The 43765-nt window shown below is 45.1% G+C and carries 33 protein-coding genes; 18 read left to right on the forward strand and 15 right to left on the reverse strand.

All coding sequences use genetic code 11. From position 1 onward, the window contains the following. The first annotated feature begins 111 nt into the window (after positions 1-111). The 6 genes from MJZ26_09495 to MJZ26_09520 all read left to right on the forward strand — a co-directional run bounded on the left by MJZ26_09495 (position 112) and on the right by MJZ26_09520 (position 6485). A complete protein-coding gene (locus MJZ26_09495) occupies positions 112-882 on the forward strand; it encodes a hypothetical protein (GenBank protein ID MCQ2106013.1) in 771 nt (256 codons plus the stop codon). Positions 883-1137: 255 nt separating this feature from the next. Further along, complete coding sequence (locus tag MJZ26_09500) at positions 1138-3213, forward strand: site-specific DNA-methyltransferase (GenBank protein ID MCQ2106014.1); 2076 nt, start codon at positions 1138-1140, stop codon at positions 3211-3213. Positions 3214-3217: 4 nt separating this feature from the next. Next, positions 3218-3772 carry a hypothetical protein gene (locus MJZ26_09505; protein ID MCQ2106015.1) on the forward strand — a complete coding sequence of 185 codons (555 nt, stop codon included), beginning with the start codon at positions 3218-3220 and terminating at the stop codon, positions 3770-3772. 3 nt (positions 3773-3775) lie between these two features. After that, positions 3776-4477 (forward strand): hypothetical protein, encoded by a 702-nt coding sequence (locus MJZ26_09510; GenBank protein ID MCQ2106016.1) that lies wholly within the window; start codon positions 3776-3778, stop codon positions 4475-4477. 1 nt (position 4478) lies between these two features. Next, complete coding sequence (locus MJZ26_09515) at positions 4479-5279, forward strand: hypothetical protein (protein MCQ2106017.1); 801 nt, start codon at positions 4479-4481, stop codon at positions 5277-5279. A 3-nt stretch (positions 5280-5282) separates the two neighbouring features. Further along, on the forward strand, positions 5283-6485 hold the full coding sequence (locus MJZ26_09520) for a HEPN domain-containing protein (GenBank protein MCQ2106018.1): 1203 nt from the start codon (positions 5283-5285) through the stop codon (positions 6483-6485). 85 nt (positions 6486-6570) lie between these two features. Here MJZ26_09520 and MJZ26_09525 read toward each other — a convergent pair whose 3' ends face one another. Further along, positions 6571-7131: a helix-turn-helix domain-containing protein gene (locus tag MJZ26_09525; GenBank protein ID MCQ2106019.1), complete on the reverse strand. Its 561-nt coding sequence runs from the start codon at positions 7129-7131 to the stop codon at positions 6571-6573. A gap of 42 nt (positions 7132-7173) precedes the next feature. After that, complete coding sequence (locus MJZ26_09530) at positions 7174-7539, reverse strand: hypothetical protein (protein MCQ2106020.1); 366 nt, start codon at positions 7537-7539, stop codon at positions 7174-7176. Positions 7540-7733: 194 nt separating this feature from the next. Here MJZ26_09530 and MJZ26_09535 point away from each other — a divergent pair, with 194 nt between their 5' ends. From MJZ26_09535 to MJZ26_09550, 4 genes are all read left to right on the forward strand, one after another. Further along, on the forward strand, positions 7734-10781 hold the full coding sequence (locus MJZ26_09535; protein MCQ2106021.1) for a DEAD/DEAH box helicase family protein: 3048 nt from the start codon (positions 7734-7736) through the stop codon (positions 10779-10781). 137 nt (positions 10782-10918) lie between these two features. Further along, positions 10919-12973, forward strand: a complete 2055-nt coding sequence (locus tag MJZ26_09540; GenBank protein ID MCQ2106022.1) for a RecQ family ATP-dependent DNA helicase — start codon at positions 10919-10921, stop codon at positions 12971-12973. A 1-nt stretch (position 12974) separates the two neighbouring features. Continuing rightward, a complete protein-coding gene (locus MJZ26_09545) occupies positions 12975-13922 on the forward strand; it encodes a DNA-processing protein DprA (GenBank protein ID MCQ2106023.1) in 948 nt (315 codons plus the stop codon). 104 nt (positions 13923-14026) lie between these two features. Beyond that, on the forward strand, positions 14027-18877 hold the full coding sequence (locus MJZ26_09550; protein MCQ2106024.1) for a RecQ family ATP-dependent DNA helicase: 4851 nt from the start codon (positions 14027-14029) through the stop codon (positions 18875-18877). 142 nt (positions 18878-19019) lie between these two features. Here the strand turns inward: MJZ26_09550 and MJZ26_09555 are convergent, their stop codons facing one another. Beyond that, a complete protein-coding gene (locus MJZ26_09555; protein MCQ2106025.1) occupies positions 19020-19307 on the reverse strand; it encodes a hypothetical protein in 288 nt (95 codons plus the stop codon). Positions 19308-19500: 193 nt separating this feature from the next. Here MJZ26_09555 and MJZ26_09560 point away from each other — a divergent pair, with 193 nt between their 5' ends. Both MJZ26_09560 and MJZ26_09565 read left to right on the forward strand, forming a co-directional pair. Next, positions 19501-19959: a DUF3990 domain-containing protein gene (locus MJZ26_09560; protein MCQ2106026.1), complete on the forward strand. Its 459-nt coding sequence runs from the start codon at positions 19501-19503 to the stop codon at positions 19957-19959. Next, positions 19952-20392 (forward strand): hypothetical protein, encoded by a 441-nt coding sequence (locus MJZ26_09565; GenBank protein ID MCQ2106027.1) that lies wholly within the window; start codon positions 19952-19954, stop codon positions 20390-20392. Before MJZ26_09560 ends, MJZ26_09565 begins: the two co-directional genes overlap by 8 nt. A 43-nt stretch (positions 20393-20435) precedes the next feature. Here the strand turns inward: MJZ26_09565 and MJZ26_09570 are convergent, their stop codons facing one another. Further along, positions 20436-20693, reverse strand: coding sequence for a cytoplasmic protein (locus tag MJZ26_09570; GenBank protein ID MCQ2106028.1), 258 nt, complete (start codon positions 20691-20693; stop codon positions 20436-20438). 784 nt (positions 20694-21477) lie between these two features. On the opposite strand from MJZ26_09570, the gene MJZ26_09575 reads away from it, so the two are divergent. From MJZ26_09575 to MJZ26_09595, 5 genes are all read left to right on the forward strand, one after another. Next, complete coding sequence (locus MJZ26_09575) at positions 21478-21765, forward strand: DUF1016 domain-containing protein (protein MCQ2106029.1); 288 nt, start codon at positions 21478-21480, stop codon at positions 21763-21765. A gap of 385 nt (positions 21766-22150) precedes the next feature. Beyond that, positions 22151-22591, forward strand: a complete 441-nt coding sequence (locus MJZ26_09580) for a hypothetical protein (GenBank protein ID MCQ2106030.1) — start codon at positions 22151-22153, stop codon at positions 22589-22591. A gap of 163 nt (positions 22592-22754) precedes the next feature. Continuing rightward, positions 22755-23051: a hypothetical protein gene (locus MJZ26_09585; protein MCQ2106031.1), complete on the forward strand. Its 297-nt coding sequence runs from the start codon at positions 22755-22757 to the stop codon at positions 23049-23051. A 236-nt stretch (positions 23052-23287) separates the two neighbouring features. Next, positions 23288-24427, forward strand: coding sequence for a tRNA guanosine(34) transglycosylase Tgt (gene tgt / locus MJZ26_09590; protein ID MCQ2106032.1), 1140 nt, complete (start codon positions 23288-23290; stop codon positions 24425-24427). A 91-nt stretch (positions 24428-24518) separates the two neighbouring features. Further along, positions 24519-24686 carry a hypothetical protein gene (locus tag MJZ26_09595; protein MCQ2106033.1) on the forward strand — a complete coding sequence of 56 codons (168 nt, stop codon included), beginning with the start codon at positions 24519-24521 and terminating at the stop codon, positions 24684-24686. Positions 24687-24758: 72 nt separating this feature from the next. On the opposite strand, the gene MJZ26_09600 is transcribed toward MJZ26_09595, so the two are convergent. From MJZ26_09600 to MJZ26_09615, 4 genes are all read right to left on the reverse strand, one after another. Further along, on the reverse strand, positions 24759-26759 hold the full coding sequence (locus tag MJZ26_09600; GenBank protein ID MCQ2106034.1) for a glycoside hydrolase family 43 protein: 2001 nt from the start codon (positions 26757-26759) through the stop codon (positions 24759-24761). Positions 26760-26998: 239 nt separating this feature from the next. Next, positions 26999-28144 carry a molecular chaperone DnaJ gene (gene dnaJ, locus MJZ26_09605; GenBank protein ID MCQ2106035.1) on the reverse strand — a complete coding sequence of 382 codons (1146 nt, stop codon included), beginning with the start codon at positions 28142-28144 and terminating at the stop codon, positions 26999-27001. Between the two features lie 277 nt (positions 28145-28421). Beyond that, on the reverse strand, positions 28422-30323 hold the full coding sequence (dnaK, locus tag MJZ26_09610; GenBank protein ID MCQ2106036.1) for a molecular chaperone DnaK: 1902 nt from the start codon (positions 30321-30323) through the stop codon (positions 28422-28424). 826 nt (positions 30324-31149) lie between these two features. After that, positions 31150-31797, reverse strand: a complete 648-nt coding sequence (locus tag MJZ26_09615; GenBank protein ID MCQ2106037.1) for a hypothetical protein — start codon at positions 31795-31797, stop codon at positions 31150-31152. Positions 31798-31819: 22 nt separating this feature from the next. On the opposite strand from MJZ26_09615, the gene MJZ26_09620 reads away from it, so the two are divergent. Beyond that, positions 31820-32461: a hypothetical protein gene (locus tag MJZ26_09620; protein ID MCQ2106038.1), complete on the forward strand. Its 642-nt coding sequence runs from the start codon at positions 31820-31822 to the stop codon at positions 32459-32461. 215 nt (positions 32462-32676) lie between these two features. On the opposite strand, the gene MJZ26_09625 is transcribed toward MJZ26_09620, so the two are convergent. From MJZ26_09625 to MJZ26_09655, 7 genes are all read right to left on the reverse strand, one after another. After that, entirely contained in the window at positions 32677-33042 is a 366-nt protein-coding gene (locus tag MJZ26_09625; GenBank protein ID MCQ2106039.1) for a helix-turn-helix domain-containing protein, read from the reverse strand. A gap of 643 nt (positions 33043-33685) precedes the next feature. After that, positions 33686-35785 (reverse strand): family 43 glycosylhydrolase, encoded by a 2100-nt coding sequence (locus tag MJZ26_09630; protein MCQ2106040.1) that lies wholly within the window; start codon positions 35783-35785, stop codon positions 33686-33688. A gap of 151 nt (positions 35786-35936) precedes the next feature. After that, entirely contained in the window at positions 35937-38063 is a 2127-nt protein-coding gene (locus MJZ26_09635; protein ID MCQ2106041.1) for a family 43 glycosylhydrolase, read from the reverse strand. Positions 38064-38327: 264 nt separating this feature from the next. Further along, entirely contained in the window at positions 38328-38984 is a 657-nt protein-coding gene (gene grpE / locus MJZ26_09640; GenBank protein ID MCQ2106042.1) for a nucleotide exchange factor GrpE, read from the reverse strand. A gap of 818 nt (positions 38985-39802) precedes the next feature. Beyond that, positions 39803-40519, reverse strand: coding sequence for an NYN domain-containing protein (locus MJZ26_09645; protein ID MCQ2106043.1), 717 nt, complete (start codon positions 40517-40519; stop codon positions 39803-39805). Further along, positions 40503-42917, reverse strand: a complete 2415-nt coding sequence (locus MJZ26_09650) for a hypothetical protein (GenBank protein MCQ2106044.1) — start codon at positions 42915-42917, stop codon at positions 40503-40505. The genes MJZ26_09645 and MJZ26_09650 overlap by 17 nt, the downstream gene beginning before the upstream one ends. Before the next feature lie 147 nt (positions 42918-43064). Continuing rightward, positions 43065-43640: a hypothetical protein gene (locus MJZ26_09655; protein MCQ2106045.1), complete on the reverse strand. Its 576-nt coding sequence runs from the start codon at positions 43638-43640 to the stop codon at positions 43065-43067. Between the last annotated feature and the right edge of the window lie 125 nt (positions 43641-43765).

Consider the following 43765-nt stretch of genomic DNA (forward strand, 5'->3'; position numbering starts at 1 on the left):
AAGTCAACAAAAAAGGGTGGCGAAGCCACCCACACATGTTGATGAAGAGCCATTTTTTTTAGTGCAGACCTTATTGGCAGCACAAGAAAAAAGCAAAATGCACAGGGAGGCTTGTGCATAAGTTCCTGGGTTTCTAATGCTGTTTTGTTCTACACTTCATTTGAAGATGAATTTGTTGGTGATGGCGTACAATTGTGGAAATACAATGGCGATGAGATTCTTTTTTACGCAAAAATCACCAGCTGGAGCGAAGCTCTTAAGCATGTAAAAAAATTCAGAGATGTTATTGAAAAGAATAATAATTCTTCTGAAAACAAGTATCCTGTAAAGGGCACTATTTGGACAGCGGGCTTTCCGATAAGAAATTTTATTTTGCGCCAACCAGTTGTGAAAAATAGCCTGATTGATTTTATTGGCCCTGATATAGATTTAGGATTTCGCATTGCATCTCTTGCAAATCGAGAAAGAATTGCAATTTCACCAGAACTTGCTTTAGGGTTGCTAAATGAAACAAGCAATAGCAGAGATATAGATTGGCATTTTTACGGACGAAAGGACTTGAAAGGCATTGTTGAGGATGGAGGTATTCCTGTTGTTTTCATATCGTCGACAAAAGATGCTGAAACACTCTTGGATAAAGAAGAAGATCTACTTGGCAAAGAGATAAAGCCTCCGGTATTGAAAGATTTTTTGAATGCTTTTTTTTTGCAATCCCAAATATGGAAAAAAAGGGAATTTTTCTTAAATGCCGAAGAAATGAAGCAAAACCCAAATTATGCAGAAGCGTATAGCAAAGCTTGTGCAACGATAGACAATATTTGGCTTGATGATTCTGTAGGCGAGTCGGCTGGTGAACACGAAATAGTGATAGAGCTGAAGTAATTTTTACCCTTATTTGAACATTGATTTGCAGCGATTTGTTGCAAATCTTTTTATTATTGGAATAAGGGCACCTCTAAAAATTGCTTTGGTTAAGAAAATTTGAGTGAGACCGAGCGATGGCAGGAATGAAAAGTGGCGAATACTGGTGGTATTTGCCACTTTGAACGACGAACCAGCGCGAAGAGTCGCAACCAAATTTTTGAAAATTGAATTTTTAGAGGTGACCATAAAGGATATTTTACAAACGGACGCCTCATGGAAAAGATGAAGTTTGAAACTCCTGATATGACTCAGATGAACATTGAAAAGATTGCGGCTTTGTTCCCGAATTGCATTACCGAAAAGAAGGATGATAGCGGCAAGATTACGAAAGCTGTGAACTTTGACGCCTTGAAGCAGATTCTGGGTGATTCCATTGCCGATGGGGATGAATCCTACGAGTTCACCTGGGTGGGGAAGCGCGACGCCATGGTGGAGGCCGCCAAGCCCATACGCAAGACTTTGCGCCCCTGCGTCGAGGAGTCCGTCAACTTCGATACCACCGAGAACCTCTACATTGAAGGCGACAATCTCGAAGCTCTGAAACTGCTCCAGGAAGGTTATCTTGGCAAGGTCAAGATGATTTACATCGACCCGCCCTACAATACCGGAAACGACTTCATCTACAAGGATGATTTCCGCATGGATTCCAAGAAGTACGACGAGGAAAGCGGAGCCGTTGACGACGAAGGAAATCGCATGGTGCAAAATTCCGACAGCAATGGCCGATTCCATTCTGACTGGTGTTCCATGATTTATAGCCGTCTTCTCCTTGCCAGGAATTTGCTGACCGATGATGGCGTGATTTTCATTAGTATTGATGATAATGAACAGGCTAATTTGAAGAAAATTTGTGATGAAGTTTTTGGTTCAGATTGCTTTGTTGGGGATGTTGCTTGGCAGAGAACATATTCCACAAGAAACGATTCAAAAGGTCTTGTTCGTGAAATTGAACATATTGTGTCGTATAGCCGACAGCGTGAATGGATGCCATATGCTTTACCAAGAACTGCAGAAATGAATGCAATGTACAAAAATCCTGATAATGATGTGAATCCATGGACTAGTGATAATCCATTTGCTCCTGGAGCAGCGACACATCAAGGTATGGTGTATGCTATTCAACATCCTTTTACTGGAGAAATGATATATCCAAGTGCTAATGCATGTTGGCGTTATCAGCAAGATGAAATGCTGAAAATTATGCAAGGCTGGGGAAAGTACGTTTTAAAAAACTTGGATGACGAAGAACTAAGGGCTGCTGTATGTGGAATATCTGCGAATGACATCCGCAAAAATGTTATGGGAATTGTTTTAGAAGATTCTTTAGAAAATGCTAAAAAATTTGCTCAAAGTGTTTATGATCGAGGTCAATGGCCGAAATTTTACTTTACAAAAAATGGATTTGGTGGAATTCGTCGAAAAACATATTTAGATGCTGTTGGAGGAAAACTTCCTACAAATTTTTGGCCTTTTTCTGAAACGGGCCACACCGATGAAGCAAAAAAGGAAATTCTTTCTTTATTTGATGGCAAGGCTCCATTTGACACTCCCAAACCCACTCGTTTGCTAGACAGAATGTTAACGATAGCCTCAGAAAAAGATTCTTTGATTCTAGACTTTTTCTCTGGTTCGGCAACAACAGCTCATGCTATTTTTAAGAAAAATTTAGAGGATGGCGGAAATCGCAGGTTTATCTTAGTGCAAGTTCCTGAAGAAACGAAATCTCCAGCATACAAGAACATCTGCGAAATCGGCAAGGAACGCATCCGGCGTGCCGGAGCAAAAATCCTTGCCGAAAAACAAGCCGAACAGCAAAAGTCCTCAGAAAAGAACGACCTCTTTGACGCTCAAAATGTTTCTGACAACAATGCCAAAACTCTGGACATCGGCTTCCGTGTCCTAAAAATAGACGACTCCAACATGAAGGATGTCTATTATTCCGCAGGCGAAGTCTCCCAGCAGAACCTCCTCGATCAAATCAGCAACATCAAGGAAGATCGCACCGATATGGACCTTCTCTTCGGTTGCCTCGTCGATTGGGGCGTCTCCCTGTCGCTCCCCATCAAAACAGAAACCATCGAAGGCGTCACCATCCACAATGTCAACGACGGCGACCTCATCGCAAGTTTCTCCGAAAACATCCCAGAAACCGTCATCCGCCAAATCGCCGCCAAGAAACCCCTCCGCGTCGTCTTCCGCGACTCCTCCTTCCGCGACGCCCCCTCCAAAATCAACGTCACCGAAATCTTCAAAACCCTCAGCCCCAACACAACCGTCAAGGTGATTTAGAATTATGAAAAACTGTGAATATGACATAGATTCTCAGTTAGAGCGAACTGTTGATTGGCTTAAATATGCTGAGGCAAAAAATGGCATTTTGGTTACTCTTTTAAGTGCTTTGCTTGTTGCTTTTTTTCAACAAGATGTACTTCCTGTTTGGTCATTTTATGGAAAACTAGTCAGTATTTCCTTATTATGCGGAATAATGCTGTTGCTTTATTCTTTTTTCCCGGTTTTGAATCTTTTTCCCAAAATTAAGTGGATTAAAAGGCTTAAACGAGCTTATTACAAAAAAATGAGAAGAAATGGAAAGAAAAAAGAGCCTTTGAAAATACAACTAAAAAATCAAAATCTGCATTATTATGGGTGCATCGCACAAATGTCTACAGAACATTTTATTCACGCGGTGAGATTAAGTTATGGCGAGCGCGATAATAAAAAATACTTTATAGACGTTTGCCAACAAATAAAGATAAATAGCGATATTGCTCTGCGTAAATTTAAGTTGTTTCAAAAAGCTGGATATCTTTGTATTTTAACATTTGTTTTTCTCGTTTTGACAGCGTAATATATGGAAGTAAAAAATAGAATTGAGTATGATTTTGAAGCGAGTCTGCAAAGAATTGATGAAATTTTAGCGTCATCTGATCAAAATTATGTTGAATTAGATTATATCCCTGCTAGAAGTTTTTTTACTTATGAAAACGGGGTAAATACAAAAGCTATTGCTCTGTTTATAGATATAATAGGTTCATCGAAACTAACGCAATCACATACACGTCCTGTAATCTCCAAAATATATAGAACATTTATCTCTGAATGCACAGCTATCTTAAACTCGGAAAAAATCTGCGAAGAGATTAATATCCACGGAGATTGTGTATGGGGAGTATTTGATGCTGATAAAGATGAAAATTATGGAATTGTGTTTCATGTTGCTGCAAGATTAAATTCGTTAATTGGATGTATTAACGAAAGTTTGGCTGAATTTGGCTATAAGAACATCAGGGCTGGTATAGGTGTTGCGGACGGGAGAGTTTTAATAGTTAAGGCCGGTTACTCAGGAAGCTCTCTAAATGATTTAATCTGGATGGGAGATGCCATTAATCAAGCTAGTCATTTAGCAAATGCGGCTGGTAGAAATGGGGTCGATCCTATTTTGATGACAGAAGGTATTTTTTCTAAAGTTTCTAATATAAGACAAAATTTATTGAGCCGCACAAATACACCTGGAATATATTGTGGTGATTTTATTGCCACGGAAATGGAGTGATATGTCTTTTTCTGAATTACAAGTTGAAAAAGGTGTGATAGACATTATCGATGAAGAATTGAAAATTTCGAGACAAGCTATATCTTTCACACAACGGAATTCTATACCAGATACGACAAAAATTCCTATTGAGAATCCGACAAACTGGTTGAAGATTCCTGATGTTGTGTGTGTCTTTATTGATATGATTGGGTCCACAAAATTAAGCGCTCTTGTTGATAATACAAAAATGGCTAAGGCTTATAGATTGTTTACTGGGACACTCATTAAAATATTTGATTACTTTGGTTCTCCCTATATAGATGTGAAGGGCGATGGCGTTTTTGCACTTTTTGATTCGGATAAAGTGTATACCGCTCTCGTTGCTGCAATTACAGCAAAAACGATTGTAGAAGAATCTTTGTCGGGACGTATAAAAGATATTTCTGGAATTGAAATTGGAGCTCACATTGGTATTGATCAGGATACAATTTTAGTCCGCAAGCTGGGCTTAAAAAGATATGAAGGTAGAACTGATCGTCAAAATGAAGTTTGGGCAGGCAAAACCGTGAACATGGCTGCAAAACTAGCATCTTTATCGAAAGGTAAAGAATTGTGGGTGAGTTATCGTTTCAGGAAAAATTTAAAAGACGAAAAAGCAACAATGTCTTGTTCTTGTCATGAGAAGATTCAGTTGTGGGAGGAAAAAGACGTTTCTAATGATGATCGTTTTGATTTTGATTCTGCTTATATGACCAAAGCCATATGGTGCAGCAAACATGGTTCAGAATATGCGAAATATTTGAAGCAACTTGATGGTTAGTTAATGGTGTACGCCGAATTAGACAAAGACTTGATTGATCTTGCGATAAATCATATTTCGCTTGATATTGAAAACGCGGAGTCCAAATGGGATGTTTCTTATTGTCATGGAACTTATTATCTTTTTGTAAATAACGGTCAGGAAAAATTATATCAAATTTCTCAAAAATACTCTACAAAAGAAATCTTGCCAGAGCAAATGAAAAATATGTTCTTGCCTGCGATTATTTCTTTGAAATGTGATGAATCAAAACAAAATGAAATTTTGTCTGTTTTGCACGATAAAATTAAAGAGTCTGTAAAAAACAATACCATTGTTTTGCCTGTTACAGGAATTGTTGTTGATGCTTCGTTTAAAATAGGGCGTTTTACTCTCTATCCAAAAATGGAGTACATTCAAGAAAAGAAAAATGTTCTGAATAAATTTGATTGCGATTGTATAGAAAAAGATTTTCCAGCGACATTGGCCGTTGCTGAATTACAGAGCCATCCTAACTCTGCCAATGAAATTGGTATTGGCATATTGAAGTCTGAGCTAAATCGATTAAAAGCTTTCATTCCATATTTAAGAGATTCTACGAAACATTGGATTCATCCCCTAAAAACAGACGTTTTGTTGTTGGAACAATACGTTGTGTTTGGTGATTATGGGGGCGTTTCAGGAATGTCTCATGTAGCCAACACACAGCCTCTTTATTTGGAAGCAAAAAACGATAAACCAACTTCCATATCTTTTCGAGAATTTTTGAATGGAAGAATGAACTTTTCTTCAATTATTGACGGCAAAACCGATTTCTGGCAGGCTTTAAATATCGGTTATGAATGGCTCGGTAAAGAATACGATGAAGAAAAACTGGAAAATAAACTGATATATTCGATTTTTGCATTAGAGTGTTTACTATCTAACGTATCCAATTTTTCTTCCATCTCTGCAGCAATCGCAGAAAAATGTGCATTTTTGGTTGGTGAAACTGTTGATGATAGGATAAAGATTTTTAACCAAGCAAAAGATTTGTATAATTTGCGTTCGGCCTTGGTTCACGGTTATTCTAAAAATCCCGTGACAGAAGAAAAAGTATGGCAGGCATATTGGTTGGCAATGGAAGTATATCGGAGAGTGACAAAAATGCTTGTAGCAGGTGACATAACCAATCAAAAAGATTTTGAAAAATATATTTTGAATAAAAAGTTTGAAATGGATAATTGATTATAGAACCATTAGACAGAAATGATTGCTTGATTTATATTTAAATGATAAAGTCTACTGAATAATAATTCAGTAGACTTCCTTTTTAAGCAGTAACCAATTCTTTTTTCTTGTGAGAAACAATTGAATCATCAAGAATAATCTGCGGTTCCTGTTGAGGATGAATCTTGTTTAATTTAGAAGCGCTGCTTTCAATCAATGCCGAAGCAAGATTCAACATATTATGCGTTGCTTCCAATTCGAATTTCGCAATACTCTGAAGAATTGCTTCGTCATCAACTGCGTAATTCTGCAATTCCTTTGTCAAGGCAAAAAGCTGATTGTATGTGTTCTTGATTTTTTGAACAATGTTCTGGGGTTTTGAAATTGTGAGCGTTGTATCATAACCCAGAGCATTGACAAACTTGTTGAAATCTCCAAATTTGATTTGATCGTTGCTTGCAACTTCAAGTTTAGAAATGAACGATTGCGATACTCCCATCTTTTTCGCCATTTCGGCCTGCGACAAATCAGCCTTTGCTCGCAAGATTGTAAGATTTTGACTTACGCTATGATTATTGATATTGTCTGTGACTTTTTTGGCAATGTCTTTATCAATTCCCATTTCATTCATCAAATCCGATATACTTATCAATTTCTTATCCATTTGTCGGTCTCCTTGATGTGTGGGGCTTATTTTGTGATTGCTTTATAGCGACTGAATGTACTTGTGCCCTATCTTTATATCGTTTTGTTGGCTACTTTTATCCCCGATGGCCACTAGATGGATTTTGTGAGTCTTTTCATCTGGGTAAATGTAGAGCCGGAGTTGAAATCCTCCTTTAGGAGGTCTCTGGTCAATTGCAAGCAGTCCGTTCTTCTCATTGTGAATATAGGGGAGCGTCCTTTTGGCTTGTTCTAAAGAAATTCCTGCGTTTAAGGCTTTTTTATAACCTTCTAGGTTTGTAAGAACATTCTGGAATTCTTGCGTGTGTTTCTGACTGATGCTCTTTGCGTTGGATTTTGAGTAGCACGATGCTGTCTCATAATCCCAGGGTGTATTTGACTGCGGCATTATAACTCCTATTTAATCATAAGATAGTCCTTTATTCGTTGTTTTATTCCGTTTTGGAATAAATTTCGTCGTTTGACTATCTAAATATAGTAAATTTATTCCGTTTTGGAATATAATTTCTTTTTTAATTGTAAAATATGGATGATTAGGGTTGATGTGGTTGCATATTTATCGCGAAAAACTACTTTTGTGCTATGAAAATCCAGTTTAAGCACCAGCAGTTTCAGGCAGATGCCGCCAAGGCAGTTTGTGATGTGTTCCTTGGTCAGCCTTACTTGGAGTCTAGCTATTTGTTGGATTCTGGAACGATGAAACTGTTCGGTGGGGATGTCTCCGCTCACAACAAGGTCATGGGCTTTTGTAACCAGCCTCTTGTTCCGCAGATGACCGATGAACTGGTGCTCAAGAATTTACAGGCGGTGCAGGCAGGGAATCTCCTTCAAACCGATGAAAAGCTGGATGGCCGTTTCAATTTGACCATTGAGATGGAAACGGGTACCGGTAAGACCTACACTTACATCAAGACCATGTATGAACTGAACAAGGCTTATGGCTGGAGCAAGTTCATTGTGGTGGTGCCGAGTATTGCAATCCGTGAAGGCGTGTATAAGTCTTTCCAGATTGTTCAGGAACATTTTGCCGAAGAATACGGTAAGTCCATTCGATTCTTTATCTACAATTCCCAAAATCTTACCGAGATTGATCATTTTGCAAGCGATAGCCATATCAATGTGATGATCATTAACGCTCAGGCTTTTAATGCAACAGGGAAGGATGCCCGCCGCATCTACATGAAGCTTGATGAATTCCGTAGCCGTAGGCCCATTGATATTATTTCTAGCACGAATCCGATTCTCATCATTGATGAACCTCAAAGTGTCGAAGGAAAAAAGACCAAGGATCGCCTGCTAGAATTCAAGCCTTTAATGACGCTTCGTTATTCAGCAACCCATCGCAAGGACGCCATTTATAACATGGTGTATCGCCTTGATGCCATGGATGCCTATAACAAACGCCTGGTCAAGAAAATCAGCGTTAAAGGCATTACTGCCACAGGTTCTACCGCTACGGAAGGCTATCTGTACCTAGAAAAAGTCCAGGTGTTCACCGACAAGAATCCTGTTGCAACATTGGAGTTTGATTACAAGGGCAAGAATGGCTTGCTGAAGAAAACAGCAAATGTAACCAAGAACTTTAATCTTTACGAGCAGTCTGGTGAACTGGAGGAATATAAGGACAACTATGTCGTTACTGAGGTCGATGGCCGCGACAACTCCATCACATTTGCCAATGGGAAAAAACTTCTTGCCGGCGAATATGTGGGTGTAGTAAATGAAGACCAGCTTCGCAGAATCCAGATTCGCGAAACCATCATTTCTCACTTTGAACGCGAACGAGCTTTATTCAGTAAAGGCATTAAGGTCCTGTCGCTGTTCTTCATAGATGAAGTCAAGAAGTATCGTGATTATGATGCTGCTGACGAGCAGGGCGTTTACGCCAAAATGTTCGAAGAGGAATATGATTCTGTTCGCAAGTCTCTGCAGCAGGATTTGTTGGAAAGTCCTGATTACCTCGAATTTCTTGACAAGACTGTAGCTCGCAAGGCTCACGCTGGTTATTTCTCTATTGACAAGAGCAAGAAAGGCGCCGGTCGCTTTAAGGATTGTGAGCTCAAGAAAGGTTCCTCAGAATCTGACGATGTTGATGCCTACGACCTTATTATGAAAGATAAGGAGCGTCTTCTTTCTCGTGAAGAACCTGTGCGTTTTATCTTCAGCCATTCAGCACTTAAGGAAGGTTGGGATAATCAGAATGTTTTCCAGATTTGCACACTCAAGAGTAGTGGTTCTGAAGTTCGCAAGCGCCAGGAAGTTGGCCGCGGCCTTCGCCTTTGTGTAAATCAGAATGGCGAGCGTATGGATGCCGCAGTTCTCGGTGCAGATGTTCATTCCGTGAATGTGCTTACGGTAATTGCAAACGAAAGCTACGAAGATTTCGCCAAAGCCCTGCAGACTGAAATGGCCGAAAACATTGGTACTCGTCCTGTCAAGGTGACTATCGACTTGTTCAAGGGCCGTAAGCTGGAAACAGAATCTGGCGTAAAGATTGCCGTTTCTGATGATTTGGCACAAAATATATACGATGCTCTTCTTGAATGTGGCTATGTGAAAAAGGGTATGCTTACTGAGGCATATCGTGTTGATAAAGCCGCTGGTACACTTCATTTAAGCGAAGAGGTTGCTCAATATACGGCTGGCATTTGTTCCTTGCTAGATACACTTTATGATCCGGATGCCGTCAAGCCTGATGATGCACGAAAGAATAACGTCGAACTACACTTGAATAAAAGTAAATTCGGCTCCAAGGAATTCAAGGATCTTTGGAATCGCATAAATGCAAAGTCTGCCTATGTGGTGAATTTCGACACAGATGAATTGATTCTCAAGTCAATTAATGCTTTGAATGAAAAGCTGCGTGTCACGAAGATTTTCTTCAAGATTGACCAGGGTTCGTTAAAGGAAATCAAGTCCAAGGAACAGTTGGAAAACGGTAATGCCTTTAAGCTGGAATCTACAGAAAATAAGGCTGCCGTCGTTACCGCAAATTCTAATGTTAAGTATGATTTGATTGGTAAAATTGTAGAAGGAACGCAACTGACCCGTAAGGTGGTCGTTGACATTCTTCGCGGCATTCACAAACCGATTTTTGATCAGTTCCAGGAAAACCCGGAAGAATTCATCATCAAGGCGAGCCGTCTAATAAATGAGCAAAAGGCAACAGTTATTGTAGAACATATAACCTACAATAAGCTTGAATCCCGCTACGAAACCAACATCTTTACCGACAACACCATGAAGGGTAAGCTGGGTATGAATGCCTGCGAAACTCACCAGCATTTGTACGATCATCTGATTTACGATTCTACAAACGAACGAGATTTTGCACAGAAGCTCGAAGCAAGCAAGGATGTGTCTTTGTACATCAAGTTGCCGAAGGGATTCTTCATCAACACTCCTGTTGGAAACTACAATCCTGACTGGGCCATTGCCTTCCATGAAGGTTCTGTAAAGCACGTTTATTTCGTCGCCGAAACGAAGGGCTCCATGAGTACCTTGGAACTTCGCGAAATAGAATCCGCAAAAATCAAATGTGCTCGCAAGCACTTCGCCGCAATTTCAAGTGAATCTGTAACGTATGACGTTGTGGATTCCTATGAAAAATTGCTGGATTTGGTGAAATAGGGGAGAGTACTTTCAAATAATTTGGGATTGTCATCCTTTGTCACTTTGTTGTATATATTTTATCGTTGATTTGATTTTTTTGATATAAATCTTGAATGTCGGCTGGATAATACGTCAAGATTGCAAAAGGGGACAAAATGGATAGTGTTTATCAGAAAGCTCACGCTGCTTTGGAAAGTTTTCTTGGTCCTGGGAAAAATTTTAGAGATGGCCAATATGAGGCCATTAAGGCTACTCTTACCAATAAAAGGACGCTCGTTGTGCAGCGTACTGGTTGGGGTAAGAGTATGGTGTACTTTATCTGCACCAAGATTTTGAGGGATGAACAAAAGGGGCTGACTCTTATTATTAGCCCTTTGCTGAGTTTGATGAAGAACCAGATTGAAGCAGCGGCTAGGGCAGGCTTGAAGTGTGAAACTTTGAACAGTTCTAAAACGATTGAAGAGAAAACTCAGATTTTAGAATTGATGGAAAAGGGTGAAATAGACCTTGTTTTGACAACGCCAGAAACTCTATTTACTGAAAAAGTTCAAGATGCTTTAAAAAAGATCAAGATAGGTTTATTTGTCGTTGATGAAGCACACTGTATTTCTGATTGGGGACATGATTTTCGTTTGGAGTATTGCCGAATTAACAAGGTTATCAGCGGTATGCTGAAAAATATTCCTGTTCTTGCAACAACGGCAACTGCGAACGACCGGGTTGTAGAAGATCTTAAACAACAACTGGGCGGAGATGTTTTTGTTTCTAGAGGCCCGTTGATGCGCAAGAATCTCTCGATTCAGGTTCTTAATTTGAGGTACAAGGCTATGCGATATGCATGGCTTATAGATAATATCAACAAAATTCCAGGATCGGGTATTATCTATTGCCTTACACAAAATGACTGTGAGCATCTTACAGAATTCCTGAATGAAAATAATATAAACGCAAGGGCTTATCACAGCGGATTAGATGAAGTTGTAAATCAAGAGACTGAACAGTTGTTCATGAAAAATGAAATCAAGGTTATTGTTGCTACGATAAAGCTGGGGATGGGGTACGACAAACCTGATATTTCATTTGTAATTCATTATCAAATGCCATCTAACGTGGTTGCCTATTATCAACAAATTGGTCGTGCAGGGCGAAATGTTGACCGTGCATATACTTTTTTGATGTATGGTGCAGAAGATCTTGATATTCAAAATTATTTCATAGAAACAGCATTTCCTTCAAAATCTGAAGCTGATAGTGTGTATTCTCTTGTCGCAGAAAATGAAGGAATAAAGTTGTATGATATAATGTATCATCTAAATTATTCAATGGGGCGTGTTGAAAAAACATTAAAATTCCTTGAAAATGAGGAATTTGTATACAAAGAAAAGGGTAAATACTATGCTTCTGCTCATAACTTTGTGTATAACGAAGCTCATTATAGCGACGTAAAGAATGTTCGTTATAGAGAGCAATCACAGATGCTTGATTTTATCAAAACGAACGAATGCTATAGCAAATATATTGTCAATTGTTTAGACGATATAACCACTGAAAATTGTGGGATTTGTAAAAATTGTATTGGACATGAGGAATTTTCTTCTGTTATTTCAAAAGAATCCTTGGGCAGAGCGGTAGCATTCTTAGAAAAAATTCTGTTGCCGATTGAACCTAGGGTGCAGTGGGCCAAAACGGATTTGTCTAGTCGCACAAAAATAGATATGCCAAATGAAGTGGGTGTTTGCCTATCGATTTATGGGGAACAGGGCTATGGAGTTATGGTAAAGAATGGAAAGTATGAAACAAAAAAGTTTTCCGAAGAACTTGTTGAAAAAAGCGCAAAAGTTTTGCAAAATCTTGTATCCGAAAATGGAATATCTCAGCTTGCCTACGTTCCCTCCCTGCGAAGCGATGTTGTGAAGGATTTTGCGTTACGATTAGCTTCTAAATTGGGGATTTCCTGCATAGATGTGATTCAAAAAAATGTTGCAAAAATGCAAAAAGAGATGGAGAACAGTTCTTTTCAATGTGGTAATGCTCGAAAATCATTCAGTTTACGAGAAGGAACATCTCTTTCAGGTTCTATATTGTTAGTTGATGATGTTGTAGATTCTAAATGGACTTTGACTGTATGTGGATACTTGTTAAGAACAGCTGGTGCTGAACATGTCTATCCATATGCGTTAGCTTGCAGTTCTAAAAAGAGGGCGGATTAAAATGAATGAAAATTCTTCTGTAATTGTATCTTTGTGTAGCCATCTTTGCGCGGATTCCTGCAAACCGTTTACTCCCTATGAGTGGACGAAGTTTGCAAAAATGCTTATGGAAAAATCTCTACAGCCTAAGGATGTCATTAATTTTTCGACTGAAGATTTTAAACATAAACTGTTGTATACTGACGAAGAAATTCAACGGGTCCGTTCTTTATTTGATCGAAGTGGAAGCTTGATATTTGAATTAGAAAAATTTTCCTCTATGGGGATTAAGGTTGTAACGCGGGCTGATTCTGAATATCCCAAAGTATTGAAGAGTAAGTTAAAGGAAAACTGTCCGCCTTTGTTTTACTATGCTGGAGATTTGAACTTAACAAATCGAAAATATGCTGGTTTTGTAGGCTCAAGAACTATAGATGATAATGATACCGATTTTACAAAGTGCACTGTCTCAACGATTGTAAAAAATGGATTCGGCGTGGTTTCTGGCGGAGCAAAAGGAGTTGACTCAACAGCGTCTTTAGCGGCACTTGCCGAGGGCTGCTTCTGCATAGAATATTTGGCGGATTCTTTAGCGCGGAAAATAAAAAAGCGTGATGTCGTTTCCCAAGTACAAAAGGGAAATTTGCTTCTCATTTCTATTGCAAAGCCGGATGCTGGTTTTAATGCTGGTTTTGCAATGCAACGTAATAAATTTATCTATGCCCAATCAAAGGGAACCATTGTTGTGAAATCTGATTATGACAAAGGCGGTACTTGGAGCGGGGCAACTGAAGCTTTGCGAAATGGATATTGCCCAGTTTTTTGTCGAAACAACCAGAAGAGTCTTGGCAATAAAAAACTGATTGAACTTGGGGCTATCGCAATTGATGAAAATTGGGATGGAAATTTGGATGAAAATGAGGTTCGAAAAGTTAGTCCTCAAGAAGAACAACTATCCCTGTTTGGCTGATTACGTTATCCGAGTATTCAGAGTTAGTGTTATTTAGGGCTTTTCTTTGTTGAAAAGGTCGTTGACAATCTCGCCGCTTTGTAAAAAAGAGTTATTTTAACAGTGTGAGTGTTGTTTTCTTAGATATTGAAGTTTCTACATCCAGCGGGAAAATCGCCGATTTGGGCGCCGTTGATTCTCAAGACCAGACGATTCATACGCCTAGTCAGGGTGATTTCCTGAATTTCGTGAAGGATGCAGAATACGTCGGTGGTCATAATGTCTTGAATCACGACCTTCAGTATCTAAAACACCTGGATTTAGACAAAAAGAAGGTTATTGACACTCTTTATCTTTCGCCGCTGATGTTCCCCATGCGGCCCAGCCATAAGCTGCTGAAAGATGAAAAAATCCTTAGTGATACCTTGAATAATCCCTTGCTGGATGCACAGAAGTCCAGGGACTTGTTCCATGACGAGATTAATGCTTTCAATGCCTTGGATGATGATCTAAGGGATATCTATTTCAATCTTTTGAAGGGCTCAAGGGAATTCAAGGATTTTTTTGAATATGTGGGCCTAAAAGAAGAAAGCAAGGGCTTCTTTAACAATCTTCTTTCTGCCAGATCCAGCACTAGGAACCTTGTTAAGCAAATTCAGAGCCGTTTTGCAGGCTTGATTTGTGAAAACGCTTCTATAGAGTCCTTTGTTACAGAACACCCCATAGAGCTGGCCTATGCTTTGTCGGTAATAAACCTGCAGGATAAGCGTTCTATTACGCCAGCTTGGGTGCTGCGTAACTATCCATACACAGAGAACATTCTTTTCTTATTGCGAAATAATCCGTGTCATGAGCCTACGTGCCCCTATTGTAGTGGAAAACTGGATGTCCGTAAGAAGCTGAAAGAAATCTTTGGGTACGATAATTTTAGAACTTACGATGGGGAACCTTTACAGGAACAGGCTGCGGCGGCTGCGGTCAACAATGATTCCTTGCTGGCTATTTTCCCCACGGGTGGCGGCAAGTCCATTACTTTCCAGCTGCCGGCTTTGATGGCGGGGGAGAACTATAAAGGCTTAACAGTCGTTATTTCACCCTTGCAGTCCTTGATGAAGGACCAGGTTGACAACCTTGCTTCCAAGGGGATTGCCGATGCCGTAACTATCAATGGTCTTTTGGATCCTATTGAACGTGCAGAGGCCATTAAACGTGTGGAATCGGGTATGGCATCTATGCTGTACATTTCGCCGGAATCCCTCCGTTCCCGTACCATCGAAAAACTTTTACTTTCTAGGCAGATTGCCCGTTTTGTAATTGACGAAGCCCACTGTTTTTCTAGCTGGGGCCATGATTTCCGTGTAGATTATCTCTATATCGGCGATTTCATCAAGAAACTCCAGGAACAAAAATCCAGTCTAAGAAGAATTCCTGTTTCTTGCTTTACAGCAACTGCAAAGCAGAAAGTGGTTCAGGATATTTGCGATTACTTTAAAAAGAAGCTGGATCTTGATTTAAAGATTTTTGCCACAAAGGCAACCCGCGCAAATCTGACTTACCATGTAATCTATCAGGAAGACGAAGACCAGAAATACAAGACTTTAAGGTCTTTGATAGAAACAAAGAATTGCCCGACCATTGTCTATGTTTCAAGAACCAAGAATACTCTGGAACTGGCAGAAAAGCTAAGTATGGATGGTTTTGTTGCATTGCCTTTTAACGGAAAGATGGAAAGCCGTGAAAAGGTGGAAAACCAGGAAGCATTCATTAGTGGCAAGGTCCAGATTATCGTGGCCACATCCGCTTTTGGCATGGGTGTCGATAAATCCGATGTGCAACTTGTAGTGCATTTTGAAATTTCTGATTCTCTGGAAAACTACGTTCAGGAAGCCGGTCGTGCAGGGCGTGACCAGAGCTTGCAGGCAGAATGTTATGTTCTTTTTAATGAAAGTGACTTGGACAAGCATTTCTTGCTACTGAACCAGACGAAGCTTAGCATGAGCGAGATTCAGCAGGTTTGGAAGGCAATCAAGTCTCTTACAAAGAACCGAACTGTGCTTAAGCGCTCTCCTCTGGAGATTGCAAGAGAGGCTGGCTTCGATGATCCTAATGGTGATGTAGAAACTCGCGTAAAAACCGCAATTCTCGCCTTGGAAGAGGCTGGCTACATTGAACGTAAGCAGAATTGCCCTCAGGTTTACGCCACTGGCATTCAAGTTTCAAATATGGATGAAGCTCGTAGTAAGATTACAGCTTCCAATATGTTTGATGAAAAACAGAAAGAGAATGCCATTAGAATTATAAGTCTTCTGATTTCTCAGCGAAATACTTTTAAATCCAAAGGTGACGAGGCTGAATCCCGCATTGATTATATAGCCGATATCCTAGGTATGGAATGCAGTGCTGTTCAGGAAACAGTTCAGCTCCTGCGCGCAGAGAACGTGCTTGCAGATTCCAAGGATATGACCGCCTACATCAAGAAGGGTGATGGCGAAAACAAGTCCAAGTTGGTTGTAAAGCGTTTTGAAGCTCTTGAGAACTTTATTATTTCAAAACTAAAAACAGGGAAGACTGTTTTCAACCTCAAGGAATTGAACGAGGAAGCCGCTGCGGCTGGTATCAAAAAGGCCAACGTTAAGGATATAAAGACCATTCTTTATTTCTGGATGATCAATGGCCTTATCGAAAAGAACTACTGCTCTGATATTTGCACAAAGATTGAACCGAAGGTCTCCCTTGAAAATTTGGTAGAAGACTTTAATCATCGTGTTCAGTTGGCTCATTTTGTTATTGACCAGCTTTATCAGGCTAATTACGATGCCAAGACAAATTCTCGTGAAGAAGCTCTGATCCAATTCTCTGAAAAAGAATTGCTGACAGCGTATGAAAATCAGATTTCGTTATTTGACAAGACTCCGGTTTCATATAAGGATCTCGAAAAATCCCTCCTGTATCTTTCCAAGATTAATTCTTTGCAGTTGGAAGATGGCTTCCTTGTGCTGTATAACGCACTTGAAATTCATAGAATTGAAAAGAGCAATTTGATCAAGTATAAAGTTGACGACTATGAAAAGTTGAACAACTTCTACCAAATGAAAATGCAGCAAATCCATATTGTTGGTGAATATGCCAACATGATGGTACGCGATAGCAAACAGGCTCAGGTTTTTGTAAGTGATTATTTCGCTCTCGATTACAAGATGTTCTTGAACAAGTATTTCAAGGGCAATCGCATGGATGAAATCAATCACAATATCACTCCAGAAAAGTACCACGAAATTGTAGATTCCCTTTCTGAACGTCAGAAGCAGATTATTGAAGATAAGAATAGCCAATACATTATGGTGGCAGCAGGCCCGGGAAGTGGAAAGACTAGAGTCCTCGTGCATAAGCTGGCCTCCTTGATGCTGTTGGAAGACGTGAAGCACGAACAGTTGCTGATGCTCACATTCTCTCGTAGTGCAGCCATTGACTTTAAGGAAAAACTCCATAAGCTGATCGGTAGTGCAGCCTCCTTCTTGACTGCAAAAACATTCCATTCCTACGCATTTGATTTGCTAGGAACTATGGGTGACCTAGATAAAGCAGGTTCCGCTGTTGAAATGGCTGTGGAAAAAATCAAGGAAGGGGAAATTGAGCATAGCAAGATCACCAAGAAGGTCTTGGTAATTGATGAAGCCCAAGATATGGATGAACATCAGTTCGCCCTGGTTCAGGCCCTCATTGAAGAAAATGAGGATATGCGTGTTATTGCCGTAGGCGATGATGACCAGAATATTTTCGAAGGGGTCCATCAGAAGGCCGGTTCGAAGTCTGTAGATTTAAATCGCTTTATGGATCTTTATAAGGCGAAGAAGTACGAACTGGTGGAAAATTACCGCAGCATTAAAAAGGTTGTAGACTTTAGTAACGCCTTCGTTCAGGATATTCCCAATCGCTTAAAGGTGAATCCCATTAGAGCTGTAAATGATGGGGAAGGTGCCGTCAGGGTTCGAAAGTTTAATTCGCCTCACATGGAATACGCCATTGTTGAACACTTGAAAAAGTACTCCAACTATGGAACAGTTTGTGTTTTAACGCAGACCAATGATGATGCTTTGAAAATGATGGCCCTTTTGAATCACGAAAAAATCAGGGCGAAGTTGATTCAGGACAGTGACGGGTTCTCGCTCCATGATCTTGTTGAATTCAGAAGCTTTATGAAATGGCTCTCCAGTAATGAAGATCCTGTCATTAGTACAGAAGAATGGGATTCTGCAATGGGTAAGCTACAACAGTACTATCAAAAGAGCGCGTTGTTGCCTATTTGCATAAAGGCGCTTAAGGTTTATCAGAAGCATAACGATCGCCTTTATCGAAATGATTTGAAGCTTTTCTTGATGGAATCGAGGGTGTCAGACTTTGAACGCGGTGAAAAGAATGAAGTTGTAGTTTCTACGATTCATAAGGCAAAAGGTCGTGAATTTGACAGAGTCTACATGCTGATTAAGGATCAAAGGGCTAGCTCGGAACAAGGCCGCCGTGTATTGTATGTGGGTTTTACTCGTGCGAAGAAGCAACTGTATGTTTTCCACTGCTGCCCCTTCTTGGATAAGTATGCTCCCGTTATAGAGGAACATGCGAGGTATTCGGAACCTGCAGAAATCATTTGCCAGTTTGGCCATAAAGATATGTTCTTGAGCTATTCTTATGGAGAGACTGTTGACGAAGGTGGAGGACTGAAAAAACGAATCTTCAAATTACATAGCGGTGATATATTGAAGTATTCCCATGGTGGACTGTATGACTTCAGCGATTCCAAGAATCCGGTAGCCGTATTGTCTAAAAAGGCTAAGGAAAAGATTTCTCATCTTAAGGACTTGGGATATTCTGTGAAAAATGTACGAATCCGTTATGTAGTGGCCTGGCATGATAAGGAACGTGAAGAAGAAATTCCTATTATCTTGCCTGAAATTGAACTGGTGAAGAAGCATGGCTAAGTATATTCTTGTAGAAGCAAGTGGAAACACTTCTTAAGAATCTTGATTCGCAAAAAAAACTTACCATTTCCGAAATGGGAAAAATCAGCTACAAACTCTAAATAAAGTCATACAACCATTTTCCCGGCGTGGGGAATATGGTTTATTCTCGATCCCACAGTTTCTCTTCTTTGTAAACGATATTCTCGTCTGCGGCAATGCCTATGCAACCAAGATTTACCATCTTGGCGATAACGCATGCAATGGTGCGAGGGTCCTGAAAACAACGTCCAAACTTTTCGTCTATGTAGTCGCGCAGTTTCCTTACGTTTCCTGGGCGCTGGTCGCAATCTTTTAGACTCAGCCTGACCGCATCTACTCCCGCGCCAAATTCCTCGCCGCAGAATCCCGGATAGAATCCACTCTTTATGTATTTCTCGATTTCCTGCATATAGCCTCGCTTTTTGATGCAAATATATCCTTATGGAATGACAAATGCTGTCAAGTGCCTCAGATGTCGCCCGCAAGGCGGCAAATATTTTTCCAATTTTGTCACAAAAGTGTCAAAAATAAATGGTACTTTTCTCTACAAACAAGGAGAAAGCCTTTTCAATTGACCGTCTTTAATTTCTTATATTGTCACTATGCTCATCTATCACGCTAGTAAAGAAATTGTAGAAGTACCCGAGATTCGCAAGACTCGGTTCACCAAGGACTTTTCCTGGGGATTTTATTGTACCAACAACTTTGCACAGGCTGTTCGGTGGGCAAACCGTGGAGATGGGGAACCCCGGGTCAATCATTTCGAGTACACGCCAGATCAGTCGCTGAAAATTCTCACATTCGAGAAAATGACTGATGAATGGTTGGATTTCATTGCAGCATGCCGTAGCGGGAAGGCTCATGATTTCGATATTGTGGAAGGCCCCATGGCAGACGATACGGTCTGGAATTTCGTAAATGACTTCTTGGCAGGGACCATCAACAGAAAGCAGTTCTGGGTCTTGGCGGAATTCAAGCATCCGACCCATCAGATCAGCTTCCATACAGAGGCGGCTTTGCAGTGCTTAAAATTTGTCAAGTGCGAGGTCGTTCATGACTGAATCTCGGAAAGATGATCTCTTTTATGTATGTTCCCTGATTGAGTATGTCGCTCGCGTAACAAAGAATAAGCGCGGGGTGATTGCAAACAAGCTGGGTGAGGCTGGCTTTGCGAAGGAACTGAAAGACGCAGGTGTCAACCACAGCCTTAGCTTTGAGCAAGTGGGCGAGGAAGTTGTCGAACGTTACGGCATACCTGCAGGCACCTTTGAAACTATAGAAAACTGCAAATACTCCGTTCCTTCCTATACCGACATCGGACGCCTTTACAGCATCATGGTCCAGGATTGTGCACGTCCGGGCGAAGAGATTAAAACTGCCATCCAAATTTTTTCTTCGGTCATTAGCGACTACATCTCCAATTTCAATTCCGACTGCTATTACCAAAATCCCAGCTACCTGGAAGAATCCTTCAGGGCCGGTAAACTGCTTTAAGTGAAGTTCATACAACCATTTTGTTGACGTCAACAAAATGGTCTTAAAAATACTTCCGGTTCATCGCTTCAAGTAATTCCACGTTAAGAGTATTGTCTAAGTCAGGAATTACGCTGTCAATGGAACAATAGGGGCAAAGCGCAGTGTCTTCGCCATCATCAGTCCATTCAGTGATTTCAGACGGGGTGAACGATCGTTTGCAATAGAAACATCCACATTGAGTTGCTGAGGACAAAACGCCCCTGTTCCTAAAGCTGAGCTTATGAAGTTCATCAAAATTCATGTAAAGTAATATAGTCATTTTTGCATCTTTTAAGTGGATTATTTTTGACAATCAAAGTACTTGAAATTTCTCTTGCATTTGCATATATTTCTTTCTGAAATTCATCACTCCTTGCGACAGTCGACATAGACTTGCAAAAGTCCGTACGTGCATTCGCGGCAAGGTTCATTAACCATCTGGTTGATGTTGTTGGATAGCTGGCAGGAGACGCTGCCTGCTCGAGAGCGTAAGTTCGCCACAAGGTGGAATTGCGCCAAGTAATGCCGGGGAAGGCCCCCGCCAACAACAAAACTAGAACATCTTCATAATCAAAAGTATGCTATCGATCATCTTCCCGGCGTGGGGAAAATGATGTTCTTTGCCGTTGTGGTTTTGCAGAATCACGACATAGGAGATTATTATGGTAAAAAAGGTTGTTGGCGTGAGCCGCGCTGTTTTTCCAAAATGTGAAACACTGTCTCACAAATTGACTTGGAGTCATTAGCGAGGAGGGCAAGATGGATAAGGTCAGTCCGATTTACAATAACATTGTTCAGCAGATCAAGTCTGCTATTCTTGAGAGTCAGCTGGAGTCCGCCCGAGCAGTCAATCAACAAATGCTTTCTCTGTATAGCATTAAGAAAATGCGTCAATTTTACGAGAAATGGGAAGAGTTTTTAAATCGCTCGCCAATGGCGGGCGAATTGGAAAAGGCTGAATTTGACATAAAAACGCCAATTATACCCATTCACGCTCTAATAAACTTAAATCGTTCGCCAATGGCGGAAGTCCGAAAACGCTCCATACGCAAAAGGCCATTTCGATGTTCAAGGACGAGTACCTCCTGGATTTTATCAATGTGGAGGAATTGGGGGAGCGCAACCCGCAGGATATTGACGAACGCGTGGTTGAAAAAGCCATTGTCCAGAATGTCAAGAATTTCATTTTGACCTTCGGCAAGGATTTTACGTATGTGGGCCATCAGGTTCATATCGAAAAATTTGAACACGACATGTGGGTGGACCTGCTCTTTTTCAATCGCGAATTGCGCAGCCTTGTCGTTGTCGAACTTAAGACGGGCTACCCAAACGGATTTGCTACGTTTGCTTAAAAATAGTGGCGGTGTAAAAGCTAAAAATGGCGGTGTAAATTTGTTGCGGTTGGCGGTGTAAATGTTTCGGAAGCAATTCTTGCAGAAATCAAGAAAAATCCCGGAATGAACGCCCCTGCGATTGCTGCGAAACTCACTCTGGCCTTGCGAACGACTCAGCGTTATCTAAAGACCTTGACTGACGACAAGAAAATTGAATTTAGAGGAGCCCCGAAGAACGGCGGGTATTTTGTAAATCTCGAAAATTCAAACAATTGAGTTGGAGCCACTATACCGAAATCTTGAAGTCTTATGGAATGACAAATGCAGTCAAATGAATTTCCAATTTTGTCACTAAAGTGTCAAAAATAAATGGTACTTTTCTTTGCATAACAAGGAGAATGCCATGAAAAAGATTATTACCGCTTGCCTGTTACTGATAGCCTTTGCGAATGCAGGCAATCAGACTTTCAAGAATCTCCACAAATGCACCAAGTTGGCAGACCGTTTGATCTGCTCCCAGGGAGGCATGCATGCCGAAGGATTTGTCTATTTGTTTAAGGAAAAAAAGCTGTATAAGTACGAAGCATCCGTAGCAATGCTTGGTATTGATAGAACTTCTAGCAAATTATTTATCCGCAAGGCCGAATCCTATCGCCTTTCCCCAATAAACGAAGGTAGGCAGGATTGCGAATTTTTCCAGGTCTCTGACATTGAAGAATTTTATTGCGATAGGTTTGAAACCAAGCACTATTTTAAAGACAAGTACGGTTTCGGCAGAGAAGAAATTCTAAAGGACAAAACCTACGAATACTGCGATGAAATGTTCAACAAGTTGTTGCCTTAAGTTACTTTGTAAAATTTTCGCAAGTACCTTGCCAAGAACGGTACTTTAGCTACATTACATCCCGACGCACTACTCTATCGAATGGAGTGGTGCGTCTTTGTTTTATACGGCATTCCCGTATTTGCCAAGACGCCCCTAACAAGAACAAATCACAGGAGGCTGTATGGCTAAAAAAGAAATCTCAACTTATTCTCAGCAAACTTTTGAAAGCATCAAGCATGTAGACGAAAACGGTGTCGAATTCTGGTATGCAAGGGAACTGCAGACAGCGTTGGAATACACACAATGGCGTCGTTTCGAAGATGCTGTTGATAGAGCAAAAGTGGCGTGTGAAGCTAGTGGAATTGAAGTTACAGACCATTTTGCCGACGTTGGCAAAATGGTATCCCTTGGCTCCGGATCTGAACGTGAAATCAGCGATGTCAAACTTTCTCGCTATATGCGCTTTATTCAATTGTGAACGCAGTGCGTTCGCAATTGAATTGGACTAAGTATGATTGATTGTTGCCCAAAGTGACCGAAAACATATGCATGATGCTTTGGACAAGTTTATTGATAAGGCGTTAGTTATATGACCTCATGAAATGACTTTTGCGAATTATGAATAAGCTACATATTCTTTGAATTTTTATCATTTTGCCGGCGTTGGCAAAATGATAAATGTGGATGCTCTAACTTTTTCTATCTTTCAGCTTGATGAACGCAAATCCCTTTGAACTGAAGAAGACGTCCACCAAGTCCAAGGCCCGCCTTGGGGTGATTCACACGGCACACGGCGATGTGACTACGCCCATCTTTATGCCGGTGGGCACCAACGCCACAGTCAAGGGGATTACCAGCCGCGATATCAAGGAGCTGGAAGCGGAAATCATCCTGGCAAACACTTACCACCTTTACCTGCGTCCGGGCACGAAGACCGTGGCGGAGGCTGGCGGCGTCCAGAAGTTCATGGGCTTTAACGGCCCCATGCTTACGGACAGTGGCGGATTCCAGGTGTGGAGTCTCAAGCAGTTCCGCAAGATTACCGAAGAAGGTGTTCGCTTCAAGAGCCTGCTGGATGGTTCCAGGCACATGTTCACGCCGGCAAGCGTTATGCAGGCCCAGCGCGAAATCGGTGCGGATATCATCATGGCCTTTGACGAATGCACGCCGTACCCCAGCACTTTGGAAGAGGCCGACGAATCCTTACGCCTGACGCTGAAGTGGACCCGGGAGGCCAAGGAATGGCTGGAGGCAAACCCGCCTATTCACGGCTTCCCGCAGTTTTTCTTCGGGATAGTGCAGGGCGGCATGCACAAGGAACTGCGCCAGAAGTCCATCGAGGCACTTAAGGAAATCGGTCCCGACGGTTACGCCATGGGCGGCCTCTCGGTGGGGGAGCCTGTAGAAATCATGTACGAGATTGCGGACTTCTGCACAAACCTACTGCCCGAAGACCGCGCCCGTTACGTGATGGGGGTGGGTACGCCCTGGAACCTGCTGGAACTGATCCGCCGTGGGGTAGACATGTGCGACTGCATTCTGCCGGCGAAAAACGCCCAAGACGGCCTGGTCTATACAAGCCAGGGCGTTCTCCGCTACAAGAATCAGAAGTTCGCCCACGATTTCGACCACCCGCTGGACCCGGAATGCGACTGCTACTGCTGCCGCAATTACAGCCGCGGCTACATGCGTCACCTGCATAAAGCAAAAGAGCCCCTGGGATGGACTCTTTCTGTAATTCATAATCTGCGCTTTTACATCAAGCTTATGCAACAGGCCAAGGCCCACATTGCCGACGACACCTTCGAGGAATGGGCCGACGAAATGATTCCCAAGCTGCAGCAGAACCTTTAAAAGCAGCTGTTCTCGTCATAGCAAAACTTCCAAAGCCCCTTCAGGGGCTTTTTCATTTGACAAATAAAAATTCTTTAGTATCTTGAACAGTATGGCAATGAACCACCACCTATTTACCGGTCAATGCGAATCCGTGGGTGAAGCCCACGTCACGAACACTACAACGGCAAACGATGGCGTAAAATCCAAGAATCTGCCGACACACGCAGGAAAGTCTCCCGTCAGGAGGCACAACGTTCCTCGCGCCCCCAAGAAGTAGTCGTATTCGCTCATGACAAATAAAGCCCGCAGACCTTATCTGCGAGCTGTTTTGAAGTATTTAAAATCAAGATTACTGAACCTTGAACTTGGTGACTTTCACCAGGCCGTTATTCATGTATTCTCTTCGCAGGTAGACGCCTGCTTGCTCCGGCTTGCCCGACAGCAGAACGCCAGTCATGCTAAAGTACTGGACTCGCACCGGAACTGCAGCAAAATGAACATTGATCGGAATACCGCCAATCGCTTTGGGAATTGTGTCAAGTTGTGCCAAACAGTTACCCGGATCTTCAGGAGTATTTAAGCAAACAAGAGTATCTTGTTCAGGGAACTTTTGTACGCACTTGCCTGATTCATCCAGAACTTCGTCATCCTTGCAGACCACCGGTTCCACGTAGGGGTGTTCCGGATCGTTCACCACCACCTTGAATTTTTCGTAGGTCTTGCAGCCGGATTCGTTGGTGTATTCCACGGTGTAAATACCGCTGTTCTGCCATTGCAAATTCTTCAGGGTCACTTCGCGGGTGGTAGCGCCAAAGTCCGCCGGGCCGCTCCATTTCCAGATTTTTCCGTCCCAGGGGTGGGGGCCAAACAGCAGGTCGCTGCCGGGTTCCACCAGCAGATCCGTAGATTCGCTCCAGCCGCCTTCGCCCGCCTTAACGTAGGGAACAATCTTTGTGCCAGAGCAAGGGCCTACAACAGGCTCGCCGGAAGCCAGTACCTTCAACGTGTCGGGAATGGGAATCACCTTGGGCTCGAAATCCGCAGTGGGGAAGGCCTTCATGAGGCGAGCAGTTTCTTCGGCGGTAATGGGCAGCACGGTGCCGTGGCGAGGAGTAAACGCCCCCGCCATCTTGGTATCCTGCACAAAGGTAAAGTTGGTCAGGTCCGGGCTGCTGGTAAACTGGTAATGGCCATTCATGTAGCAGTCGTACATCAGAATCCAGGAATCCTGATTGATAAGCTTGAACACGCCTGCGCCTTCCACCGCTTCCTTGGTCTGCTGCAGGGTTCCGCTGGGCTTGCTCCACTGGGAACCTTCCTTGCCGGCGGGAGCCGTCAACTTTTTGGCGGTAGTCTTGCAGATGCCGCCTTCGCCTTCGTTCTTGAAGAAGGCGTGGTAAAGGCTGTCGTTTTCGTTATAGACGATGTCCATGTCGATGGTGGCAGAACCGCGGTCAAAGAAGTAGGTGGGCTTGCCAATCACATCGGTAAAGTCGTCGTTGGCGTACAGGTAGTACACCTTGTCGTAGGGAATGGTACCGTCGTTGGTCAGCAGCGAGAAATAGATCATCAGACGGCCCAAGGAGCCGTCGGCGTTTTCGTAATCCTTGTCCCAGATGGTTTCGGGAGCCCACACGCGGGTCACGTTGGCAAAGTTCGTTCCCTTGTACTTATCCGGGAAATGAACCGTGCTATGGGACCAGTTCACCAGATCCTTGGAGCGCATCAGCACCATGCCGCGGTTACTTGCCCAGCCCTCGGCGCTCTTCATGTCTGTATGGACCATGTAGAAATATCCGTCGGGCGCACGCAAAATGTGGGGGTCGCGAAGCCCCTTCTTAAGGCTCACGGAATCCGCAGCCAGCACGCGGTTACCGCCGTTCATGGCCGTAAAGTTGTAGCCGTCGTTACTGATGGCGTAGTAAATGTTCTCGTTGTTGTTTGCCGGGAAATAGATGAAAAGATAGTTGGAATAGGGCTCGTAACCATGAATGGAAACGTCGAACTTTTTCGTTTCAATCTGGGTGCCGTCGGTTACGTTGGCGGACAGCTGGACAGTCTTACTTTTGTCGATGAGGCGAGCAGCGATGGTTCCATCGTTCTTTAGGAAGGTGGTATCGCTGGAGGTCCAGTAAATGCGTACGTTTTCGCAACCAGAAATGCCTGCACCTGTGGTGGGCAAGGTCAAATCCTTATACAGGTTGTTCAAGTGTGCGTTTAGCGTCAACTTTGCGGCACAATCCGAAAGCCCGGCGGCAAAGGAAGCTCCTGCGCAAATTCCTACAGCCCCAATAACTGTGGAAGCCTTCAAAATACCCAATTTATTGAAAAATCCTATTCCCTTTTTCATATCCAATCCCTTTGGTATTGAATATACCATTTTCTTTTAGGCAGTAGGGGAGAAAGGATTTGCTAATAAAGGACAATTTGTCCATAAAGAGTAATAAAAAAGCCCCGGGGCATTAAACCTCGGGGAATTTTTTCTTACAGCTTGGATTGCCACGCCCTCGCGGGCTCGCAATGACATGCTGGACTGGATCCTTCGACTTCGTTGCTTCGCAACTACGCTCAGGATGACACCTAAAGGTGTCACTTAAACAGGTTCTTCATCTTCTCAAGGAAGGATTCTTCCTGGGCAGTTTCCTTGTCCTTACGGAGTTCGGCCAGCTTCTGGTAGAGTTCCTTTTCTTCCTTGGACAAGTCCTTCGGGATATCTACGCCGATTTCGACGTAAAGGCTACCACGGTCGCCACGCTTATGCAGCGGGTACAGGCCCTGTTCACGGAGGCGCAGGATGCTGCCAGCTTGGGTGCCGGCCGCAATCTTGATCTGCACTTCATCGCCTTCCAGGGTAGGAATGCGCTGGGTGCCGCCAAGAACCAGGCGATGTACGGGAACCTTCACTTCGCAGTGCAGGTCGTCGCCTTCGCGGGTGTAGAAGTCGTCGGGCTTTTCGGTCACAACGGCAAGCAGGTCGCCGCTGGCACCGCCACGAGGGCCGCAGTTGCCTTCGCCACGGAGGTTCAGGTACTGGCCATCGGAAACGCCAGCCGGAATCTTGATGGAGATTTCTTCCGTTTCCTGTACGCGGCCTTCGCCACGGCAGTTGGAGCAGGGCTTTGCGATAGTTTCGCCCATGCCGTTACAAGTGGGGCAGGCGCTTTCAGAAATCATCTGGAAGAAACCGCCTGTTGCGCGGCGTACTCGACCGGTGCCATGGCAAGTGCTACATTCGGTAACGTTCTCGCCGCCCTTGCCGTTACATTCGGTACAGGGTGTATAGCGCTTCAGGCGAACCTTCTTGGTGCAGCCTTCGAAGATTTCCTTGTAGCTCAGGGCCACCTTGATCTGCAAATCGTTTCCGCGGGGAGGGCCTGCCTTACGGCTACGGCCGCGACCGCCGCCGCCAAAACCAAAGCCACCGCCAAAGATGTCACCAAACTGGCTGAAGATGTCTTCGAAGCTTCCGAAACCACCGCCGCCAAATCCGCCACCGCCGAAACCGCCACCAGGTGCGTTAAAGCCAAACTGGTCGTAGTTCTTGCGCTTTTCAGGATTGGACAGCACGTCGTAAGCTTCTGCAGCTTCCTTGAACTTTTCTTCCGCTTCCTTGTCACCCGGGTTCTTGTCCGGATGATACTTGATGGCAAGCTTCTTATAAGCGTGCTTGATTTCGTCAGCACTTGCGTCCTTACCGACGCCTAGAACTTCGTAATAATCTCTTTTATCTGCCATGTTTGCCCTCCCGGGCAATTACTAATTATGAATTACGAATTAAAATTTTTTATTCGCAAGACATTCAAAATCGATTTTGCGACGTATTCAAATATGCAAAAACAAGCAAGGCAAGTGCCGCGACAGAAAATTCATTTTCTGGCATGGCCGAGCCGAAGCCTGTTTTATGCAAAAAGGATTGCCCGAAAAACGGGCGAATCCTAAATGCTTTTGGTAGCGGGGGAGGTTTGCACCAGCGTTCGCTAGCGGAACCACCGGCCGCCAACCGCGTTAATCATTAGTCAACGACTTCAGCGTCGACAACTTCCGGACCGTCGCCCTTCTTTTCGGACTTGGGCTGTTCAGAAGCGCCCGGCTGAGGACCCGGCTGAGCCTGGTTTGCACCGGCAGCCTGAGCCATGGAGGAGATCATGCCCTGGAGCTTGTCCATAGCGGCCTTGATTTCTTCCTTGGTACCGTTATCCTTCTTGTCCTTGATTTCCTGGATAGCAGCTTCCAGCTGAGCCTTAGTGTCGGCAGGCAGCTTGTCGCCGAATTCCTTGATCTGGCCTTCAGCCTGGTATGCCATCTGTTCGGCCTGGTTCTTGATGTCCACCAGTTCGCGCTGTTCCTTATCCTTGGCAGCGTTGGCTTCGGCATCCTTAACCATCTTGTTGATTTCGTCTTCGGAGAGGCCACTGGAGGAAGTAATCTTGATGGACTGTTCCTTACCGGTTTCCTTATCCTTAGCGGAAACGTGTACGATACCGTTGGCGTCGATGTCGAAGGTCACTTCGATCTGAGGAACGCCGCGGGGCTTCTTCGGAAGGTCGGTGAGGTCGAACTTACCGAGGGTACGGTTGTCGCGAGCAAATTCACGTTCACCCTGGAGAACATGGATGGTCACTGCCGGCTGGTTGTCTTCGGCGGTAGAGAACACCTGGCTCTTCTTGGTGGGGATGGTGGTGTTACGGTCGATGAGCTTGGTCATGACGCCACCGAGAGTTTCGATACCCAGAGAAAGCGGGGTCACGTCGAGGAGCAAAACGTCCTTCACAGCGGAGTCGCCGCTAAGAACTGCGCCCTGAACTGCAGCACCGATTGCCACAACTTCGTCGGGGTTCACAGTCTTGTTGGGTTCCTTACCGAAGTACTTCTTAACAGCTTCCTGAACGGCCGGAATACGGGTAGAACCACCAACCAGGATCACTTCATCGATTTCAGACAGGGACAGGCCAGAGTCTGCGAGAGCCTTGCGGCAGGGTTCCATGGAACGTTCCACCAGGTGAGCGGTCAGCTGGTCGAACTTTGCACGGCTGAGGGTCAGGTCCAAGTGCTTCGGGCCAGTTGCGTCAGCGGTGATGAAGGGGAGGTTGATGTTGGTAGAAGTGGTAGCAGAAAGGTCAATCTTTGCCTTTTCAGCAGCGTCCTTCAAACGCTGGAGAGCCATCTTGTCCTTCTTCAGGTCGATGGAGGGATTTTCCTTCTTGAATTCGTCGTTGATCCAGTCGATGATGACTTCGTCGAAGTTGTCACCGCCCAGCATGGTGTCGCCGTTGGTGGACTTCACGGAGAACATACCGTCGTCGATTTCCAGGATGGAGATATCGAAGGTACCACCACCCAGGTCATAAACGGCAACCTTTTCGCTCTTCTTGGAGTCAAGGCCGTAGGCGAGTGCAGCAGCGGTCGGTTCGTTCACGATACGGAGAACTTCAAGGCCAGCGATCTTACCAGCGTCCTTGGTAGCCTGACGCTGAGCGTCGTTGAAGTATGCCGGAACGGTAATCACAGCCTGGGAAACGGTTTCGCCCAGGTAGTCTTCTGCAATCTTCTTCATGGTCTGAAGAACTGCAGCGGAAATTTCAGGAGGAGCGAACTGCTTGTCGTCAATCTGCACGCGGATCGGATCGGAACCGGTACCAACGAGCTTGTACGGCATGTTCTTTTCCACAGCGGAGCATTCGCCAGCGGAGCGGCCCATGAAGCGCTTAATGGAGTAAATGGTCTTTTCGGGGTTGGTAATTGCCTGACGCTTTGCAACATGGCCCACCAGACGTTCGCCGGTCTTGCCGAATGCGACGATAGACGGAGTAGTGCGGAAACCTTCTGCGTTTGCGATCACTACGGGCTTGCCACCTTCCATAACGGAAACGCAGCTGTTGGTTGTACCAAGGTCGATACCGATAATCTTGCTCATTTTTGAGTCTCCTATTTTTTAATTCTTGCCGCCCGCGAATCAATCTGAACGGGGCGATTTTTACGCCCATACATAAGCAAAACCCGTGCCAAATGCTAATAACTGGCAAAAAACGGCCATTTTGTTTCGTTCTGAAACAAGAAAAAGCCCTAAATCGGGGGAAAAAAGGCGCGTTTCATATTAAAACACCCTGTAAAAGGGGTGGGGGAGGCACCCCCCTGCCTTCAGCCTTGCCCCTCTTGCGTCACTCAAGAGCGTTTCCTTTTACGTCATCCTGGAGCGTAGCGACGGGATCCATACATTTCATACGGTCGTTTGACAGGGGCAAGTCTTCCGTCACCCCCTCTGCGGGCGCTCGCCGCCCCGCAACGCCCCGGCTCCTCATAAAAATAATGCTGGGGGAGAGTCCAATCTTGTTTGAAGACCATTTATTTGCGACATTTTTCCATTCAGTAAATGTGGGTATTCGCCATCCATTTGGACATATTCCTTGCATATTTAGAGAATCTTTACAATCTCGTTTAGGTTTAAATGCTGAATAAAAGAATTCGTGCATTCTCGCAAAGAAATCCATCTAGTTTTATTCGTCCTTGAACGAAATTTTTTTATAATCAGTTCCCATGGAATGTTGTTTATTGATGAATTTGCATAAACAAGGATGCCTATTGACGATGTTTTGGATAATCTAAAAAGTTTATTTGCAGAATTATAAACTTTCCCTCGACCAAGAGAATTTGTCAATGTTGCAGCGCTATCTGCAGCCATGGCAACGCCATTTTTATTCATTATAAGAACTTCCGCCGTCATAACAACCTTTTTTATTTTCTTAATCCTTTATGCAGCGAACAGAAACTGCTTCAGTCTTGTCGTTTCCGTTTATTATTTGCGCTTTTCGTTCACATCCAGTTAATGATGCAGGTCCTTTAATTTCAAGAACAGAATATTTAGATTTACTGTATTCATCACTTAACATTATATCGGCTGCTACATGCAAAAGATTAAATTCTCTGCCAGAGGCCGAATAATATCCTGATGGCAATGCAGAAAAACCATATGCATCGGTCCCATTGCACCCACTTTGCCAATTTTTAGAAGACATCAGATTCTTATTTTCTCCGGTGTTTTTTAATAAGATTTCGATTTCGGTACGAGTAGGGATGTGCCATTTTTCTGGGCAAATGCCTTGAATTGGAGAACTTGGTGAACAGGTAACCCCATATCCGCAGCCCGTTGTTAGAGAATCCAGTGCTGCACCCCAAAAATATAATCTTCCATATTTTTTACAAGTGTCCGGATCATGATGGCAAACACTTCTATTTAAATAAGCCAAACTATCGCATTCAAAATCCAGATTTTCAGCCATCCATTCCTGATTACCTATTTTCACAGTTTTGTATGTTTTTCCATTACGCTCATCAAACAATGAACCATATTCACAGGTGTCTTCCTTTGCTGTTTTGCATTTTTTTGCCATAATTGAACTGGAGGATTCTATTATGCCGCTTGAGGACTCCGCAGAACTGGACGACCCAGCCTTGCCGCTCGATGACTCCACTACAGATGACGAAGACGGCTCCTCGCTAGACGAACTTTCAACCGACGAAGAGGATTCTGCCACGCTAGAAGAACTCTTTTCCGACGAAGACGACTCTGCGACAACATCCGAAGAACTGCTGCCAGCCGCCCCCTCGCTCGATGACGACTTTTCGCTCTTACCGCTACTGCTGGACTCAACTTTTCCGGAACTAGACGAGGATTTTCCGTCGCTGGAGGAACTGCCGCCGATCGCCTTCTCGCTCGACGAAGACTCGTTCGGCTCCGCTGACTGCGGAGCCTGTCCTGAACTAGTCGAAGGACTCTCAGTGACACTTGATGATGAACTGTTGCCAGGAATCACGTCGTCGCTGGAGGAGGAGAGGGTAACCTCGCCATCCGCAGGCCCCGCCGGGGAATCGCTCGATGCATCGTCCCCGCAAGCATTGCCAAGCAACGCCGCCACCACAACCATACTCCCCAGAACAAACTTCTTCAGCATAAATAACCTCGCCCCTAAATATAACCAAAACCCCGCCCCCAAAAACAACCACCCCGTGACCAAACACACTGAAAACGCCCGATTTTGTCATAATCTGACATAGCAATTGAATTATATTTACTCGCAGACAATTGTCTATGGAGTTTTCATGGCATACGACAAGCAGGAACGTATGTCCGCTCTCGAGGAATCGGATGAAGTCTTTTACGCCAAGATGCAAAAGGGCTTAGACGACATGCGCAAGAGCTGATGCCGAAAAATTCATCAAGGGATTGATGATCTCATAGCAAAAATCCTCCGTGGGGGAGGCGTCCCCCTTTACTTGCTAAAGTCAAAGAATGCTGCGGGATCCGTTCCGAAGATTTCGCCAAGCTTTACCGCCATCTTGCGGGATACCGCCCTACGTCCGTTTTCCATGGCGCAGAGGTTCTGGACCTGAATTCCGAGTTTTTCCGCAAGGGTGACCTGCGACCAGTTGCGCAAATCGCGGTTCGCGACAATCATTTCGCCGGGAGTGGAATCCAGATTCTTGAACCAGTCGGATTCCTCGAAGGGAATCGAATCCTCATTTTTGCAGACCGCCACATTTTCGGGCTTGTAGGTATCCTTCAAGAACCTGACAAGCGGAGCAGGGATGTGCTTCGCACGAATTTCAATACGGGGCTTTTTCACGACTGCCAACATAGTATACCTCAATATTTATCGACCCATTTTCGCATGTCCAGCAAGCAACCCAATTCAGGGCGATGTGACAATGATACCTGTTATCGCCAAGTTTTGAGTAATGCCAGAAAAGTGGTTGTATAGGTCCAGAGACCTTTAGCGACTGCAGTAGAGCCTTCAGCTTGTTCTGCACCGCTCTAGGCATTGTTTTCGCCGAACGATCCGCCTTTTTGGTTATGGTTACATTGTACATATTAGAATATAATCGATTTTTGATTATTCGTCAATAGGGTTTAACATTAACAAACAAAAAAAAGCCGGCTTTTGATATAAAACTCCCAGAGTACTCTGGGGATATAACAAAAGTCGGCTTTTCTAGTCGAACGTGGCTTGTAGACGGAATTCCGCTACCAGTGCTTGTCAAGTTTTAATATACAAAAAAAACTAGGACGCGAAAAGTATCGCCAGCAGGGCCATCCACTCGCGGCGAGATAAAACGCCCTCTACTTCATACAGGTTCTTTCCGCAATATTCCTTCAGTTTAGCCATGATATCCTCTTTTTGGGGACTTCCATTTGAATATAATAAAAACCCCGGCCTTCTTTACGAGAGGTCGGGGTTTTAAATGAGGGGAAGTTCCGCGCGGTTTAAGATTCGCGCAAGCTTATTCCCCGACTTGCAGTTTCAGGGTCTTTCCGGCGGGGTTGCGGACGACGTAGACGCCGCTCCCGAAGCCGGCGGTCTTGAGTCCGGCCTTGAGGTCTGCGGAGGAGGTTGCACCATCCAGGCGAACCTTGCCCAGCTGATGGCCCGTCAGGTCAAAGACCTTGTATTCGTCTGCAGCTTTTACGAAGAAACCTGCAAAATTGGACTTTATAGCCGTCTCCGCATAGTCTTCTGGAGTTTCGGAAGATTCGTTACGAATTTCTTCGGCAGACTTGTCGCTTGCCCCAAAGGCGATCCAGTCCAGGTTCACGTAGTCGGTGGTCATCAGAACCCTGAGCACGTGTTCACCCTTGGCCAGTTCCTTGGTGGTCTTACCCTTGAAAGTGTCGTATTTGTCGAAATCGCCGGTTCCCTTCAATTCCAGTTCATCGGTAATAGCCTCGCCATCCATAAAGAGCTGGATGCCAGCTTTTTCCATGCCGGTAGCGTAGGAAAGTTCGTAGGGGAGGGCACCTGCGGCGTCCACATTCACAGTATATTCAAGCCATTCGCCCTTCTGAGTGTAGCCAATGGCATAACCAGTACCTGCGGCAACAACGTCAACGCGGTCTTCACGGTATTCGCCACCCTGATTCTTGGTATCCATGTCGTAATAGGCCTTACCTGCGCCGCCCACATCGTAGTTTTCAAATTCAATGAAGTTCTTCTTGCCTTCAACCTTGGCTCCGATAACCGGCAGTTCGCACTTGGCTTCTGGATCCTTCAGCAAAGCCTCGCAGAAGGGGCCCTGAGGAACAGCGGTCTTGCTGTCTTCAAATTCCCAGTAGTCGGCTTCGAAATCACCAGAGAACATGAAGAATACGTCGTGCTTGCCAACGGCACCGTCAACCGGAACGGTCACCAGGCCATCCTTGGTAAATTCAGCCTTTGCAACTACGGGACCATCCACCTTGTCAAGGCGAACTGTAATGGAGGAAGCCTTCTTTACATTCAGCACAGAAGCAGAGAAGGATTCTGCGCCGGCGTCACCGAATTCCACGCCGCTAATCTTGGTATAGTCGCCGTCTCCAATGCTAGTCAGCACCACATTGCCGGCCTGTCCGTAATTACGGCTCTTGACGCCCTGGCTCCAGGACATAGTGCCAGCTTCTACACGCTGATACGGATTGAAATCTTCCACCTGGGCAATGCCGTTTTCTGGCCAGAAGTCGATTTTTTGGATGGTGCCATCGGCGTTATACTTCATTTCGGCCACAGAAACAGAACGACGTTCCGCATGCTGATAAGCCTGGCCGATGCTAGCCTGATATTCTGCCCAAAGCAGGTAATTCAAGCCAAATACGTAAGATTTACCCTTATAATCAATTATACCCGGATGATTTCCGCGGCTCTTGGGAGAATGGGGCATAATGTCGCCCTTGTAAGTCCAGGGGCCAGTAATCTTGTCGCTCATGGCATAGCCAATACCCTCGGAGCAGCAAGTGGATGCAAAGGACATATAGTAATAGTCGCCATGCTTATAGACCCAGGGACCTTCCTGGTAATCCTTGATCTTGGGATAGGTAACAATAGAACCTTCGGTATGGATCATGTCCTCTTTCAGCTTGATCATGTACAGTTCCGGGTTGCCCCAGTACATATAGGCCTGGCCGTCGTCATCAATCCAGACGGTAGGGTCGATATCGTTCCAATGTTCGCGCTGCCAAACCAGCTGGCCGTTCAAAGGATCCTTGAAAGGTCCATAGGGGCTGTCGGAAACCAGGACGGAAATGCCATGACCATGAATGGGGCAGTACATGTACCATTTGCCGTTACGTTCGATGACCTGTTCGGCCCAGGCACCGTTATTGGACTTATACCATTTAAAGTCGTCCAGGGAGGCTACAGAACCGCGGTCGGTCCAGTTAACCATATCCGTAGAAGTATATAGCAACCAGTCGTACATCATAAAGCCGTCGGCGTTATCGTCGTCGTGGGTCGTATATAGATAGACCGTGTCGCCATGCACGTAGGGAGCCGGATCCGCCGTATATTTGGTTGTTAGAATGGGATGCTGGGCAAAGGCCGCACCAGCCAAAGCCAATACAGAAGAAACCATTAAGAGTCTACCAAACATCTTAATCTCCAGATTAATAAAACACCGGAAATAAAGATACCCACTATGGAGAAAAAAAGACCTGTCTGCACAAATAAGATTATGGATAGTTTATCCATAACCTATTGATGACGGCGGGGCATCTTTTTTTCATCTAGAAGTTGATTCTAACGGCCTTTCCTACGGAATTTCGGATGAGGTAGGCCCCGTTACGGTAGCCGGCGTTCTTGAGGCCTGCCCTGAGGTCTGCGGATGAGGTTGCTCCATCCAGGCGAACCTTGCCCAACTGATGGCCCATCAGGTCAAACACCTTGTATTCGCCAGAAATTCCTGCGTCGAAGACCGGAACCATGGAAATCACCGTGGTAGAATCAGAGGATTCATTACCATCATTCTTTTCTGGATTGGAGGTTTCGTTACGGATTTCTTCGGCAGGCTTGTCGCTTGCACCAAAGGCGATCCAGTCCAGGTTCACGTAGTCGGTGGTCATCATGACCTTCAGCACATGCTCGCCCTTGGCCAGTTCCTTGGAGGTCTTGCCCTTGAAAGTGTCGTATTTGTCGAAATCGCCGGTTCCCTTCAGTTCCAGTTCGTCGGTAATGGCCTCGCCATCCATAAAGAGCTGTATGCCGGCTTTTTCCATGCCGGTAGCATAGGAAAGTTCGTAGGGGAGGGTACCACCAGCTTCCACGTTCACGGTATATTCCAGCCATTCGCCCTTCTGGGTGTAGCCAATGGCATATCCGGTACCTGCGGCAACAATATCGACGCGGTCTTCGCGATATTCGCCACCCTGGTTCTTGGAATCCATGTCGTAGTAGGCCTTGCCTGCGCCGCCTACGTCGTAGTTCTCAAATTCAATGAAGTTTTTCTTGCCTTCCACTGTTGCACCGATAACCGGAAGTTCGCACTTGGCTTCGGGATCCTTCAGCATAGCTTCGCAGAAGGGGCCCTGGGGAACAGCGGTCTTGCTGTCTTCAAATTCCCAGTAGTCGGCTTCAAAATCACCAGAGAACATAAAGAATACGTCGTGTTTGCCAACGGCACCGTCAACCGGAACGGTCACCAGGCCATCCTTGGTAAATTCAGCCTTTGCAACTACGGGGCCATCCACCTTGTCAAGGCGAACGGTAACGGAGGAAGCCTTCTTTACCGTCAAGACAGATGCGGAGAAGGATTCTGCGCCGGCGTCGCCGAATTCCACGCCGCTGATCTTGGTGTACTTGCCATCGGTAAGATTGGTGATAACCGTATTGCCTGCGGCACCGCTCTTACGGACCTTCACTTCTTCGCCCCAGGACATGGTCTCAGCCTCTACACGCTTGTAGGGATTGAAATCTTCCAGCTGGGCCACGCCATTATCCGGCCACCAGTCAATCTTCTGGATAGTTCCGTCGGCATTATACTTCATTTCGGCAACGCCAACAGAACGACGTTCCTTATGCTGGAATTTCAGGCCCATTTTATCGGATTTCTGGTGCCAAAGTTGATAATGATGTCCGAAAACGTAGGATTTCCCCTTGTAATCCACAATTCCCGGGTGGTTACCGTTACTGCGGGAGGAATGAGGCATGATGTCGCCCTTGTAGGTCCAGGGGCCTGTGGGGGAGTCGCTCATGGCGTAACCGATACCTTCCGCACAGCAGGTGGATGCAAAAGCCATGTAGTAATGGCTGTCGTGCTTGTAGAACCAAGGGCCTTCCTGGTAATCCTTGACCTTGGGGTGAGTAACGATATTGCCGGAAGTGCTGATCATGTCTTCGTTAAGCTTGATCATGTACAAATCCGGATTGCCCCAGTACATGTAGGCCTGGCCGTCATCATCCACCCATACGGTGGGGTCGATGTCATTCCAATGCTCCCGCTGCCAAACCAAGGCCTTGTTCAGAGGTTCCTTGAAGGGGCCGTAGGGATTATCTGCCACCAGGACAGAAATTCCGTTACCATGAATGGGGACGTACATGTACCATTTGTTATTGCGGAATACAACCTGCTCAGCCCAAGCGCCATTGGTCTTGGTACTCCACTTGATATCGTTCAGGGAGGCCACAGCCCCGTGGCTAGTCCAGTTGACCATGTCCGTGGAAGTATGCAACAGCCAATCGTACATCACGAACCCTTCGGCGTTATCTTCGTCGTGGGTCGTGTAAAGGTAGAGCGTGTCCCCATGCACCATGGGAGCCGGGTCCGCCGTGTAGTTGGTTGTGATTATCGGCTGCTGTGCAAAGACAGAACCTGCCAAAGCCAATAGGGAAGTTACGGATAAGAGTTTCCCAAACATCTTAATCTCCTGATTGTTATACACCGAAGATAAAGATACCCTGTAAAACAGGGCAAAATAACCCTGCTTTTGCAAACAACTTTGCAACTTCTACAATAACTTTTTGTTTACGAATCCAGATTTGTACGAAAAAAGCCGCCTTATACTTTCGTATAAAACGGCCAAAATTCAATAGGGGAGTGATGTTCGCGAAATGCTTGAACCGCGGTGGCAAATCAGTCGCTAAACATCAGGACCGCCGCGGTGGCAAATCAGTCGCGAAAACTACTTGCCGGAAGAAACGATAACCTTTGCGGGCTTAAGAATCTTGTTCTTGAGCTTGTAGCCCTTCATGAACACGGTTACCACGTGATTTTCGGGAACGGTGTCGCTGGGCTGCTGCATCAGGGCTTCGTGGCAGTTGGGGTCGAATTCCTGACCGGTGGGATCCAGCTGTTCAAGACCAGCGTCGGTGAGGACCTTGGCAAACTGGTCGTGGATCATCTGCATGCCCTTTTCGAAGGTTTCAAGGTCCTTGGCCTTGTTTTCGGAGGCAAAGGCACGTTCAAAATTGTCCAGGACTTCGGAAAGCTTTTCCAGGAGCTTGCCGTTGGCGGTTTCGATGATTTCAAGCTGTTCGCGGGCGCTACGACGGCGGAAGTTGTCGAATTCAGCCATGAGACGCAGGTTGCGATCGTTGGCGGCAGCCAGTTCAGCCTTCAGCACGTCTTCGGCAGATTCGGTGGATTCCGGGGCAGGTTCGGCCGGAGCTTCAGCAGCGTCGGCTGCAGGGGAAGATTCGCCAGAAGCGTTCTGGGCAGAATTGTCGCCAGCGGCCTGGGCCTTTTCAGCCTCAGCAGCCTGCTTCATGATATTTTCAAGGTCCTGTTCAAACTTTGCGCGTTCTTCGGCGGTAGGTTCCTGCAAATTTTCGTCAGCCATTATCAATTTCCTTGTGTAAATACGGGAATGCATCCCAATTCAATTAAAATTCGTCCAATCTTTATGCAAAATACGTGCCAAGGCCAAATATAGGAATTTTGGCTGAAAATCGTTTCATTTTGAAAAATTATGGGCTACACGGAGATTTTTGAAGGAATTTGAGGCCATTTTTGCATTTTGCAAACACCTGTTGTCAATCTGGATCATTTTGCAAACAGTTGTTGTCTTTGTGAGCCATAGAGAATGTTCCAAGGTTTGAAGGATTCTAAATTGTGCCCGCCGGTGGATGCCGGCAAGTTGCTACATAACCGATAGCATCTTTCAGTTAAAAAGAGAATCCCACCGGACGCGGAGGGATTCTTTTTTATATGGAAAGAATTTAAGAGAATATTTAGTTTACATAACCCGCATTATCGGCAACACGTATTCAGGAGCAGGGGTTGTCTCCGTGCAAGCCACATGTCCAACCATGCGAAGAACTTGTCCAACGAGACGGACGATTCGAAGGATCAGACAGAGCCTTAAAAGATTCTAACAGATTCTCCAAGGACCTCCCAGAGATTCCCGCAGATATCCCGCAGAGTTCTCCTGGGTGTATTAGACCTAGTGCCTTGTAATTGCCGTTTTTTGCTCCGTTTTAGGCAATTTTAATATTGAGGCTGGACGTTCCGCTTGTTTTTCTCGGATCTCCCGCTGACCTTCTTCTAGCCTCTTTCTGGCTCGATTTGGCCGCCTCCATACCGCACGCCTGCTCCTTCTTCGGCGTGGACAGGTCCTTGCAACGCCCTGGACAAACCGGGTGTAAGCAAATAGGGGAGCTACTTTTTCTTAATTTTAAAGACAGGCTGTTCCTTGCTGTTCTTGCCTTCCTCAAAGTATTCGGTGGCGCGGATCAGCTTGGGCCATGTTGCATAGCCGAAATTCTTGGGTGAATGAGTAATCTGCCTGGAGACTCGCTGGGCGACCGTTGCGGCAGATGCCCAGCCGTTATCGTCCTGGCACTCCATGATAGCCTTGCGGATGGCGTTCATGAGGCGGGTATCGCAGCGGAGCTTGTTCTTGTCGTAGCGTTCCACGGTCACGGCAGGATCATCTACGGAATCCATGTCCTTGAACTTGTCGGTGAACACGAACAGATTGCAAGCGTAAATGAATGCGGACGGAGTCTTTTCCTCGCCGAAGCCAATAACAGTCTTGCCCTTGGCACGGAGCTTCATGGCCAACGGCGTGAAGTCGGAATCGCTGCTGACGATGGCGAATACGTCGATGCTTTCTGTATAGAGCATATCCATGACGTCGATGGTCATGGCCAGGTCTGTAGCGTTCTTGCCCTTGGTATAAGGGAACTGCTGGACGGGCATAATGGCAAAGGGATGAAGCACCGTCTTCCAAGTGCTATTGGTTTCCCAGTTGCCGTAAGCACGACGGATGCTTGTCTCGCCGTACTTGGAAAGTTCTTCCATAATGCCGTCTATAGCCTCGGCACTGGCGTTATCGCAGTCAATAATCAACGCAATCTTATTTTCGGTTTCCATGTTCCTTAATATAGAAAGAAAGTTCCTTGACGATTTGCTTCTCAGTCTCTCCGTCGTTGGGGAGGCGCAGACGCAAGATAAATTCACGGACAACGCCGCGGACAAACTGATCCTCGGGGATGTCGTCCTCCCCTGCCTGCTGCAGTTCAGAATAATTCTCGTACTCTATGGCAGCCGCCGGAGATTCCATGACTACTTCATAGGATTCACGAAAAAATTCCTGAAGATCCAGGGATTCCAGCGGAACATCCTTTTCTTCATAGAAATTCACAACATCCTCGGCCAAGCCTTCGAAAGTCTGGTTAAGAAAATCCTCCTCGGAATCGCATATTTCGCCGTCGTAGTAATAGATGACTTGTTTTTCAGAGCCATCCTCATAGAATTGAGTGCATCGTCCGTTGGGCTTGTCCCTATAGTTATAGCTGAGCTGCTTCAAGGAACCGTCATCGTAAAACGCCCTGGCCACGCTGTTCTTGTAGACGAATTCCTCATAGACATTTCCATCCTCGTCATAGACTGTGTACTTGCCATCAACTGGCATGCCGTCCCTGTAGTCCACAATAGACTGAATCCTGCCATTGCTGTAGAAAACCTTTTCCTGACCATTTGGGAGCATTCCGTTCATGTCGATTTCCCTGAAAATTTCACCACCTTCGAAATATTCATAGCAGTGGGAACCGCAGTTGTCACCATCAATGTACATGGTTGTGCACATCAACTTGCCATCATCGTAGTATTCCTTTTCGTAGCCCTGTTTTTTATCGTTCTCGTAGGGAGTTTCCTTATCCAGAACTCCATCTTCGGTAAAATGCCTTTGGACACCCTCAATGGATCCGTCGTGATAAGGAGTCTCCCACTGCATGGTTCCAGACTCATAATAGAATCGTTCGATGCCATCTAGACGGTCATCCTTGTAGAAGCCTTCATATTGCAAGGCTCCGCTCTCAAAGAAAGTCCTGTGCTCCCCTTCCCTACGGCCATTTCTGTAACTTTCAACAATCCTTCTGTTTCCGTTTTCGAAGAATTTCCTGGCTCTTCCCCAGACATTGCCGTTCCGGTAGTAGCAATCCGCGGCAACATTCCCATTGGGGAAATATTGCTTGTAAACACCCTCCAGGCGGCCGTTCTCATAGGAGCATTCCTCCTTCAGAGTGCCATCTTCGTAAAAGCACTTGTATTCGCCATCCATCTCGCCAAGCTTGTAGAAGCACTCCATGGCAAGCAGGCCGTTTTCGTGATACATCTTGTAGAACCCGGCCAGGCAACCATTGAACAAGCTGAAAGACTTTTGCAGGTTTCCATTTTCCCCATAGACCTTGCACACACCGTTTTCCCAGTGTTCCACAAAATCTTCCGAGCCATCATCCTTGTAGAACGTAACATCGCCATCCTCCACAATACCATGGCTATAAGGATGGATTACCAAAAGCTGACCATTGGGACGGAATACCTTTTCGTCTCCGGTCAAGGCTCCGTTCTCGTAATGACATTCCAGGAGCACCGTGCCATCTTCGGCATAGGTGTGTTCTGGACCATGAATGGCTCCATCCTTAAAATAGCGGCGGCGTTTCAGGACCCCGGATTCGAAGTATTCACTCTGCTCCCCTTCCCTATGGCCATTCTTGAACCAGGAATCCCAATTCAGGGCTCCACTCTTGTAGTACTCTTTTTCAAAACCATCGGGCTCCCCCATGGACCATTGCTTTTCGATATAGAGATTGCCGTTGTCGTGATAGATCTTTTCGACACCGTCCTTCTCGTTGTTTTTGAAATTGCACTCGTAGACGATAGTCCCGTTGATATCGAAACGCTGGCGAATGCCCTCGATTTTATCGTTGACATAGGGCGTTATGAGCATGACGGCGCCGTTCTCGTGGTACATGTGTTCCACACCGTCGCGCATGCCAAGCTTGCAGGGAGTCTTTTGACGGATTTTTCCGTTTTCGTAATAAGACACGAACAAACCCTCACGGAGACCGTTGACATAATCGCATGCAAGTTCAAGATTCCCGTTGGAGAAAAACTTGCGGAACGGACCATCGTAATGGCCGTTGAACATCCCGAATTCCGCCAGGAGAACTCCTCTGGAGCTAATGACACGGCAGCGACCGTCGGACCAGTATTCCGTGGCGAAAAGGTTGCCTTCATCATCCAGCTTTGAATAGCAGCCGTCCACAATGCGCCCCCTGGAATAGACACGCTTGTGTACAGTCTTTCCGAACTTGCTGTAGATTTCCTCCAGGCCGTCCATCAGGTCGTTCTTGTAGGAAACACGGCGATCCATAGTCCCGTCTTCATTGTAGAAAACAGCGGTTCCGTTGCGTTTACCGTCCTTGAGCGGACATTCCATGCTAACAGCTCCGCTTTCGTAATAGTGCTTTTCGTTCGTCTGATCCATGCGACACCTCCCCTGGGCTTAACGTAACCATAATATAGACTCATCTATACGACAGAAAATGACAATTCAGTAATCATTTCCCGTTTTCAATTACGAAATAATTTAGGTTATGTCGATAATAAATTTGTAGCCTGGCAGGCGACAATTTTATGCGCTAAAGAAAAACACGGCAAACAGGGGAAGAACAAAGATCCAAACACCCTTGGCGTAAAGTTTCAAATCGGCGCTGCTCATGGTACTGTGGTTTACAAGGCATACAATGAGGTAGCCGAGAACCCCATATTCCCAGGGGGCATGGGGATTATCCAGCATATAGCGAAACAGGACATATACAAGGCAGAGCCCGGTCACCGTAGGAGCGCATGCAATAAGGGTGTGCTGAATCGCCTTCAGAAACCAAGGGCCCCTTGCCACATAGGCCACATGTCCCAAACTTTCTTGGTGGGTTTCCATCAAGACAATTTCTTCGACCTTGGCTCCGGTAACAACGGCAAGCAACGCGTGGGAAAGTTCGTGAACAATCACTCCGGGAAGAGTCCCGAAGTTTGCAAGTCCATAAGCCAACTTGGGGCTTAAACGGCTCACCAGGATTATTTGCAGTCGCTGCAATCCATCTAGCAGAAGCCCTACAATCACAGGTGCAAGCAACACGGCAACGACCAATATACCGCTGACCGCAGCAACGGCTTCTCTGCCATTGCCCCAGCCAAACCAGTTTACCACCTCGCCTATCGCTGGCACGTGTAACAACAAAACCTCCGCGATTTCCGACAAATATAATTACTACATTTATGCCGATGAAACCTCGATTCCTGCTTTTACCTTTTATCGCCATTGTGTCTGTAGTG

It is taken from the genome of Fibrobacter sp. (assembly GCA_024398965.1).
Taxonomy (GTDB): domain Bacteria; phylum Fibrobacterota; class Fibrobacteria; order Fibrobacterales; family Fibrobacteraceae; genus Fibrobacter.

Excerpts from the sequence above, each read along its gene's own strand:
- MJZ26_09500 (MCQ2106014.1), top strand. The coding sequence starts at position 1,138 with ATGGAAAAGATGAAGTTTGAAACTCCTGATATGACTCAGATGAACATT.
- MJZ26_09505 (MCQ2106015.1), top strand. The coding sequence starts at position 3,218 with ATGAAAAACTGTGAATATGACATAGATTCTCAGTTAGAGCGAACTGTT.
- MJZ26_09510 (MCQ2106016.1), top strand. The coding sequence starts at position 3,776 with ATGGAAGTAAAAAATAGAATTGAGTATGATTTTGAAGCGAGTCTGCAA.
- MJZ26_09515 (MCQ2106017.1), top strand. The coding sequence starts at position 4,479 with ATGTCTTTTTCTGAATTACAAGTTGAAAAAGGTGTGATAGACATTATC.
- MJZ26_09520 (MCQ2106018.1), top strand. The coding sequence starts at position 5,283 with ATGGTGTACGCCGAATTAGACAAAGACTTGATTGATCTTGCGATAAAT.
- MJZ26_09525 (MCQ2106019.1), bottom strand. The coding sequence starts at position 7,131 with ATGGATAAGAAATTGATAAGTATATCGGATTTGATGAATGAAATGGGA.
- MJZ26_09530 (MCQ2106020.1), bottom strand. The coding sequence starts at position 7,539 with ATGCCGCAGTCAAATACACCCTGGGATTATGAGACAGCATCGTGCTAC.
- MJZ26_09535 (MCQ2106021.1), top strand. The coding sequence starts at position 7,734 with ATGAAAATCCAGTTTAAGCACCAGCAGTTTCAGGCAGATGCCGCCAAG.
- MJZ26_09540 (MCQ2106022.1), top strand. The coding sequence starts at position 10,919 with ATGGATAGTGTTTATCAGAAAGCTCACGCTGCTTTGGAAAGTTTTCTT.
- MJZ26_09545 (MCQ2106023.1), top strand. The coding sequence starts at position 12,975 with ATGAATGAAAATTCTTCTGTAATTGTATCTTTGTGTAGCCATCTTTGC.
- MJZ26_09555 (MCQ2106025.1), bottom strand. The coding sequence starts at position 19,307 with ATGCAGGAAATCGAGAAATACATAAAGAGTGGATTCTATCCGGGATTC.
- MJZ26_09560 (MCQ2106026.1), top strand. The coding sequence starts at position 19,501 with ATGCTCATCTATCACGCTAGTAAAGAAATTGTAGAAGTACCCGAGATT.
- MJZ26_09565 (MCQ2106027.1), top strand. The coding sequence starts at position 19,952 with ATGACTGAATCTCGGAAAGATGATCTCTTTTATGTATGTTCCCTGATT.
- MJZ26_09570 (MCQ2106028.1), bottom strand. The coding sequence starts at position 20,693 with ATGACTATATTACTTTACATGAATTTTGATGAACTTCATAAGCTCAGC.
- MJZ26_09575 (MCQ2106029.1), top strand. The coding sequence starts at position 21,478 with ATGTTCAAGGACGAGTACCTCCTGGATTTTATCAATGTGGAGGAATTG.
- MJZ26_09580 (MCQ2106030.1), top strand. The coding sequence starts at position 22,151 with ATGAAAAAGATTATTACCGCTTGCCTGTTACTGATAGCCTTTGCGAAT.
- MJZ26_09585 (MCQ2106031.1), top strand. The coding sequence starts at position 22,755 with ATGGCTAAAAAAGAAATCTCAACTTATTCTCAGCAAACTTTTGAAAGC.
- tgt (MCQ2106032.1), top strand. The coding sequence starts at position 23,288 with ATGAACGCAAATCCCTTTGAACTGAAGAAGACGTCCACCAAGTCCAAG.
- MJZ26_09595 (MCQ2106033.1), top strand. The coding sequence starts at position 24,519 with ATGGCAATGAACCACCACCTATTTACCGGTCAATGCGAATCCGTGGGT.
- MJZ26_09600 (MCQ2106034.1), bottom strand. The coding sequence starts at position 26,759 with ATGAAAAAGGGAATAGGATTTTTCAATAAATTGGGTATTTTGAAGGCT.
- dnaJ (MCQ2106035.1), bottom strand. The coding sequence starts at position 28,144 with ATGGCAGATAAAAGAGATTATTACGAAGTTCTAGGCGTCGGTAAGGAC.
- dnaK (MCQ2106036.1), bottom strand. The coding sequence starts at position 30,323 with ATGAGCAAGATTATCGGTATCGACCTTGGTACAACCAACAGCTGCGTT.
- MJZ26_09615 (MCQ2106037.1), bottom strand. The coding sequence starts at position 31,797 with ATGGCAAAAAAATGCAAAACAGCAAAGGAAGACACCTGTGAATATGGT.
- MJZ26_09620 (MCQ2106038.1), top strand. The coding sequence starts at position 31,820 with ATGCCGCTTGAGGACTCCGCAGAACTGGACGACCCAGCCTTGCCGCTC.
- MJZ26_09625 (MCQ2106039.1), bottom strand. The coding sequence starts at position 33,042 with ATGTTGGCAGTCGTGAAAAAGCCCCGTATTGAAATTCGTGCGAAGCAC.
- MJZ26_09630 (MCQ2106040.1), bottom strand. The coding sequence starts at position 35,785 with ATGGTTTCTTCTGTATTGGCTTTGGCTGGTGCGGCCTTTGCCCAGCAT.
- MJZ26_09635 (MCQ2106041.1), bottom strand. The coding sequence starts at position 38,063 with ATGTTTGGGAAACTCTTATCCGTAACTTCCCTATTGGCTTTGGCAGGT.
- grpE (MCQ2106042.1), bottom strand. The coding sequence starts at position 38,984 with ATGGCTGACGAAAATTTGCAGGAACCTACCGCCGAAGAACGCGCAAAG.
- MJZ26_09645 (MCQ2106043.1), bottom strand. The coding sequence starts at position 40,519 with ATGGAAACCGAAAATAAGATTGCGTTGATTATTGACTGCGATAACGCC.
- MJZ26_09650 (MCQ2106044.1), bottom strand. The coding sequence starts at position 42,917 with ATGGATCAGACGAACGAAAAGCACTATTACGAAAGCGGAGCTGTTAGC.